The sequence below is a fragment of the Okeania hirsuta genome (assembly GCF_003838195.1).
GTDB lineage: Bacteria > Cyanobacteriota > Cyanobacteriia > Cyanobacteriales > Microcoleaceae > Okeania > Okeania hirsuta.
In genome coordinates this window covers 1-44854 of sequence record NZ_RCBY01000039.1, presented here as the reverse complement: position 1 = coordinate 44854, position 44854 = coordinate 1, and the positions used below count along the sequence as shown (strand labels likewise).

Below are 44854 nucleotides of genomic sequence, written 5' to 3'. Positions count from 1 at the left end.
CACGAGGTGCTGGTAGACCAGCTAGTCTTTATCGATTTAATTCTGAGGCATTCGCGTTAATCAAAGATAAACCTTTAATATTTATTTGATAGAGGTATGAAATTCAGAAAAAATTGATACCCCGAAGCAATCTCTTCAACTGTAGGGTATCTATGAGATTGCTTCAGGAATTTCTTTTACATTCCTTTCTATTTATAATTTTTGCGCTGATATTAATGTACTCAACAATTTCCTGGTTGCTAAGTTGAGCGATCGCTAAATCAAGTGGATGATCTTGTAGCTTTAAGATATTTCCATAGAGGTTAATGGTATAGTTTTCTAATTCATTGAGTTTTTCTCTTTTTATCAAATATTGCCATTGTTCGTTGGATTTGAGTTCTAATTTAGCATCAAGGAGTATTGTTGCATCTGGGTACTCTTTTTGTAGATTATTGAGAACATCATCTATATTATTTTTACTCTCTAATCTTATATTTTTATACTCAATAGTGGTGCAGTCATATACTATCTTTGTTCCCCAAATTTCACTTCTGTATATCCACCCAAAAGCAACCATTACTGCCAAAATTATAGTAAGAAAAACAACATAATTAACGTTATTACCCCAAGATTTAATAAACGTTATCCATTTTTTTTCCTGATTGTGGTTAGAGATTGGAGACTCAACCTGAAATAGTTCTATTTCTTCAAGTTCTAAGGGTCTACTAGAACCATCCATACTTAAAGATAATTTATCAGAAGGAATGGCTGGATTTGGGTCGCGATGCTCCCAAAATTCTGTGTATCCTTCTATCAATTTCTGATGAATTTCTTCTATATTTTTCTGGGAAATAAAAACAGCTTCTTTACTTTTAATTTCTTGAATAACCACTCCTTCAATTAGAAGTATTTCTCTCCCAAATTGGTCTTTAAGAATCTCATCTCCTACTTGAGAATTCAGGTCTTTTTGTGTAGCTTTTAAGATTCGATAAACTATGGTGAAATCTCCTACTTTTGAACCAAAAATTTGTCTAATAAATCCCTTTCCTGGTTCTGTTAAATCTCCTGTCGTCACTCTTGCCAATAAGTTACCAGTCTTAGCTTCACAGATGAAATCAGGAGCTACTACTGTTCTGTAGTCAAGATAGCGGTTACGACTTACTAAAAAAGGCCAAACTTCAATACTCATAGTGATAATTTAATAAATCTAGATTTGGGGTGTTATAAGAAACCGGGTTTATGGGAGAGATATGTGATTTATTTTATATAAACCGAGTTTCTCTGCTTTATTTATACCTACACTACCGGATTTCATATCACGGAAGGCAAAAGTTAAAAATAAGATTTGATAAATAGAAAAATTTGAGAATACAGTAATTTCAGGAGTTATAAGTTTCCCAATATTTATGACATTTTTAAATTGAGTTAGTATAACCATTCTATGTTTAAGTTATTGTTAGGAATAGATTAATTAATACTATTAGTATTAGGTTCGGGTTGCATAGGAGCAATGTAGGTGTAATGTACATATACAACCATCATTATTATCGCTACTATTAAACCAAACCAAAACCATTTCTTAGCTTTTTTTGATGCTGTAGTTGCTCCTAGTTCGTCTGTCAATTCAAGTCGTGTCTTGACTTCAGTTCCATAAACAATTGTGACAATTCCGAATGGCAAATAAAAAACTGCCCATCCTCCAAGTACCAAACAGCATAGAAAAGTTAGTAAAATTGCTCGCATTCGATAGTTACGAATATTATTAGTTGTCATATTTACTTAAGCTATATTTTATACAATTCGCCAAATTTTAATCGTTTTGTCATCACTGCCACTAGCTAAGGTCTGATTATCTGAACTAAAAGCTAGGGTGGTGATAATACCAGTGTGCCCTGTTAAAGTAGTTTTTAAAGTTCCGGTTGATAAATTCCAGACCTTGATTGTCAAATCATTACTTCCACTGGCAAGGGTGCAGTTATCTGCACTAATCGCCAGAGACCAAATTGCTCCGGTGTGTCCTTCCAAATTATACCTGAGATTCCAGGTTTTCGTATCCCACACATAGATAGTTTGGTCTCTGGCAAGGGTGCAGTTATCTGCACTAATCGCCAGAGACCAAATTGCTCCGGTGTGTCCTTCCAAATTATACCTGAGATTCCAGGTTTTCGTATCCCACACATAGATAGTTTGGTCTCCACAACCACTAACCAACATTTTACCATCTGAACTAAAGGCTAAAGCTTTTATAAAACTAGGATGCTTGAGGGCAAGAAATTTAAGAAATTTATCATTTTTAATGGGCAGTTCCCAAATCAGCATTTTCTTGTCCGTACCAGCAGTAGCTAAAGTTTGCCCATTGGGAGAAACAGCAAGAGCATAAACATAGCCTTGATGTTCGCTTAAACTGTGTATGACTCTACCGCCATTAGTTTCTAATTGCCAGATTTTGACAGTTTGATCTCGACTACTACTAATCAGTGTGCCACCATCAGCACTAACAACAAACCCACTGATAGGTTCAGAATGTTCCTTCAACGGTTTATACAAGCGTTGTCCTGTATTGGCATCCCATACCTTAATACTTTTATCTGCGCTCGCAGTAAACAGTAGTTTATTGTCTTGACTAATATTTGCTAGTACCCAACCTGATTTTTCCTGCACAATTTTTTTCTGTAAATTTCCCCGTGCAACATCCCAAAACAGAACGGTTCTGTCGTCACTGGAACTGAAAAGAGTTTTACCATCAGATGTGAAACCAACCGAACACACTACTTTTTCATGTTTTGTCAAATTATGGATAGGTTCAGGAGCAAAAAGAACTTCTCCTCCTAAATTAGCTTCGGGAAATCTCTCCTCAAAATCTTTGAGATGTTTCAAGAAAATAATAACTAAGTGCTTAAGTGCTGTTTCCCAATCTCTCACTTCTTGTAAAGATTTTTCTTGATATGGATGAGCTAGTTCGTTTAAAACAAACTGATGAATTAGGGAATCTAAAGAAGGAAAAGAATTTTTAAGTAAATCCCACACGGGAATTTTTTCTGAGGATGCTTTTGAGGCTTTAATATCAGTTTTTACCCCATCAATTAATACATACGCAATAGGAATTTCTAACTGGAAAGGTTTAGGAACTGCGCCTGGTTTCTTTTTCATCGAACCATCATCCTGGAGGGTTGCAAAGTCCATACCAATAGAACTTACAGGAATTAGACGTACTGGACAACCAGCTTGAATTCTACTATCAACTACATTTTTAAAGTCAGGCGAGAAAAATCGCAGACATTCTTCTATCTCTGAGAGATTATAATTACCCTCAAGCAAATCCCATTTACTAATAATAAAATGAACGGATGTGTCTCTTTTACATTTATTTATCAATTGCATCATGTTAGGTAAATCTTTTAGCAATAATTGTCTAACCGCTTCATTATCCAGGTCTTTTCCTTGCATTAATTTCAATAATTTTAGACCGTCAATCATTGCTAACACTGCATGTGCATTAGGAACTTCTTCTTCAAAATGAATAACATCATATTCATTAGGTAATTTTGTCTCTGTAAGTAATCCTCCTCCATAGTCAATATAAGTAAACTGACAAACCGAAAACTTTTCAATAGCAGAATTATTGACACGACAAGTAAACGTTCTCCTTGTTACATCTCTTGTTCCACTAGGCCAATCTTGATCTTTATCAATAATTTTTAAATAAATGTCATTCAGCTCTTTACGGTGTTTATCACCAGAGACTTCCAGGAAAAATCTTTCGCTGGTTGGAGTAGATAATTGCCTAAAAAGACTAGCTAAAAATACGGTTTTACCCGCTCCAGATGGTCCTAAAGTAATAATATTGTAATTTTTAATATCCATTTCTGGGCTTTTAACTTTGATAATGATTCCCTTATTACTTTGTTCTACCTTCTGATTATTTCAGAGTCAGGAAAATCTTGGCTCAGTTTATTACTAATATATAAAAAGCTTGTCACAGCACTTTTCAAGGCTGTTGTTTTATCTTTAATTTTTTTGATAGATTCATCTCTTATTTTCCGCAATTCAGCTAATTTTTCATTATCTGCTTTAACTTTTTTTTCAATTTTTTTCAATACTAAATTATCAACTGTTTTGAGGAGTTCCTTTGCCAATTCTTGTTTTATACCATTTGGCTGATTTTGATCATTATCTTCATTATCTTCACCGAAGATAATTGATGCTAAAACTTCAACAATAGCATTAACAACTATATCAATCAACCAACGGAAACTTAACACACCCTTTAAAAACTTATTTAATAGTTTATTAAATCCACTATTTTCAGCAATATCTTCATTACTAATAGTAGTTAGCCGTTTCAGGTTTACCTTAATCTCTTTCTCTAAAAGATCTGGTACAACGCAAGATACAGGAACTTCCATGTGAGAAGGACGTGGAATTGAATTTGCAATTATTTTCATACTGCCATCAGGTTGAGGTGTTACGAAACCCGAACCCACTGAACTTACTGGAATCAGACGTACTGAAGAACGTTCTTGATTTCGATTCAAAACTAATTCTTTAAATTCAGGAATTTCCAGAAGGCGATCGCTTATTTCTTTTAAACCAAAATTATCATTTTCCAGCAAATCCCATTTACTAATTACAAACTGAATAGGTGCTTGACAATAGGACATACACTTAATTATTGGTGGTAAATCTTTGTTCAACAAATCATCAATCTTTTGTTCATTTTTATTACTCATTAATGCTTGAATTTTTTGACCATCTAAAAGACCCAAAATTGCATCAGCTTGTACAATTATTTCTTGTAAATCAGAATCTTCTTCATCCATGTCTGTAAACCGTCCGCCAGCATAATCAAAATAAATAAACTGACAAATTGGAAAGTTTTCCAGATCAGGATTCTTGATACAACAAGTAAACTTCCACTTAGATATCTCACTACGTCTGGTTGATGGAGGCCATTTTTGAATAATCAAGTTTGTGTAAATATCATTCAGTAGCTTCCGTTTGTTGAAATCCTCAACCTGAAGATAGAAGCCATATTCTCCTTGGATTGATAATGACTTAAACATACTAGCAAGGAATACAGTTTTGCCTGCTCCAGACGCTCCTAAAGTTAATATTTTGTAACTTTTCATTGCCTAAATTTCCTCTAAAAATATAATCATGCCGACTGTAATACTACTATAGCAATTTCAAAAGTTTTTTTTAGACATCAGGATTTACCCAAAAAATGAAGCACATAAAAAGATGATAACCCTGTAGCGACTTTGCATACAACCTCCCTACCATTTGTCAAAAACATTTATAAAATTGGTATTATTCCGATTTGATAAATGTTTGCTACAAATATCTAGTTTTTTTAAGGAGTCAGGAATTAGGAGTTAGGAGTCAAAATAAATAACTTATTAGCTATTCTTAGTTCATAATTTATTGAATTCGTCAAAGAAACATCTCCTGTAAAGTATTTTTATCACCCTTGTTATTTGTAACATTCTTTTTTGAAATTGGTATAATGAATAAAAAAACTCTAACTTTAACCGGATTATTTTTAACAACCTTCCTCCTAATAACAATAAACTTATTTTCTGCCCAGAATGCCGAAAGTAAATCACAAAACCCTCTATCTCTTGGTTTCCAAATTATTAACAATTCTCAGGGAACAACTCTTTATCAAAAAGATTTAGATTATCTACAAATTGTCGATCTAACTCAAGGCGCAAAAATTAATTTTATCTACGGAAACATCACAGACTTAGGTACTAAAAAAGGAGCTTACGGCGGTAACGATCCACAATTTCAACGTCAGACAATATCACAAGTATGGTCTAACTTATTTTCAGAAAATTCAAATTTATTTTGCATCACTAATGGTCAATTTTTTAGAAACGATCAAAACTCCTCTACAGGGTTAGCATTTCCTGTTAAGTCAGATGGAATTATAGTTAGTGATGGTTATGCCGGAGAAATAGAATTTCCCTATGAAAAGTTAATCCTAGAAGTCTGGAATGATAGAGCATTAATTACTAAATTTCAGCCAAATAATCTCCAATTATCAACAGCATCTAACTTTATTGTTGGTTTACAGGAAAATGCAGATAAAGGAGTAGAAAATCAAACAGGTAGAACCTTTATTGGAGTTAAAGATAAAGATAGCGATCGCCTCAATGAAACAATTTTAATTTTTACATCTAAGCAAGCAACTCAACCCCATGCAGCTCAAGTTTTGAAAAGTTTCGGTGCCACTCAAGTAATGATGTTAGATGGTGGAGGTTCTACACAATTAATTTGTCAGGGGAATAATTATATAACTTCACCAAGAACTATCCCTCAAATGATTGTTATATTAAGGTAGTTTTATGAATATTTGGTAAAGTTATTGAGACTTTTATAGGTGTTTATTTAAAGATTCTGTGTTGGAGGAATTTTTCTAATTTGTAGCGATATGGAGAAAAATTTGGATAAAGTTCAATAGCTTTTTGATAAGAAGCGATCGCCTCTTCTAACTTCCCTTGTTTTTCTAAAATAGTGGCTAAATGATAGTACGACCAAGAAAAATCAGGGTTAATTTCTATTGTTTTACGATAAGCGGTGACAGCTTGGTCATCTTTGTTTTGTTCTCGGAAAATATTACCTAATTTATAATAAGACCAAGAGTGCTTCGGATTAATTTCTATTACTTTTTGATATGTAGTAAGAGCTGAATTAAATTCTCTTTGTTTATAAAATTCTTCAGCTATTTGAAAATAATACTCATAGTCATCAATATTTTTTCTGATGGTTGGTGCTATCTCTTTTTTTATTGTATTGTCTCCTCCTTGAAAATATAAGTCAACAAAACTATTAATTTCTTCTACTAATTTTTTATCTGACTCACTGAAACTTATTTCTGCTCCCCTACCAGATACACCAATGTTGTATTGCCCAATCTTGCTTTTGTCACTTATGAATCCATCAACTATTGTGTCAATAGAATTAGGTTCTAAATTTAATTGCAGAAATTCATTAATATCCCGTGCAACATTAAAAGGTATTTTTTCTACTTCTTGATAAGAAACATATAGCAATGATTCCGATTTTTTATCCAGCCAAGTTTTGGCTTTTCTGATAAAATCTGGAATAAGAACCTTAGCATCGTCAATGCTTTTTATTTTAGCAAATCCTTTGTGCCGCTCTGACTTCTTTTTTAAGCGTTCTTTCTCTCCCACATCTTTGAGAGAAACAATGATATCGTAAGGATTTCTGTAATTTACAATAGCTAGAGCATTACCCGATTCTAGAACAGACTCAACTGGTTTTGATAAAGGAGAATGAGTTTTGATAACTAACACTTTATCACTAGGTACTATGTCTACTAAATCATAGATGGCTTGATCGAGTTTTTCTATAAAGCGTGTATTTTTATAAAAATGCCTTTTAGTTTTTTCTGGTAAAGATTTGTATACCTTACTCTGACTATATTTACAATCAACCAATGCAGATGCTAGCTGAAAAGTGAAAGTGCTAGCTGATTTAGGCATTCCGTAACAAATAATAATCATATCAGTGTGAATCGTCTGACCTGTTATTATGAATTGAACTCTCCCGCTCCGGGCCCGGTGGTGCATGATATCCGAAGGGGGGCGGGTTTAGCCAAATTTCGATAAATGTACCTAAAACCCATTAAAAACCCGCCCCTACAATTTGGGAAATAAATTAAACACCGACGTAGGGGCGGGTTTCAGCAAAAATCTTGATACATAGATATTAATAGGACTTACACACCTCAACGTATTTCCGTCATTGCGACCGATAGGGAAGCAATCTCAAGTCCTAGTTTTTCGTACCTAGTGCGTAAGTCCTGATTAATTGATCTAAACCCGCCCCGCCCCCGCATGATATTACTCCTTAAAATACCAGTCCTCACCACCAGGCAATTTATAAAACTCATCATCAAGCACATCTCGCAAATCTTCTCTCGCATAGTTGTATCAGGACTTACGCAAAGGTACTATATATAGGTCTTTGGTGTGTTACGCTAGCGCTAACACACTCTACTAGCGCGTCAAGCTTGAAATAGTGTTTTAGGAAAATTCTCCAAACCTTAGTCAGAGCAAGAATTATACTCAAAAATTTAATACACCATTTTCAGCTTGACACAACACTACCAATAGCGTTCATGGGTAAGTCCTAATATATCTATATTCTAGTGCTAATTTTTGAGTATCACAGAGCCTGTAAATATTTTTTACAACGGTTTTCATTATGATCAATGCTTTTAGATTTAATCAGCAGAGCAATAATTAGACATTTCCGGACAAGAGGGAAGTAGGGATGTTGTATGCAGCATCCTTATGTACAGAGTAGGGACCAAAAATTTAGGAGCGTTCCATAGAACACCCCTACATAATATTTTGTTGAAAATTATGCTAGCTGAAAGCTGATTGCTGATTACTGATAGCTAGTTAATGCCCAATCCCTACATATTGAAAACCAGCAGCTTCCAACTCTTTACGATCGCAGAAATTACGTCCATCAACAAATAAATTCTGCTCCATGGACTTCAACATCTTAGCATAATCTAATTTCTCAAACTGTTTCCAGTCAGTCACCAAAACTAAAGCATCACAACCATCAGCAAGTCTTTCTGCATCTGTTTCCACTACTACTCCAGTCAAACCATGACGCATACCAGACTGAGAAAGAATCGGATCGTAAGCCTTCACCTTTGCTCCCAACCTGTTCAACTCTTGAATCAAATCTAGAGAAGGTGCATCCCGCATATCATCAGTATCAGGCTTAAACGTCAAACCCAATAACCCAATAGTCTTACCCTTAAGAATTTTCAGCGCCTGCTGTAACTTATCTATTGCGATCATGCGTTGACGCTTATTCACCTCAATTGCCGATTTCAACAACTGTGCCTCACAACCATAGTCATCAGCAGTATGCACTAAAGCAGAAACATCTTTCGGGAAACAAGAGCCACCCCAACCAATACCAGCTTGTAAAAATTTATTACCAATACGAGAGTCTAAACCAATACCCTTAGACACCTGAGTCACATCTGCTCCAACGCGGTCGCAAATATTAGCAATCTCATTCACAAAACTAATCTTAGTTGCCAAGAAAGAATTAGCAGCATACTTAATCATTTCCGCAGAACTCAAATCTGTTGTTACCACTGGTACTGGTGGGAGTGAGGAGTCGTCAGCAAACTTACGTTCAACCAGAGGAGCATAAAGTTCCAACATCATGTCTAGTGCCTTTTGACTATTACTACCCAATACTATGCGGTCTGGATTAAAAGTATCGAAGATAGCGGAACCTTCGCGCAAGAACTCTGGGTTACTAACCACATCAAATTCAGGTTCAATATCTGTACCGGAGCCACCCTCTTCATTTTTCCGCTCCTCAACCCCATCTAACACAATTCTTCGTACCCAGTCCCCAGAACCAATAGGTACAGTTGATTTATTCACAATTACCTTATAACCTGTAGTCAAATGAGCACCTATACCCTTAGCCACTGCCTCAACATAACGAGTATCACTTTCCCCTGTAGGGAGTGGGGGAGTACCAACAGCAATAAATAAGATATCGCCATGATTGACCCCAGCTTTTAAGTCAGATGTAAACTCGAGAGTTCCTGCTTTAGTGCAACCTTGCATCAGTTCAGATAACCCCGGTTCGTAGATTGGAGACTGTCCTGATTTTAATAGTTTAACTTTTTCCTCGTTGTTGTCTACGCAAATTACATGATGTCCTGTATGAGATAAACAAACCCCTGTAACTAAGCCAACATAGCCAGTACCAATGACACAAACACGCATCTTTTATATCCTCAAAGTTTTTAACACGAAAAGTTTTAATGGGGATTAAGTTTTTACAATTTGCTTTCCTTTACCCCCGCACCCTTTCAACTTTTTGGCGGTTCATTTTTGAGCCGCTCTCGAAAATCTTCTATTGTCAATTTTAACCCTTCTTGGAGAGGAACACTAGGCTCCCAACCTAAATATTTTTTAGCACGAGTAATATCTGGTTGTCGCTGTTTCGGGTCATCTTGTGGCAGAGGTTTATATGTTATCTCTGCATCTGGGTTAACCATTTGTTGAATTGTTTGAGCTAATTCAAGTATGGTATATTCTCCTGGGTTTCCTATGTTGACTGGTCCAATAAAATCTTGATCCATTAATCGAATAAACCCTTCTACCAAGTCTGACACATAACAGAAACTTCTGGTTTGAGAGCCATCTCCATAAACTGTTAGTGGTGTTCCTTTTAAGGCTTGTGCAATAAAGTTACTCACTACTCGACCGTCATTTTCTAACATTCTTGGCCCATAAGTATTATGAGCAAAAATTCCGTAGCTTCCACCAATAAAATTTTCATAATTTGGTACTGAGAAATCGTACACATAATCATCTATTTCAAATTCCTCAATACTTTCTATTTTTGCCCAGACAATATCACCAGTCCTTTTTGCTGATATTTTCTGCTGAATGTTAGACAAATTCTCAATATTGTTATCTTCTAACCCCTGTACTATTATTTGGTAATTTTGTTCTATTTCTGAGACATTTGCTACTAGCCCAAACTTAGCTAAAATTAATACTAACTTTTCAGCGATCGCCTGACTGCCACTCTTAAATTCAATATTTAAATTTGGTTGATTTTCTACTACATTATTTCCTTCATTCAATCCCTGTAAAAAACTAATTAATTGTTTTTGAGGAAGTTGTAAAACCCAATTAGAAATCTCTTTTTCTTTATTCCCAAAATTCAACCCTTCTCCAATTAGATCGACCAGAATTTTTGACCTAATACTTATAGACCCTTCTATCTTAATTTCACATTGACACTCAAATATTCTTTCTACTACTTCTATTAATTTTGCTAGTTTCTCAGCTCCTCCTTTAAACACCAATTCATTGTCTATGAAACTTCCTTGAGATACATAAAACCCTAATAACCACAAAAATTCTTCTATATTCCCCACCCAATTTTTAATTGCCTTTGAAGATAAATAGCAAATTTTTTCTTTTTTGGATAGAGGAAGTTCTAAATATTCCCATAGATGCAAAGGAATTTTATTTTTTGCTTCGTAGCTTTTCAGTATTGAATAAAGTTGTTCGGGATTAACACCTTTTGCCAATAAATACTCACGAATTTTATCTCCATATTTTTCTATATAGGAGATTGTCTCTTCACTTTCCAGAAATATTTCTTCTTGAATACAAATTTTATCTGTAATGTAGAATGGTTGTAAAGGTTGCTCCAAAAAGCTGATATAATTAGGAACTCCTATTTCATCTCCCACCTTTAGTTCATTTCCGAAAGCTGCTTGAGGTCGATCGTTATTATTCCTAGTAAATAAACTATGGTCTTCAGTAATTTTTATCTGCTTACCCCAGACAGTTTTTATCTGATAACCCTTCTTCTTAACATGATGTTTCCAAATTGCAGAAATTGGTTTAATTACTGTCTTGGAATTTTCATCAAAACAAGGCACCGATACATTAGATATATCTCCATTAATTCTGTCATAACATTCAGCAAAGCTTTCATAATAGAGTTCTTTACCAATGTAATAAAGTACCTTTTGGTCTCCAGTCAAACTGTTAAAAATTCTGACTACTCTAATATCAACATTATTTTGACGATGGTAATCAAATGCCAAAGTTTCTGCTACTCGCTTCCCCTCGTCGTAACACGATCTAATACCAATACAATTAACATTACCTCTATACTCTTCTGTTTGAGGATGTACATCTGGGTCTCCATATACCTCAGATGTGGAAGCCAAAAAGAATCTTGCTTTTACCCTTTTTGCTAACCCCAACATATTCAATGTCCCCATCACATTTGTTTTAATTGTCTTGACAGGGTTGTACTGATAATGTATAGGACTGGCAGGACAAGCTAGATGATAAATTTGATCCGCTTCCAATCTAATAGGTTCAGTAATATCGTGGCGAACTAACTCAAAATAAGGATGATTCAACCACTTTAAAATATTGCGCTTAGTTCCTGTGTAAAAATTATCAAGACAGATGACTTCATGGCCTTTTTCCATTAATCTATCGATGAGATGAGAACCAAGAAAACCCGCACCACCTGTTACTAATATTCTCATTGTTTCCACTATCAAGGACTGTAATTTGCTGTGGTTTGCAACAAATAATTGAATAACCACATCAAATCTGATCATACACTAACAAAGTATGCGCCTGAAACATATTAGCACAGAAAGTGTATCGAATCTCTAAAAAACAACTTAGTTAAGGTATTAATCTAATCGCAGCACTGCCATAAAAGCTTCTTGTGGCACATCAACTGTACCTAATGACTTCATTCGTTTTTTACCTTTTGCCTGTTTTTGCAGTAATTTTTTCTTACGGCTAATATCCCCACCATAACATTTAGCTAAAACATCTTTCCGTAAAGCAGGAATATGTTCACTAGCAATAACTTTAGAACCAATAGATGCTTGAATTGGTACTTTAAATTGATGGCGAGGAATTAATTCTTTAAGTTTTTCTGTCAAAGCACGACCTACTCCATAAGCTTTATCGCGATGTACAATTACAGCTAAAGCATCTACTGGTTCAGCGTTAATCATAATATCTAGCTTCACCAGAGGATTTTCACGATACCCTATGAGTTGATATTCCATACTTGCATAACCACGAGACCGAGATTTCATTTGGTCAAAAAAGTCTGTTACTACTTCTGCCAAAGGAATTTCATATACTAAAGTTGTTCTACCCTTAGTTAGATACTTCATATCCTTAAATATCCCACGTCGTGATTGACCCAACTCCATTAATGTCCCTACATATTCTTCTGGAGTAATCATTTCTACCTGGACATAAGGTTCTTCCATTTTTTCTCGGTGATTAGGGTCTGGTAGTAAATTTGGATTATCAATCAGAATAACTTCTTCTTTATTAGTGGTTACTCGATAAACTACTGATGGAGAAGTAACAATTAAATCTAGATTATATTCTCGCTCTAACCTTTCCTGGACAATTTCCATATGCAGCAACCCTAAAAAACCACACCGAAACCCAAAACCCATTGCGCTTGATGTTTCTGCTTCATAAGATAGAGCTGCATCATTGAGTTTGAGTCGGTCTAGAGCTTCTCGTAAATCTGGAAACTGGTCGGCATCGGTGGGAAATAAGCCACAAAATACCATAGGTTTAGCTTCTGTATAACCAGGCAAAGGGGCCTCTGCTTGTTTTTTGGCTAGAGTAATTGTATCTCCCACCCTGGCATCTTCCACTGCTTTGATGGCCGCTCCTAAATAACCTACTTCTCCTGCGTGAAGCTCTTTTACTGGTTTTTGGGTAGGGGAGAGAACTCCCAGTTCATCTATTTCATACTCTTTTCCTGATGCTATGAGTCGGATACGATCGCCTTTAGCAATAGTCCCATCCATGACCCGGAAATATACAATTACCCCTCGATATGGGTCATAATAACTATCAAAGATGAGAGCGCGTAATTTTTCATCAATAGTATCTTGTGGTGGTGGTACTAATTTAACAATTGATGCGAGAATTTCCGGAATTCCAATTCCTTCTTTGGCAGATGCTAAAATTGCCCCCGAACAGTCTAGGCCAATTATTTCTTCTATCTCTTGTTTTACTCTATCTGGTTCTGCTCCTGGAAGGTCAATTTTATTTAAGACCGGAATAATTTCTAGGTTATGCTCCAAAGCTAGGTAGACATTAGCTAAAGTCTGAGCTTCTACTCCTTGGGAAGCATCTACTACTAGTAAAGCACCTTCACAAGCCGCCAGAGAGCGCGACACCTCATAAGAAAAGTCTACATGGCCAGGGGTATCTATAAGATTTAATACATATTCTTCTCCATTTTCAGCATGATAATTCATTCGGGCAGCTTGCAGCTTGATTGTGATACCACGCTCCCTTTCTAAGTCCATTGTGTCTAGAAATTGCTCTTTCATTTCACGGTCTTCCACAGTGCCAGTTGCTTGTAGGAGGCGATCGGCTAAAGTTGATTTTCCATGATCTATATGGGCAATGATTGAAAAGTTACGAATGTGAGATACAGGAACTTTTGTCATACTTTCTTTTGTTAATAATTTGAAATGCCTTATTTTTGTTATGGTCTTGGCACAATTAATTCAATCTATCTATAATTCTTAACATATTTTAATTCTGAAGATTTTTGAGCTTTAGTCTGACTTAATTTAGGTTCTGGTCTAAATTGTTTCCTGGTTAAAAAAGAAATTTCTATGATTACTCTTGACTACTATGGGGACTACAGTTAAAGAGATTCTATGGGAACGGCTGTTTTCGCTTCACAGAGCTTCCGCTCAAAGCTAGCGCACAATGCTGGTTAATGGCTGTCGCCGATATATTTGTATTTGTGTAACATTCCGCACCGAAAACGCCCCTACCATAGGTATAACTTTCCTCTATATTCTATTTTTATGCTATAATTAAAGCCTGGAGCAATTGCTAGTGCCTGTTTTCTACACCTACAACCTATCACTAAAGAAACCGTAGCGACGATCAAATTCCAGATTCTTCACTAATTGAGAACTTCTCTTTTGAGGTCGATATGTAAAAATTAATACACATTATGAATTGTGTTTATGACTATAAAAATTTTTCTATTCCTTGAAATACTACTTTGTGTTAAAGTGAAATTTGTTGAAATATATAGACATGAGGGAAAATACAAGAAACTGACAACCTGCCGAAATTAATACTATGTCTGTGGTAGGCCAAACACAGTAAAAAACATCTGAATAAATTAATTTTTCCAAAGACCCAAAATCCATATTTAGATTAAAAAAATAGTGGCGGAGGACATCAGTCAACTAAGGCCAGTCAACTCAATGACTGTGGACATAGCCATATTTGATGATCTGTTGCGATAGATACAGATAGTTGTTAAGTGGACTGGACAAACCAGTAATCTCTATCGGTGAGCTTGAGAAAATTCACTCATTTCATGGAGTGGAGTATGTCAACATAATATAAAGTAGCTTTTCTAGATTTATAAGATTGTCTTGCTATGAATCAGCCTGAAGTTAATCAGTCGAAATTACCAGAAAAAGTAGAATTATCTATAAACATAGATTCTAGATTATTAGACCAAGTTCAACATTTGACAAATGACCCGAGTAAGGTCATTGAAAGTGCCCTTCGCCAGTGGTTAAGAGGAGGACTTCCAGAAGATGAGTTAGCCCTGACACTGCAAAGAAATCCTCCTATCCCACCAAGAGGGGAATGGAACGATTAAGATACTATTTACTTCAGATTATGTGAAAGGTTTATAGAAGTTAATCATAGATTTTATTTAAGATTATCAATTATCCAAACTTTTGATTAATTAAATGAAACTTAAAGATAATTTTTGATAAATCAAAATATATCCTATATCTCACCAACCAACTATGAGTTGTTAAAGACAATTGAAATCAGTGAGTTAGTAAATAGTTATTGACAAAAATTAATTGAGTTTGGAAACTACAAACAACCAAAATTAAAGAATGTCAAAATACACTCCTTTGGGTGTGAGTTATTATTCTTTGCTTGGACTCCATCCAAAAGCATCTAATCAGGAAATTAGAAGAGCATATCGAGAACTAAGTAAGCGCTATCATCCAGATACTACAGATATGCCGAAGGCGATCGCTACTGTAAAATTCCAGCAAATTAATGAAGCTTATGCTACTCTCGTGAACTCAGAAAAAAGATTAGAGTACGACCAAAAAATTAGGCGCTTATATGTAGATGATTTGAGTCAAAGAGTTAATTTTAATTATAGAAATTCCTCTGCCTACTTAGACCCTCAAGACAGACCATTATCTGCTGGTGAATTATTTGCTTTATTGATTATAGGTATAACTTTAATTAGTTGTTTGTTGATAGCTATTACTATTGGCCTCATACGTCCAGAGGTAACTATCCAACCTATTGAACCACCAGGAAATCAATTCATAGAAATCAAATACTCATTATAGCTTTATTGATTTGATCAAAATAGTTATATATAAATATTTAAGATTTGATTAATTTCTATGATATTATTTTAAAAATTATTGGAAAAAGTAAATATATTATATGTTCTAGAATTGACGCAACTGAATTACTGGAAGTCTTTGTAAGTTATTAAAATTATTATTAAGTCTAGATATTTTTTGTTTGTAGATACAAAAAAATGGATACTCCCAAACCAGACACTCCTTTATATAACCACCCTCTGCCCAAAATTGAAGAATGGCTCCAAGAAAATGGTTGCCAACAAAATTCTGAAAAATTACATTGTTGGTGGGTTGAAAAACCTACCTGGAAAGCAGAATTATCACTTGATATCGATCAACTTACGGTGCGGTATGTAGACGCTAGTGATAATGGTGATGATATTCAACGCTCCTTTAAATATTCTTTGAGTCGTCAAGACCTTGAAGAAGCAATTTTTTGTGGGCCTTAGTTAAAGATAACTCCAGCCAACAAAATTGAACTTACGAATCAAAAATATTAGCTTTCTGTATTGCGTAAATAGATTTTCGTATCATATTTTACCAAATCTGCGTTGACGTTTTTGATAAGCAAATAAGGCACGATGAAATTCAGAGCGGTTAAAGTCAGGCCAAAATGTTTCAGTAACATAGATTTCCGAATAAGCCATTTGCCATAATAAAAAATTACTAATTCTCATTTCCCCACTGGTACGAATTAATAAATCTGGATGAGAAATTCCAGCAGTATAAAGATATTGCTCAAATAACCCTTCATTAATTTCTTCTGGTTTGAGTAAACCTTTTTGTACCTGAGAGGCGATCGCTTGACAAGCATGTACAATCTCCTGACGTCCTCCATAATTAGTAGCTACAGTAAACTTAATCCCCTGATTTTGCTGAGTCATTTCCATTGAATGTTTAATCTCAGCTTGTAAAGATAGAGGTAAAGAACTTAGATTACCAACAAATCTAATTTGAACATCTTCTGCCACCATTTCCTGTAGCTCTTGACGTAAAATTCTTTCAAATAAACTCATCAAAAAATTAACTTCCTCTAGTGGCCTGCCCCAATTTTCACTAGAGAATGCGTAAGCAGTTAATGCTTCTATACCCCAATCTTTACTACACTGTAATAAGGCTTTCAGCGCTTCCACCCCACGCCTATGACCCATAATTCGAGGTAAACCCCTGCGTCCTGCCCAGCGGCCATTACCATCCATAATTACAGCTACGTGGCGAGGCAACTTTTCTGGTTCTAGGTCAACAGGTAAATCTTGTAAGCAAGTTCCTTGATTCATCTTTTCTTTCGAGGAGCTGGTGGACTTTGACGAAGCATACATGACATTAATCTCGATCCTTTTGTTCCTATTTGAACTCCAAGATTAAGTATGGTGAATGGTTTTGTATTTTTTTCACTACCTGATAGAAATAGGCGTTGTTCTAATAATTCCTTAAGTTTATTACTGGTTAAGGGTCGATTTAAAGTCCCTTTTTCAGCCAGAGATATAGAACCAGTTTCTTCAGACACCACTACGCAGAGGCACTTTTCTACTTGTTCTGTAATTCCCATAGCTGCTCTATGACGAGTCCCTAATTGCCTGGAAGCTATTCTTTCAGACAATGGTAGAATCACACCAGCTGATATAACTTTATGTTCTCTAATTAGGACTGCGCCATCATGTAATAAAGTTTTTGGCTGAAATATGGTCTGTAATAGTTCCTTAGAAAGTTCAGCGTTTAACTTCACACCAGGCACAGAAAAATCTCTCTCATCTATAGGCCCATCTGTTTCTATGATTAACAAAGCGCCTATACGATTTTGAGACAGTTGTTTGATTGATTCTACTATTTCATCAATAATGCTATCTGATTCAGGTAAAACTCTACGATTATGTCCAAACATTTGCAGAATTTCTCCCTGTCCCAACTGCTCAAGAAACCTACGGAATTCTGATTGTAATATTACTGCCATGGAAACAGCAGAACCTATGACTAAACTGTTGAGGGCAAAACTTAAAAGCTTTAATCCAGCCCAATGACTTAAGGCCGAAGCCAACATTAAGACTATAAACCCTCTTACCATCCATAGTGTACGACGTTCCCCTATGATGACAAGCACCATATATATCAAGGCTAGAACCAGTCCGATATCAATACTATGTACTAATAAGGACTTCATCAAGCCTGGGTCATTACTAAGACCCGATTTCATTGAACTTTAATTATTAATCTAACGTCAACTTTTGATGTTTTTTTATTTAACATTGGTGTCATCACCAGCAAAGAGCATTTATTCTCTTACGTAATGTAAATAATTAATTATCAATATCAATGAACAATAAGTTTGATCATCCACTGTTAATTGGACATTTTTTAGCATTAGTAGCTTTGCAGAATACATATAGATGCTATACTCTTTTATCTACTATAGTATAAGCATCTTGATGCAAATTCTAGTTCACTAACTTATAGTTACATCTGTCTCACCTCCCCTTAGTCTTAACTATTCCTTATAGCATCATTTTTGCTTAGTAACAAATTATGCCAACGCCAGAATTTGCTTTTGAGTTATCAGTAGACATGGAACTTATTGCCAAATTAGGTTAAAAATCAAATTTCTGTATCTATAGTAAGTTATAAGACATACAACAGTTTGATTTTTTCATCTTGCTATTGTTAGCTTTTTTGCATTGGAATCAAATACTATGATTGTTCTATAGCTATTCGTTCTGGTAAAACATCGTGACTGAGTAAATCTTGGTAAGTTTCCCTTTGTAATATTACATTTACTTCGTCATTGCTAACTAAAACTCCTGCTGGACGTGGTAGACGATTGTAGTTAGAAGCCATGCTATAGTTATACGCACCAGTAGCCATTACTACCAAGCAATCTCCTGGTTGAGTTACGGGTAACATGGCATTTTTAACTAGAATGTCACCAGATTCACAATGTTTACCAGCAACGGTAACTGTTTCTGTTACAGGTTCAGAGAATTTATTAGCTACAACCACTCGATAAAGAGATTGATAGGTGATTGGACGAGGATTATCTGACATTCCCCCATCTACTGATATATAAGTCCTAATTTCTGGAACTTGTTTTTGAGCACCAATTGTATAAGCTGTTACACAAGCCTGGCTAATAATTGAACGTCCAGGTTCGCATAATAGTTTTGGTAAAGGTAATTGTCTAGCTTGGCAAGCATCTACCATTGCCTTACTGATATTGTGAACCCAAGTTTCAATACTAGGAGGGTCATCTGCTTCAGTATAACGGATTCCTAAACCACCACCCATATTAATTTCTGTGACTGATAGATTATGTGCCATGGCAGTTGTCATTGCATCTACCATTACACTTGCTAAATCTTGATGGGGCTGAACTTCAAAAATTTGGGAACCTATATGAGCATGAATTCCTATAAATGATAGTTTTTGTTGTTGACTTATGAAGCTAAAAACATCATTTAATTGGTTAGGGTCAAATCCAAATTTACTATCTAGATGACCTGTACGAATGTATTCGTGGGTATGACATTCAATACCAGGTGTAAACCTCACCATTATTTTTGTGGGATTTTCTAGTGCTTCTGTTTGTTCGTTTTTTAAATCGGCTAATGTTTTTAATTCTAGCCAATTGTCGATAACAATTACACAATCTGTTTCGACCGCTAAACTTAATTCTGCAAGAGATTTATTATTGCCATGTAAGTATATTTTCTCTGGATTAATACCTGCTTGGATAGCTGTGTATAATTCACCTCCAGATACAACGTCTATACCTAAACCTTCAGAACCACAAATAGCACATACTGCTAGACAGCTCCAAGCTTTAGAAGCATAAAGAACCAAAGATTCTCCAGGGTAGTACTGTTTAAGTGCATCTCGATATTGACGACAAGCTGTTCTGAGAGTATATTCGTCCAATATATATAGAGGTGAGCCAAATTTCTCGACCAGTGCTGGGACATCCCAGCCACCGATTTCTAAGTGGTCTAGATTGTTAACTTTGGCAGTGAGTGGTAAAAGTTCCTGATTTGGTGAACTTTCCATTTTTGGCAAATACTGAAGTCCAGAATTTGCGGATATTACAGGTTGAGTTGATACCATAAGTGTTGTACAGAGTTATACTCTAGTAGTCTAATTTAATAATATAGAAGTTATTTCACTTTTTGACACTCCCCGCGATGAATTGACGGAGATTCTTCGTTCTATGACCAGACTTGCTGAGACAAGATTTCTCCTACCCCAGTAGAGGAGAAGTCTCCCAAAGTGTTTGACTGGATGAGCCTGGTTTCTGTGTGCCCCACAGTACCAAGGGCGATATTCAGAATGTTGATAGCTGTATTGTGGTCTCGGTCCAGAACACATCCACATTGACAAAGATGAGTTCTAGTTGATAGTGATTTCTTGACCGTGGTTCCACAGTTTAAACAATTTTGGCTAGTATAAGCTGGGTTGACTGCAACAGTGGCTTTACCGAATCTATGGCCAAAATACTCTAACCATTCTTGATGCAATCGCTCATGGGGGAAACCCTCAAGACCGCGCTGCATCGCTTTTCTGAATTTATACCAACCTGCATCATTAATAGACTTAGCCAGACAGTGATTCTTAACTAGATTCTTAATCCTCAAATCTGCCTCCGGCACGTCGCTCTGCCTCTACATAGGCGACCACATCCTTAGACTGGACTACGCAATGTCCTAGTCTCTTAGCATGTTCTTCACGTTGCCTACTTATTTTGAGGTGTACTGATCCGAGTTTATTAATGGCGCACTTGGGGTTAGCACTGCCTTTTTTCTTGCAAGAAACCCGACTTTGATAAAATTTAAGTCGTTTCTGACTCTTCCTGTAGAACTGTGGATTATACTCTGTATTGCCATCTGAATCTGTGTAGAACTCTTTGAGTCCCACATCTAAGCCAACGTTATGCAATGTCTGTTCTACATCAACCTTGATATCTACGCTGATACAGAACTGACAATAATCACCATCAGCTCGTCTAAGCAATCTCACTCTTTATAATCTGTTCAATTGGATAGAAGGCCAAGTCCCACGTCCCCATCAATTTGAGTTTTCCTATACCTTTTTTGTCAGTAAATTCAATATTTTTAGGGTCATGCAATTTCCAGCCGCTGATTTTATATTCAACTGAACGGCTATGTTTTTTTAATTTTGGGAAACCCTTTTTGCCTGGTACTTTCTTGTTACAGTTTAAGAAAAACTTGGCAATTGCTGACCAACACCGTTCTACAGATGCCTGACAAGCATGAGAGTTTAAATCTTTGACAAAGGGATACATTGCGCGTATTTCGGTATTGTACTGAGTACAGTTCTTTTCTCCCTAAACCTCGATTGTCCATCCAATAAAGCAGACATAAGTTTCTCAGGAATTGACCCGTCCGAATTGCCTCATCAATCCCTTGATATTGATTCAGTTTTCCCTTGGCTTTCAATTCTTACACTATCATAATCTTAACGCTAGCTTGTCTGGCGTATATGATCTGTGATCTGACGTTCAATTCAATTTGGGCAACTTGATTGAGGTTAACTGTCCTTCTAGGGTGCGAATTGAGACCTGCTTTTTTTGGTCAATTTTTGATTAATTTTTTATCTAGAATTTAGACTTTTGCAATTATGGCAATTATTACGATTCAACCAATGAGTCCAAAGCATATTTCTAGCGTGGTTGAATTGGATCGACTCTGCTTTGGTGGACTCTGGAATTTTCAAGGTTATCAGCAAGAACTAGAAAGTCCTAACAGTGATTTGCTAATTTTAGTAATTAGCCAAATGAATGAAGAGATGAAAAGGGAGGTAACCTTTAAATCTTCTAACTCTAAATCAGAGCTTACCAATTATCAGTCCATAATTGGCATAGGTTGTTTATGGGCTATTTTAGAGGAAGCACATATCACTATTCTCGGAATTCATCCCCAATACCAACGTCTGGGTTTAGGTCAGTTATTATTATATTCCTTAATGAGGTCTGCTTGGGACAGAGGTTTAGAGAGAGCCACCTTAGAAGTTGCAGCTTCAAATACATCTGCATTGTCCCTTTATCACAAGTTTGGGTTTCAAGATGTGGGCCGTCGTCGAGGATATTATCAGCAAACTGGCGAAGATGCTCTAATTCTATGGCGTGGTCATCTCCATGACCCAGAATTTGAGCAAACTTTGTCCCAATGGCATAGACAAGCGATCGCTCGTCTGAATGACTATGAAGTAAGGTGGGAAAAGTTAGAATCGGTTATTGGTAATTAGCGATCGCTCAACTCAAATAGCTTTATTATTTTGAGTTAATTTTGTTTATAGACCCTTTTGCCTACACTTTAAATTTATTGTATGGAGTTTATAGATATAATCTGTAAAAAATCTAAAAACACATAAAAAGTCTAAAAATCTCACCCAATATTGCATTTTGTTAAGATATTTTCTCATAGAATCTAAATATAAAAACTACATTAATAGCAAAGATTTAGTTGACTGAAATAGATAATTGTTACCGATAAAACTTTAGAATTTCTTAAAATAAACAAGCAGATTTAATCATCTCTATATAAAAACCTGAGCTATACTTTAGAAACTCAAATTATATTTTGGCTATAAATATGTAAGTGTAAATACCATTAATGGAGGAGGAAGTACATAACGTTAAATTCTTTAGAATCTTACATCTCAAAAGCAAGCTTTATAGATAATGATTTGATTCCAGTGTACAACAAAGGTGAGAAAAATCAAGTTACTTTTTCAGGAAAAAGAGTAGAAAGAGGAATGCAATTGCACCGCCACCAAAGGATTAATCAATGAGTTGCGTGAACGGTTCTCTGAATATAATGAGAAAAGCAGCTCACTTTTGTCTTTAACTATGGGAAGCGAGGGTGTTGTAGTATCTCCTTCGGGGGAGCTTTCCTGCTGAATGCTACGCAAACGCTAACACCCAGTCAGGGTGACACCTGGGTTCCGAAGGATATGTCTTATGTGACTATATTTTTATGAACTATCTCAAGTCTGAATAAGCATTTTGCGGGGTAAATACAGAAAGCGTAAACTTCTCTAAAGTTCATCAAACTTACTCATAATTATAGCTATCAAACTAAAATAAGTAAGTTTTTTTTCAGTTGTCTATCCATTGAGTCGCTATCAGCTACAATTAAGGTATGAAGCTAGTTGAACGTCATGTTATCAGCAAATCACATTATTTGTGGTCAGAAATTGACCACAAGGCTTTTTTGTCGAAAAATCTGTTCAATTTAGCTAACTATTATTATCGTCAATACTTCTTTTGCGATCAAAAGAAATTAAATTTTAATGAACTGTATCACAAGGTATCTAAAACTGATGATTATCAAGCTTTACCTACCAAGGTAAGTAAGCAAATTATTAAGAGATTAGATCAAAGTTGGAAACATTATTTTTCAGCTTTAAGAGAGTGGAAAAAACAGCAAAATAAATTTTTAGGAAAACCAAAAATTCCCAAATATAAACATAAGTCAAAAGGCCGAAATATTCTGCCTTATCCAGATGAATCAATTTACAAAAAAGCCTTAAAAAAAGGGATTTGTCATCTGTCGATGAGTGAAATAAAAATTCCTACTTCACAGACAGAAATAATAGAGGCAAGAATCATCCCCAAAAGTAGCTGTTATCTTATAGAAATAGTCTATGAAAAACAGGAGGAAATAACAAATAATCAACAAATAGCAGGAGTAGATTTAGGAGTAAATAACTTAATAGCTGTAACGACAAATCAAACAGGAATATCACCTCTTTTGATTAAAGGCAGACCATTAAAAGCAATCAACACTTTTTATAATAAACAGCGCTCTTGTTTACAATCTCAATTAAAAAATAACCACAATAAAAGTAATTATCATCGGTTAAAAAAATTAACTCACAAACGAAATTGTCGAGTAGAAAACTATCTTCATACAGCAAGTAAAATAGTAATAGATTGGTGTGTAAACTATGAAATAGGGACCTTAATTATTGGGTATAATCAGACTTGGAAACAAGAAATAAAATTAGGGAAAAAGAACAATCAACAATTTGTGAATATCCCTCACTATAGGTTAATAGAGATGTTAAGGTATAAAGCCCAACTAAGAGGAATAAAAGTAATAATTACCGAAGAATCCTATACATCTCAATCGAGCTGTTTAGATGGGGATGATTTACCCAAAGATGGAGAACAAAAACCGGAATTTAGTGGAAAAAGAGTAACAAGAGGGTTGTATAAAACTAGGGAAAATAAATTATTAAATGCTGATGTAAATGGGTCGTTTAACATTATTAAAAAAGTAATTCCTGATGTCTTTGACCAAGGAATAAAGGGTTTGCCGTTTAACCCTGTGGTGGTTGATCCACTACGAATGACTAATATTTCAGGCTTTCTCATTCAGTTTGAGTAAGTTTAGTTGAGCGGTAACAGTTTTAATATAAATGTCACGCTAGAATAACCGTAAGGGGAACTTTATAAATAATAGGAATTAATTAATTATGTTTGAACGCTTCACCGAAAAAGCAATCAAAGTGATAATGTTGGCCCAAGAAGAGGCTCGGCGCTTGGGACATAACTTTGTGGGGACGGAACAAATCCTCCTGGGTCTAATTGGAGAAGGCACAGGTGTTGCGGCCAAAGTTCTCAAATCTATGGGTGTTAATCTCAAGGACGCTAGGATTGAGGTAGAAAAAATAATTGGCCGTGGATCTGGATTTGTGGCTGTAGAAATTCCTTTTACTCCCAGAGCTAAAAGGGTTTTAGAATTATCCTTGGAGGAAGCACGGCAATTAGGACATAACTATATTGGTACTGAGCATCTACTTCTGGGTTTAATTCGAGAAGGGGAAGGAGTTGCAGCAAGAGTTCTAGAAAACTTGGGCGTAGACCTCTCGAAGGTACGGACTCAGGTAATTCGGATGTTGGGTGAAACTGCAGAAGTCACTGCTGGTGGTGGCGGTGGACGGACTAAAACTCCTACTCTGGATGAGTTTGGTTCTAATCTGACTCAAATGGCATCTGAAGGTAAGTTGGACCCAGTAGTGGGAAGGCAAAACGAAATTGAACGGGTTATTCAAATTCTAGGTCGTAGAACGAAAAATAATCCAGTTTTGATTGGAGAACCAGGGGTCGGAAAAACAGCGATCGCTGAAGGTCTGGCACAACGTATTGCTAATAATGATATACCAGATATTCTTGAAGAAAAGCGGGTAGTTACTCTGGACATTGGTCTATTGGTGGCTGGCACAAAATATCGAGGAGAGTTTGAGGAACGTCTGAAGAAAATTATGGATGAAATTCGCTCTGCGGGTAATGTCATCCTAGTTATAGATGAGGTTCATACTCTAATTGGAGCTGGTGCAGCAGAAGGGGCAATTGATGCGGCTAATATTTTGAAGCCTGCTTTGGCTCGTGGGGAGCTACAGTGTATAGGGGCAACAACCCTCGATGAGTATCGCAAACATATTGAACGAGATGCGGCACTCGAACGTCGTTTCCAACCAGTAATGGTGGGTGAACCTTCCGTTGAAGAGACAATTGAAATTTTATACGGTTTAAGGGAACGTTACGAACAACATCATAAGTTAAAAATTTTGGATACAGCTCTAGAAGCTGCTGCTAAATTGTCAGACCGCTATATTAGCGATCGCTATTTACCGGATAAAGCTATTGATTTGATTGATGAGGCAGGTTCCCGGGTTCGTTTGATTAATTCTCAACTTCCTCCGGCAGCTAAGGAGTTAGATAAAGAGTTGCGTCAAATTCTTAAAGAAAAGGATGAGGCAGTACGCTCTCAAGATTTTGATAAGGCAGGAGAGTTGCGCGATCGGGAAATGGAGATTAAATCTGAAATTCGTTCCCTTGCTCAAAGTAAAAAGACAGATTCCACGAGTGAAAATGATTCTCCAGTGGTTAATGAAGAAGATATTGCTCATATTGTTGCAAGTTGGACAGGTGTTCCAGTTAGTAAGCTCACAGAATCTGAATCTGAGAAGTTGCTACACATGGAAGATACTCTGCACCAACGTTTGATTGGTCAGGAAGAAGCTGTCAGAGCAGTATCTCGTGCTATTCGTCGGGCAAGAGTAGGATTGAAAAACCCCAACCGACCAATTGCTAGCTTTATTTTCTCTGGACCGACTGGGGTTGGTAAGACAGAATTAACTAAGGCTCTGGCTACATATTTCTTCGGGTCAGAAGAAGCAATGATTCGGTTGGATATGTCTGAATACATGGAACGTCACACTGTTTCTAAGTTGATTGGTTCTCCTCCTGGTTATGTGGGTTATAACGAAGGTGGTCAGCTAACTGAAGCAGTTCGTCGTCGCCCTTATACTGTGGTGCTATTTGATGAAATCGAAAAAGCTCACCCTGATGTCTTCAATATGTTGTTGCAAATTTTGGAAGACGGACGGTTGACTGATGCTAAGGGTCGTACAGTAGATTTCAAGAATACCTTAATTATTATGACCTCCAATATCGGTTCTAAGGTAATCGAAAAAGGAGGCGGTGGTCTTGGTTTCGAGTTCTCCGATAATGAAGCTGATGCTCAATACAACCGAATTCGCAACTTGGTTAATGAAGAACTAAAACAATATTTCCGCCCAGAATTCCTCAACCGTTTAGATGAGATTATCGTCTTCCGTCAGTTGAATAAGGATGAGGTGAAGGAAATTGCTGTGATTATGTTGAAAGAAGTCTTTAGTCGTTTGACAGAAAAAGGCATCAAGCTAGAAATTACTGAACGCTTCCAAGAGCGGTTAGTTGAGGAAGGTTATAATCCCAGTTATGGAGCGCGTCCTCTACGTCGGGCAATTATGCGTTTGCTTGAGGATGTTTTGGCTGAGGAAATTCTTTCTGGTGCTGTTCGTGAGGGCGATACTGCTGTGGTTGATGTTGGAGAGGATGGTCAGGTTAAGGTTACTCAAGGTGAAAAACGAGAGTTGTTGCCTCAAGGAGCTGAGTAGGATTTAGTTTCTTCTGGGAACGGAAGTTAATTTTTCATGGTAAGACGGCAGAGAGTTTAAGCTTTCTGCCGTTTTGAGGGAGTAGGGAGTCAGAATTTTTAAATTAATGATGATAAAAATTGTCAGAACCAATTTAGGATTGCTATGTAAATTATAGTAGAGTAGAACTTTAAGAGATGCGGTCGGTGAGAGCTACGCTCCCTCCGCCTTCGGCGTTAAACAACCGTGAATGCCTGTGGATAAGTAGGACTTGCTGATTAAATATCAAAGCACTGACAGATATTGGTTTCAGCCTTTTTTTGCCTTTAAAAAGTGCGCCTGTTTCAGTCTAAAAAGCTCAAAAAGCTAGTATTTTAGGCGCATAGTTGGGCAAAAAAATTAAGGGACAAAACTTAGCTCCTGCCTCCTCGCTCATTCCCTTTTCTCCTGTCTCCTGTCTTCTGTCTCCTGACTCCTACCCCCACCAAAAGACTTTTTCAGCAAACCCTAAGTAACCGCCGACGACCTCAGTAGAAGCAAGGGACATTGCATGCAACGTCCGTACACATCAATTTTTCACGTTATGTGACGCTTTGTATCAGTTTTATGGATCAGCTAAATCAAATTTTTCGAGATGCCCAACTAGCCAATGATAGAATATAGACTGGAACAAGAATTTGCTGAACAAATGGATGCTAGAGATCCTCTCGCTTCCTTACGAAAAGAATTTTATATTCCCAAGGCTGCTTCTGGGGAAGAAAATATCTATTTCTGTGGTCATTCTCTAGGATTACAACCTGTAACTGTTCGAGAAAGCATCGAAAAGGTATTATATGATTGGGAAAAGCTGGGAATTGAAGGATACTTCTGCGGTACTCCTCGCTGGCTGGATTATAGTAAATCATTAAAGCCAAAAATGGCTGAAATTGTCGGCGCACTGGAGTCAGAAATAGCAATCATGAATACTCTGACCATGAACTTGCATCTGATGCTAGTCTCATTTTATCGACCTAGCCCAGAAAAATACAAAATTCTGATTGAAGCTAACGCCTTTCCTTCTCCTCGATATGCGCTCAAATCCCAGATTGAATTTCACGGTTACGATCCAGAAATTACCTTGCTGGAAATTAAACCTCGTCAGGGCGAAACCTACATCAGAACCGAAGATATTGAAAACTTATTAGAGCAAGAAGGTAATTCAATTGCTTTAGTATTTCTAGGAGGAATAAACTATCTAACAGGACAGTTTTTCGAGATGAAAAAAATTACTGAGCAAGCACACCAATACGGTTGCTTGGTAGGATTCGATCTCGCTCATGCTGTTGGCAATGTTCCCCTTGCTTTGCATGATTGGCAGGTAGATTTTGCAGTGTGGTGCAATTATAAATATATGAATAGTGGACCAGGAGCGGTCGGAGCTTGTTTCGTCCATGAAAAATATGCCCATCAGTTCAATTTACCTCGGTTTGCTGGTTGGTGGGGCAATAAAATTGAAACGCGGTTGCTGATGAAACAAGATATTGAACCGTCATCCGGTGCAGAAGGTTGGCAAATTAGTAATTCAGATGTTTTATCATTAGCGTCCCTGTCAGTTTCTCTAGATATCTTTGCCAGGGTGGGAATGGCACAATTAGTAACTAAAAGTCGCCTGCTGACTGGCTATCTTGAATTCTTATTGAATAGTCTAGAAAACAAACCTTTATTGCTTACCCCTGCCAATCCTGAAGCTAGAGGATGTCAGTTATCGATTCAGATTAAAAATGCCGAGGGAAATTTGCTGGAAAAGTTAACAGAACGAGGAATATTATGCGACTGGCGCGAACCAAACACCCTTCGGATTGCACCTGTTCCCCTCTACAACCGCTATACAGAAGTTTTTCAATTTGTGCAAGCTTTATCAGAATTATAATAAAACTCGATCGGAATTATCAGAAAAAGGGTAGTCCTGCATAGTAATGGTATAGAGGAAAAAGGAAGATCTGGCACGGGAGCAAGGCTAGATAAAACAAAGTTATATGTGATATAAATTCTTCTGATAAAAAAAAAGGGTGATCACTGCAAGAAAAGGTAGGATATAATAAACTCTAGCCTATCCAATGCATTGTACATCGGCAGACCAAACATTCCGGTTTTCCGGAGTCGTCATCTCGCGGTGGAACATTGTCGGCGTTGGCGGGGCTTGTAACTGTTGGCTAAAATCTGGTATTATCTATTAAAATCTAGGATTATCTGTTTATGCTACTTGGATTCAAAACAGAGTTACATCCAAATAACCACCAAAAAACATTGCTAGCTAAACACGCGGGTGTAGCGCGTCATGCTTATAATTGGGGTTTGTGGTTAACTAAAAATATCTTAAACCATAACCAGCATAATCCTGATAGTAAGCTTAAATTTCCTACTGCAATCGACCTCCATAAACTTTTGGTAGCAATGGTTAAACCAAATAACTATTGGTACTACGAGGTTTCTAAAACAGCACCTCAGTATGCTTTGAGGTATTTATCCAATAGTTGGAAACGCTGTTTTACCAAAGTGTCTGGTCAACCTAAATTCAAGAAAAAAGGTAAAGATGATAGCTTTACTTTAGATGGTTCAATTACAGTTGGTTTTAATCAGATTAAATTACCAAGAATTGGATGGGTGAAAACTTATGAAATTTTACCAGATAATGTAACTCCTAAATCTGTAACTATTAGCAGGAAAGCTGATAGATGGTTTATTAGTTTCAAGACAGATACAGAAACTCAAATTACTGAAAAATCAGTAGATGTAGTTGGTGTAGATTTAGGAATAAAATCTTTAGCAACATTATCCACTGGCGAAGTATTTCCTGGAGCCAAATCTTATAGAAAGTTAGAAGCTCAACTTTCTCGGTTGCAATACTTGAATCGACATAAAGTCAAGTTTTCCAATAATTGGAAAAAAGCGCAACTTAAGATAGCTAAACTACATAGCAAAATAGCTGATATCAGAAAAGATACATTGCATAAACTTACTACTTACTTAGCCAAGAATCACAGCCAAATAGTAATAGAAGACTTAAATGTATCAGGAATGATGGCAAATCATAAGCTAGCTAAGGCTATTGCTGATATGGGTTTTTACGAGTTTCGTAGGCAGCTAGAGTACAAATGTCAACTATACGGCTCATCCTTAACCATTGTTGACAGATGGTTTCCCAGTTCTAAAACCTGTTGTAACTGTGGAACTGTAAAAGAGTCTCTGTTGTTATCAGAGCGCGCTTTCACTTGCGAACACTGCAATTTTAGCTGCGATAGAGACTTGAACGCAGCGTTAAATTTAGCTCAGGCGGTCAGTTTGCTCCGCAACGCTAGCGCGAACGACCGTGACAGCTTGTGGACTGGATAACGCCGACGTTGCCAGGTTGAAGCAAGAATAGAACAGATTATTTATTATAGAAAATCATAGATTTATATAGATAATCATAGGTTTCTAAGAACGGTCAGTGATGTACCGCAAAAATTCGCTGGCGGTAGTGCAGCTCTATGTTCCCTGGTACAGTCCCTCGACGCTGGTTTAGGAATACAACACGCAGGTAACACTCAATCGTTTTTGCAGGAGATGCACTCCTATATGTCCCCCAGGCACCGCCAGTTTATTGTCGCCATTTGGTCAGGACCATCTATCAAACAGTTTATAATCGACCACCAACAGAGTCATCCTGCTTTATGTGATTTATACAATCATTGCGTTGAGGAGCTAATGAACTTTAGAAAACAGCACTTGGCAATTGCTGCTCAATATATCCTCCAACAAGCTCCCAAAGAGCAGAGGGGAACTGGCGGCACCAATTTTGTCCCTTTTCTCAAAAAAGTAGAAGCACAAACCAAAGCCAATCTAATCTCGAATGTGGTTTGATAGTAAATGGGGGCGTTGCTGAATTAAGGGATAAATATAAGTGGGATGGGCATCCTGCCCGCCCGAAAATATAAGGACTGGGCAAGATGCTCATTTCACAAAACTATTAAAATCATCCCGCATTTATGCAACGCTGTAAATGGTTATCCAGTTCATCCTTTATATATTCCGAAACAGTTTATGAAAGATACAAATACTGAACCAGATAAAGTTGGTACAACAGAAGCAGCATTTCTTCTAAATATTTCTACGGCTAGACTCAGGTTACTTCTCAGGCAAGGTCGTCTCAAAGGAGCCAAAAAAGTCAAACGGTTTTGGGTAATTCCTTTAAATCGTCGAGGAATGCCAGAAATTACTCCTGGTCGTCGAGGTCCTCAAGGAACTTGGAATAAAGGATTCCGTACAGGCAATACTTTTATCCATGTGCTGCGAAGAGAAATTGACTATAACCGAGACCACGGTACTTCTCTTCCAGCAATTTCTGTCAAACAAGGAGGCAAAAACCATCGCTGCCACGAAGTAGAAATTCTGGGAAACTGCAAAATAGTCTATCGTCCTCATAAACCTAACAAAAGTCAAGCTGGTGGTGCGCGGCTGTGGATTGAGACAGAGCCTGATATTGAAATTATTCGCAAATTTTTCCGGGATGTAGAACTGCAAGAAGACAAACCTCAAGGCTTTGGTTAAGGTAGGGTCTGATTTTTAGATTCAACCAATTTTTATTTATACTATTAAATAGTACTGTCGCGTTGTGGATGCGTAAGTTCTGATTTATTGTAATCTATTTGGGATTGCTATATTTTGTGACAATAAGCATCTTAAAAAGTAATGTCAATATTATTTATCTACCAAAAACTCAAACTTTGATTTTTCCCTGCCACTACTACAACAGCAATATAATTAGATTCAGGAATAAACTGATATAAATACCAACGGGAAGCTGCTTGAAAATCTCCATTAATACTAGGGCGTGTCATCAATTAAAGATAAAGAGGTTGACATTAAAGGTATAGTATGCTTATAGAACCCCTGAGCGTATCTCTAAAAATTTAGGTGATCGCCAATCTCTGAAGCATTAGTCGAATAAAACACATAATTTACTTGGAAGTAGCATTTTCCAGGGTTCTTTTCCTGCGGAATGCTGCGCAAACAAAATTTTTAGTCAAGCTTTTACACCTCTCCATCCAGGGATTGGTTCTTTCCATCACCCACCAGGCTTGAACGGGAACAAACCCTTTTTTTCCCAGATTCTCTTTCTCTAACTTTGATGGTTTTGGCGATAGTTTAAACCGAATCTTAGTCATAATTGCCGGATAAATTTTCTTTAACTCCTCTATGATCTTTTCGGGGTGGTATCCATGATCAAGTAAGATAGTAATCTGAGGAATATTGACTGGTTTGGATTTCAAATAGTCGATGTTGTTTGAGATCATTTCTATTCATCCTACATCATCAGTTTCTGATGATGCATGTACAGTGGGTAAAAAAAGGAAAACCAAGACTATCAACTGCTAAGTGCCTCTTAATTCCAGCTGAATGTAGCTGCTGCCAAAAAACTGTGGAATCAGGAGGCAAATATGCAGGGCAAATCACACCAATTACAACCATTCTTAAGTTGGTAGAGGATACCATCAAGTATTTGCCTTTTCGTCCATTTTGTGGGACAAGTTTTCTTCTTTTTTGGCAATAATGGTTCAACTTGAACCCATTCTTTGTCTGTTAAACTGCTTGAATACGGCATTTGCCTAACTCTTGTTTAGGATAATTGGCGATCGCTACTTAGTATAAACTTGGACGGAAAAGATACGCTCAGGGGTTCTATAAAGAATAACTACAGGAATAACAGGCATAGGACTGCTCTCAATGACTAGACGTTATGGTTTGCGTGACGACCAATGGGAACCCATTCCACATTTACTACCAGGCCGTGAAGGAACTGTAGGAAGAACAGCATGCATACAACCGCCTCTTTGTAGAAGCGGTTTGATACAGATATCGGGCGGGAATTCCTTGGACAGACTTACCAGAAAGATTTGGGGACTTCCGCATTGTCCATACCCGTTTTAGCCGTTGGAGCGGTTCTGGAGTCTGGGAAAGACTATTTCAAACTCTAGCTGAGGATGCAGATAACGAATATGCCATGATCGATGCCACTATTGTTCGTGCTGATCAACATAGTGCCGGAGTGAAGGACAGTAGTGCAGAACAGGAAGACATTGGCCGTAGCAAAGGAGGGTTGAGTACCAAGATACATGGAGTAGTAGATGCTCTGGGTAATCCTACTAATTTTTTTTACTACTGGTCAAGCATCGGACTTGGATGGGGCAGATGTAGTATTACCGATGGTAAAAGCGGAAGCAGTATTAGGGGAAAAAGCTGATGATGCTCAGGAGCGGGTGCCAATCGCCTTTGACCCACAGAGGAATAGAAGTAGTGATTTCCCCGAAAAAAAAAACTGCGCGTGAACTGCGTAATTATGATCAGATATTGTACAAAGCAGGTCTATGAATCGAAAATTTCTTTGCCAAACTCAAAGAGTATCCAGCGTTGGCTCCGCCTAGCGGCAGCTATATCGCTACTAGATACGATCAACGTTCGTTTAACTTCCTGGGAGGGATTTATTTGGTAGCCTCAGTCATTTTATACCAAGCGTGAAAAAATAATGTTACGAATAGTAAGAGGAATAAAAAGACTTTTCAGAATATTCCCTTTGACAAAAAAGATGACTTCCGACCTAAAAAATGGTATTGAAGCCCTTCCTATACGACTCCTGACTCCTGACTTCCCCTCCTGGGAGGGGGAGGGGCGAGGGGTGGGTTGACTCCTAAGAAATATCCTAACTATTTGTAGCAAACATTTATCAATTTGGTATTATGAGCATAGCGATTGCCATCGACCTAGAGCATACAATACCCCTACTTGTCAATTTTTTAATTGATGACACGCCCTAATAAAAGGCAATTTTTTTATAAATATTTATAAATAGATGATAGTAAGGAGTAGGGTAGAATTTCATACAATTTTCCTTTCTCCTTACTCCCGAAGGAGGGATTATATAACTATATTTAACTCTCTATCCCTACCTCCTTACTCTTCCATATCTTCTGGGTCTATATCTTCTGTTTCTTCTGCATCTATTTCTTCCATATCTTCTATTTCTTCTGTTTCAGTGGCAGGAACTAAAGCTACTTCTGCGATGGTATCTGCGTCATCTAGTTTTTGTACCCTTACTCCTGTAGCACTACGAGATTGAATCGAAATAGCGTCAACTGCTTGACGAATAATAATTCCGCGAGTAGTAATCATTATTAATTCTTCAGTTTCGTTGACTATTCGTAAAGAAGCTAATTTATCTTGTTTCCGTTTCTTCTTCTTAAACTTAGTAGCAATGCGACCTTTACCACCTCGGTTTTGTAAGGTAAATTGAGAAACTGGCACCCGCTTTCCATAACCACCAGTAGTAATAACTAATGCCCACGGACCACTATTATTAACTGATGTAGTTTCTTCAGTTTCTTCCTCTTCTATTTCTCCATTTTCTAGTTCTAATTCTGCTTCTTCTAGCTCTAATTCTTCCTCATCAACATCAGCAATTTTATCTAAAATTGAACTGGGTAAAATATCCATACTAATTAACTCATCATCTTCGATCAGTTTCATAGATTTTACCCCTCTAGTATTACGACCCAAAGAACGTAATTGCTTATTATCCGTTCTAAAGTGAATTGCCATCCCAGAACTAGAAGCAATAATCACACTATCATCAACTTTCGCTCTTCTTACCCATCTTAATTGGTCGCCTTCAGCGAGAGAAATAGCGATTAATCCATTAGAACGGATATTAGAAAATGCTGATAAAGGTGTTTTTTTAATATATCCACCTTTGGTCAACATCACTAAAAATTTGTCATCCGTAAATTCAGAAACTGCCACTATAGAAGTTACTTTTTCATCTCGTGGAATAGGTAACATTTGTACCACTGGTACACCCCTTGCTATACGAGAACCAATAGGAATTTGATAAGCATTTAGACAGTAAACAACACCTCTTTGAGTAAAGAATAAAATACTGTCATGGTCACAACAACTGAGAAAATGTTCAACTCCATCATCATCTTTCATTTTCGTACCAGACTTACCACGAGTTGCTCGACTTTGAGCCTCAAAAGTATTAACTGGCATCCGTTTAATATAGCCTTGTTCTGTTAGTAAAATAATTGCTTTTTCATTGGCAATTAAATCTGTATCATCTAGCTCACCTTCTGCTAATTCAATGATAGTTCTTCTCGGAGTAGCATAACGTTCTTTTATTTCTAAAGCTTCAGTTTCAATAATTTCTAGAATCCGTTCCCGTTTCGCTAATATATCTTGTAAATCAGCAATTCTTAACAGTAATTCTTCATGCTCTTGTTCAATTTTTTGCGCTTCTAATGCTGTTAATCTTCTTAACTGCATTTGTAAAATTGCGTCTGATTGTACTTCAGATAAACCATGATTTTCAATTAACTCTTGTTTAGCAGTAGGAGTATCTGCAGCCTGACGAATTAATTGAATAATTGCATCTAAATTGTCTAAAGCAATTAACAAACCTTGTAATAAATGGTCTCTTTCTTCAGCTTTTCGGAGTTCATATTGAGTCCTTCTCGTAATAGTTTCTATCCGAAAATCTAGGAAAACTTCGAGATATTTTTTCAGCGTTAGTAACTGGGGTTCTGAATTTACTAATGCTAAAATATTAGCTCCAAAATTTGCTTGTAGCGTGGTTTGTTTATAAAGATTATTGAGTACAACTCTAGGATAAGCATCTCGTTTGAGTTCGATAACTACCCGCATTCCGTCGCGATCGCTTTCATCCCTAATATCAGAAATGCCATCAATTTTTTTGTCATTAACCAGTTCAGCAATTTTTTCAATTAAAGCTGCTTTATTAGTTTGGTAAGGTAACTCTGTAACAATAATAGCTTCTTTATCAGGACGACCGCGCTGTTCGAGAGTTTCTATAGTAGCGACTCCCCGCATAGTTATAGAACCGCGACCGAGTGTGTAAGCATCACGGATACCAGATTTTCCCAGAATTTGAGCCCCTGTAGGAAAGTCAGGACCGGGAATGTAGTGCATTAACTCAGTATCAGTTATTTCTGGGTTGTGTATCAGTGCTAACAAACCATCAATAAGTTCCCCCAAGTTGTGGGGAGGAATATTAGTTGCCATTCCCACTGCAATACCAGACGAACCATTGAGGAATAGTTGAGGAATGCGGGAGGGCAATGCCAACGGTTCTTGTTGAGAACCATCAAAGTTATCTACAAAATCTACTGTTTCTGCATCAATATCCCGCAACATGGCATCAGAAGTGAGCGCTTGTAGACGACACTCTGTGTAACGCATAGCCGCAGGTGGGTCATTGTCTACGGAACCAAAATTACCGTGACCGTGAATGAGGGGCGATCGCATTGAGAAATCCTGAGCCATTCGCACCAAAGCATCGTACACCGCTGTATCGCCGTGGGGATGATACTTACCCAGCACTTCTCCCACAACACGAGCGCATTTACGGAAAGGGCGGTCTGCTGTTAACCCTAATTCGTTCATGGCATAGAGTATGCGGCGATGTACGGGTTTGAGACCATCTCTAGTATCTGGTAATGCCCTACCTACGATTACACTCATGGCATATTCTAGGTATGATTGGGACATTTCATTACGGAGATCGGTCGGTACAATTCGTGACTCAGAAGTAGTCATACTAATGAAAAACTCCGTTAAATATATAATGAATTAGCAAAAAACCGAAAAAATTGGATTTCGTCCGATTAAGTTCGGTGTATTTGCCAAATTATGCTGTTTACGTCTACAATTATAGCATATTTTGTGTCTATTTTTTGAGAAAATTAATGAGTAATAGATAAGTATTTTCCGTCCGATTTCAAGTTAAAATACTGGTATGATTACACTGAAGAAGGAAGAAGGAAGAAAAAAGAAGGAAAAAGTGGAGGGGGATAGTCAATGACTTATAACTCCAACCATCTGTAAACACCGTGTAGACAGGGGGGTATTAAACCCAAAATCAAAAGATAAAAAGTTTCATTTAATCAAAAAAAATCTAATATCTAAAATTAACTGATGATTTCTGTTATTTATTCCGATGAATTTCTCGAACACAAAACTGGTATGCTACACCCGGAGCGACCAGAACGTTTAACTGCAATTGTCAAAACTCTCAAAACTTTTCCTCACAATGGCCAATTGCAATGGCGATCGCCCACCCCGGTGCAACAACGTCATTCATCATTGATGACACTACTAGAAAAAGTTCACTCTCGCAGCCATATTCAAGCAGTAGCAGAAATAGCTAATCAAGGTGGCGGTTATTTGGATGGAGATACGCCAGTTTCTGCGAAAAGTTATGATGTGGCATTATTAGCGATAAGTGCTTGGTTAGATGGAGTCGATCTAGTATTAGCAAATGCCAATCCGGCGTTTGTGTTGGCGAGACCCCCTGGACATCATGCTGAAAGTAGACGAGGCATGGGATTTTGCTTATTTTCCAATGCGGCGATCGCAGCTCATTATGCTCTAGAGAAACCAGGTATTAACAAAGTCGCCATTCTAGACTGGGATGTGCATCACGGTAACGGTACTCAAGAAATTGTCGAAACCAACGAAAATATAGCCTACTGCTCCCTCCATCAATCTCCCTGTTATCCAGGCACTGGCTCTGCTGATGAACATGGTTTCCACAATAATGTATTAAATTTACCCATGTCACCAGGTACCACAATGGCAATTTATCAACCCACATTCGAGCAAAAAGTTGTACCCTTTTTAGCTAGCTTTCAACCAGATTTATTGATTGTTAGTGCTGGCTATGATGCTAACCGTGACGACCCATTAGCAGGTATTGCTCTACAACCAGAAGACTATGGAGAATTTACAAAATATTGTTTGCAAATAACCCGCAAAATCTTATTTGGTTTAGAAGGTGGTTATGACCTACCTAGCTTATCTCAATCAGTAGTAGCAACAATTGAACGTTGTTTGTAGATTAATTCAGTTAGCCTCCTACCGGAAGAACTGTGTTAGCAGTTATCAGTACCTCCGGCAATAGGGAAGCTTTGAAGATGTAGGTAAGTTAAAGCGATCGAAGATTTCAAAATCAAACATTATCAGGACTTAAATTAAACGGACATGAAATGATATGAATAATTATATTTTAACTGAGACTGGATTGATTCGCTACCACTCAATTAATTTGCAATTTTGTAATTCTCTAGGTTGTGTGGGTACTAACCACAAATCTAATCAAAACGCAAATTTTGTGTTTAAATGGTTAGTCCAGCCCACTTTTTTCAAGTAAACGTTATTTTGGTGACAATACGTCGGGATGCTAGGCCAGTTCCAACCTCTATTGTTCGGCATTAAACAGCCAAAGAGATTTGAAAAGCTAGTGTGCCGAACGTAAAAAGTTTAAATAACCGGGCGAGGCCAACTTTACATCTAAAATAAATTGATAGCTGAAGAAAATCAAGGCTTGCAATTAAAAATTGACCCTGGTTCTAAACAAACAGGCTTTGCAATGGTTACCCAAAGTGAAGAAGTTATCTTTGCAATGGTTTTAATCCATCGTGGTCAGTAAATCAAGAATGCTTTGGAGCGACGGCGAACTCTTCGTCGAGGTCGTCGTCGAAAAACTCGCTACCGTAAGTGCAGATTTTTCAACCGCAAACGAAACAAAGGATGGCTGCCACCAAGTTTCAGGCATCGGGTTTTGAGATCATGTCCGTTGGGGCGCGTTTGTGTAAAAGTTAGCGTGGATATCTACAGGAAATTTAAGTTTTTTTCTTGCTCAATGGCCTTCCTGTTTGTTGCCTGTTGCCTTCCGGAGCTTTTGCCTGTTGCCTACCTTTTCTATACAATACCGATGCTACCGGACATGATATGACTGTAGAAACTTGGGTTAATAGACTTTGTAAACTAAGTCCGATAAGTAGTTTGACTATGGAATTGGTCAAGTTTGACACCCAGAAAATACAGAACCCAGAAATTTCAGGAGTTGAATATCAAAAAGGGGAACTATTTGGTGATCATGTCCGGGAGTATCTATTAGAGAAATGGGGTCGATTATCTGCTGATTGTGGGGGAATAGATACGCCCTTAGAAGTTGAACATATAGTTCCACGCTCAAAAGGTGGTAGTAATCGGGTGTCTAATTTAGCCATAGCTTGTCATCAATGCAACCAAAATAAGGGTGCTATGGATATTCGGGAATTTCTCGAAAATAAACCGTCTATACTAGCTCATGTTCTAAAGGTTGCCAAAACGCCATTAAAAGATGCTGCTGCAGTCAACACAACCCACACTCAAATCTTTGAAACTTTAAAAGCAAAAGGTTTGCGTGTGATTACCGGTAGTGGTGCTGGTACTAAATATAACCGTTGTCGGTTGAATTTGCCAAAAGAACATTGGATAGATGCTGCTGGCGTTGGTGAAATTGAAAAGTTAACAATATTTACTTCTCAACCCCTGGTCGTCACAGCAATGGGACATGGTTGCCGACAAATGGTACAGATGGATAAATATGGTTTTCCTAGGATTGGTGACAAAGCAAAAAAACCTGTACCAGGTTGGAAAACAGGGGATATGATCAATGTCGTCAAAGGCCAAAATGCTGGGTTAAAAGCAGTCAGGATGAAAACTGTGACAAGCAAAGGCAACTTTGATATCCGAGAGGGGGATCAAATTTTGTCTGTATCTCGAAACCATATCCAACCGGTCCATAGACAAGATGGATACAATTACTCATTTTAAGTATATTTTTTCTAAGAGCATAAAAGTACCCTGGGGCGTAGGAAAATATAAATATTTTAGAAAGGCCAATCATCAGTATAAATGGACAACTTGATTCAGGAAATGCCATGAAATAGACACAATACTCCCTTACTGTACTTTAAAAGTGAAGAGTATGTCAAAATCAGCAATATAATTATGGGCATAAAACAGATATTTCAAACCCAATGTTTGAAATCCAGCGGCAGCTTAGGGCCAGCTAACTAGCAGAAACCTGTGTAGTGATTTCTCTCCTAGCTGCTAAGGCTAAATCTACCGCCTATATGTAATACTTAAGTAACACAAAAGTGTAGCACCTAACAAGAGAGTTAAATTATGAAAAAAGACCTCACTAATTATCGTAATTTCGGCATCTTCGCCCACGTTGATGCAGGCAAGACCACCACAACCGAAAGAATCCTGAAACTAACCGGAAAAATCCATAAAATCGGTGAGGTCCACGAAGGTGCAGCAACAACAGACTTTATGGAACAGGAGCAAGAGCGGGGTATTACAATTCAATCCGCTGCCACAAGCTGCTTCTGGAAAGACCACCAGTTAAATATTATTGATACCCCTGGCCACGTTGACTTTACCATCGAGGTATATCGTTCTCTCAAGGTACTTGATGGTGGTATTGGTGTATTCTGTGGCTCTGGTGGTGTGGAACCCCAGTCTGAAACCAACTGGCGCTATGCCAACGATTCTAAAGTTTCTCGGATTATCTATGTAAACAAACTTGACCGGACCGGAGCTGATTTCTACAGGGTTGTGAAGCAGGTTGAAGATGTACTCGCGGCCAAGCCATTAGTAATGGTATTACCTATTGGTATTGAGAATGATTTTGTGGGAGTAGTCGATCTACTAACCCGCAAAGCATGGGTATGGGATGATTCTGGAGACCCAACCAAATATGAAATTAAAGACGTTCCAGAGAACATGGTTGATGATGTAGAGAAATATCGGGAAATGTTGGTTGAAACTGCTGTGGAGCAAGATGACGAAGTGATGGAAAAATATCTGGAAGGAGAAGAGCCAGATATTGACACTCTCAAGAACTGCATCCGTAAGGGAACCAATGAGTTGGCTTTCTTCCCTACCTACTGTGGCTCATCTTTCAAGAATAAGGGCGTGCAGTTGGTACTAGATGCGGTAGTTGATTATCTACCTAACCCGACTGAAGTTAAACCACAGCCAGAGATCGATCTAGAGGGTAATGAGACTGGTAATTTAGCTTATGTTGACCCTGAGAAGCCTCTGCGTGCTTTGGCATTCAAAATCATGGACGACAAATATGGTGCTCTAACTTTTACCCGCATCTATTCTGGTATGTTGTCCAAAGGTGACACAGTGCTGAATACTTTTACAGGTAAAACTGAGCGAGTTGGACGTTTGGTGGAAATGCACGCTGACTCTCGCGAAGAAATTGAATCAGCTCAAGCTGGTGATATTGTTGCTATCGTTGGTATGAAGAATGTCCAAACTGGTCATACTCTCTGTGACCCTAAAAATCCTGCAACTCTAGAACCGATGGTGTTCCCCGATCCAGTGATTTCTATTGCTGTGGCAGCAAAAGACAAAGGTTCTGTGGAAAAACTGGGCATGGCATTGAGCAAGATGGTTCAGGAAGACCCGTCTTTCCGAGTTGAGACAGACCCGGAAAGTAATGAAACTATTATCAAGGGTATGGGTGAGTTGCATTTGGATATCAAGGTTGATATTCTGAAGCGGACTTATGGGGTTGATGTGGAAGTTGGTAAGCCACAAGTAGCTTATCGCGAGTCTATTACTAAGCGTCTTGAAGATAGTTATACTCACAAGAAGCAGTCTGGTGGTTCTGGTCAATTTGCTAAGATTGACTATATTTTTGAGCCAGCTGAACCAGGTGAAGGTTTCCAATTTGAGTCAAAGGTGACTGGTGGAAATGTGCCCAGAGAATTTTGGCCAGCCGTGCAAAAGGGTTTTGAAAGTAGTTTTGAAAAGGGTATGTTAGCGGGTTTCCCTTGTGTGGATATGAAGTTTACGTTGATGGATGGTGCTTTTCACCCGGTTGACTCCTCGGCGATCGCCTTTGAGATTGCTGCTAAGGCGGCCTATCGACAGTCTTTTTCTAAAGCATCTCCTCAGTTACTCGAACCGATAATGAAGGTTGATGCGTTTACCCCTGACGATCATGTTGGTGATGTGATTGGAGACCTCAACCGCCGTCGAGGAATGATTAAGTCTCAAGATTCATCACCCATGGGTACTCGTATTAAAGCAGATGTGCCATTGAGTGAGATGTTTGGTTATATTGGTGACTTGCGGACTATGACTTCTGGTAGAGGTCAGTTTTCAATGGAGTTTTCCCATTATGCACCTTGCCCTGCTAATGTGGCGGAAGTGGTAATTAAGGAAGCTAAAGAGCGTGAAGAAGCGAAGAAATAGTTAGGTCTGGTATATAGAACCCATTTGAGATCTATTTAAAAATAAAGGGGCAGATGAGGAGATGGGGGATGGGGTGTATTGAAGTATTTTCAATTATTGCTTCTATCCCACTCCCGACTCCATGGCTCAAAATTGTCATCCAGCTCAAGATACCAAATGGGTTCTATACAGGGTTGAAAACTTAAAATTAACTTCCCTGGCGGGAAGTCCCGCGCTCTCCTGTTGGCGGAGCAAGTGCGGCAGCTATTAGGGGAGCGTCGGGATGAAAGCCAAGGCCAAGAGTCAGATACCTCCATGCACTAAATTTTCTTATACCCTTAACAACCTAGGAGGTATTTTGTTACTATCAAGATCAACGCAGGGGGTTGACATCACCTCTGGCAAAACAGCGGTCAGTTTTTTTCCTGACTGAAGAATCCTGGGTTGTCGCGTAAGCACAACGTCGGGAGTATGTCAAGTAGAAAAGCCTTGTATAGACATCTCTAGAAAACCTTGTAGGGGGGGTTCGGTGGAAACCTCCTACAAAATTTTTTATTTTTTCCCTAATGGGATATTTGATATATTGACATTCTCCCCCGGCTAAAGCACGGGGGATTCCAAACCTCACGATTTGGGTTTGCTCTTTCTCTTCGTTCGAGCTGACTTACTAGATTGAGTTTCCTCAACAAAGCAGAGGCCATTCTCTCCAGAGGCGTTAATTTCCGTCTGCCCGACCGTAAATGTAACTATTACTACGGAGTCTCTGGAAGTTAAAAATGGTGCTCAAATATCTGCCAATACCTTTGGTAATGGGAATGCAGGGACTGTGGAGATTAATGCTACTGAGACTGTGGTCTTGGATGGAGGAGACTCAGAATTTGTCACTGGAGCATTTAGCGCAGTGCAACCAGGAGCAGAAGGGGATGCAGGAGATGTAACTATTACCACCAGGTCTCTGGAAGTTATTAATGGTGCTCAAGTATCTGCCGATACCTTCGGCAAGGGGAATGCAGGCAGTGTGGAAATTAATGCTACTGAGACTATAGTCTTGGATAGAGGAGACTCAGAATATCTCACTGGAGTCTTTAGCGATGTGAACCGAGAAGCAGAAGGGGATGCGGGGGGTGTAACTATTACCACCGGGTCTCTATTCGTTAAAAATGGTGCTGAAATATCTGCCAGCACCCAAGGCCAAGGAGACGCAGGCAATATATTCATCACAACAGAAACTCAACTAACAATAAACGAAAACGCTCAAATCTCTGCCTTCACCGAAAGCAGTGGCATAGGAGGCAATATCATCCTATTCGCCCCAGAAACCCTCAACATTACTGACAACGGACAAATAACAGTCCGCAGCAGCGGATCAGGCAAGGCAGGCCAAATTGACATCCTTAGTCCCAACATCACCCTCTCTGACGGTATAGATATCACCGCTTTTACCACAGGTCTAGGCAACGCTGGTGACATCAACCTAGAAGGCGACCAAATCAACATCCAACCCAACACCCAAATACTAGCCTTCACCGAAAACACCGGAGAAGGAGGCAACATCACAGTCAAAGCCACAGAAACCCTCAACCTACAAGCAGACACCCAACTATCAGTCGAAACCAACAGAGGCGGAAAAGCCGGAAACATAGAAATCACCACCCCCCAACTCACCATCGGCGAAAACGCCCAAAGAAGTGCCACAGTCAACCTCGGAGCAACAACAACAGATCCAGGAGGCAACATCACCATCAACACCAACCAACTCAACATCGCAGGAGAACTGGGAATATTTGCCGAAACCGAAGCCACAGCAGATGCAGGCGTTCTCACCCTCAGCCCCTACAAAACCAACCCCAACCTAGACATCAACTTCACCAACCAAGGCTTCATCTCAGCCTCCACAAGCTCCACAGGCAACGGAGGCAACATCAACCTCACCGCCCCAGAAAGCATCAACATCAAAGGAGACGGCAACATCTCAGTCCAAACCACAGACAAAGGAAACGCAGGAGCTATCAACATTGGCACTCAAAACCTGACACTCTCCGATGGAGTAGCCATATAGCAACCGCCAAGGCGGTTAGGACACTGCTTGCAGAACTAATTCAATCGCCGGAAAGCAAACAATCAAATCCTTTGAGCTGGTGACGAATGCGACTTTTAAGCCAAGACCAACATTTCTCTATGGGATTGAGGTCTGGTGAATAAGGAGGTAAATACAACAGTTGACAGCCAGCCCCTTGAATTAGTTGTTGAATCTTTTCACAAAGGTGGAAAGCAGCGTTATCCATGATCACTACTTGCCCTGGTTGAAGTGTAGGTAACAAAAAATTTTCGAGCCACATCTCAAAGACAATACGATTACACGAACCATCCACTGTAAAAGGTGCCATTAAATTTCCATTGCACAAAGCAGCAATCATGTTGATGCGCTCTTGACGCTTTCCCGATTTAAGTGAGTAGAATCGTTCTCCTTTTTGATTCCATCCATAATCATACTGCTGTTGGTTATTCATACCTGACTCATCTATATAAACCATTGATTTAGGTTGGACTTTGGACAAAAAGAAAAAGTGGTTAGCGTAAGTATTACACTAACTAATTGGTGATTGTATTAGAAATCAAATCTGGAATTATCTTCGTTTCTCACATTATTTATCATCCTGAAGATCATAGGATGGGTCTGGTTCAATTTCTCCACCAAAACAAATATCTAAATAACTTTCTTGAAGGGAATGAACAACTCTCTCCAACTCATCAATAAGATTCCTTCGAGTCATTTTTTCAGCAGACAAAACCTTTATCCATTATCCTAATCCAATTAAAGGAAATAAACCCATT

General features: G+C 38.0%; 31 protein-coding genes and 7 pseudogenes. 18 read left to right on the top strand and 20 right to left on the bottom strand.

The genetic code is table 11. The annotated features are described in order from the left end of the window. A pseudogene (locus D5R40_RS09460) lies at positions 1-89 on the top strand (NUDIX hydrolase); the annotation flags it as partial. Positions 90-163: 74 nt separating this feature from the next. Here D5R40_RS09460 and D5R40_RS09455 read toward each other — a convergent pair. The 4 genes from D5R40_RS09455 to D5R40_RS09440 form a co-directional block, all read right to left on the bottom strand. Beyond that, positions 164-1168 (bottom strand): hypothetical protein, encoded by a 1005-nt coding sequence (locus D5R40_RS09455; RefSeq protein ID WP_124145564.1) that lies wholly within the window; start codon positions 1166-1168, stop codon positions 164-166. A gap of 278 nt (positions 1169-1446) precedes the next feature. Beyond that, the gene (locus D5R40_RS09450; RefSeq protein ID WP_124145563.1) at positions 1447-1752 is read right to left on the bottom strand and encodes a CD225/dispanin family protein; all 306 of its coding nucleotides are present in this window, start codon (positions 1750-1752) and stop codon (positions 1447-1449) included. A gap of 18 nt (positions 1753-1770) precedes the next feature. Next, positions 1771-3843 carry a WD40 repeat domain-containing protein gene (locus D5R40_RS09445; RefSeq protein WP_124154548.1) on the bottom strand — a complete coding sequence of 691 codons (2073 nt, stop codon included), beginning with the start codon at positions 3841-3843 and terminating at the stop codon, positions 1771-1773. Positions 3844-3887: 44 nt separating this feature from the next. After that, the gene (locus D5R40_RS09440) at positions 3888-5108 is read right to left on the bottom strand and encodes a hypothetical protein (protein ID WP_124145561.1); all 1221 of its coding nucleotides are present in this window, start codon (positions 5106-5108) and stop codon (positions 3888-3890) included. A 377-nt stretch (positions 5109-5485) separates the two neighbouring features. Between D5R40_RS09440 and D5R40_RS09435 the strand changes: the two genes are divergently transcribed. Continuing rightward, on the top strand, positions 5486-6325 hold the full coding sequence (locus D5R40_RS09435; protein ID WP_124145560.1) for a phosphodiester glycosidase family protein: 840 nt from the start codon (positions 5486-5488) through the stop codon (positions 6323-6325). Positions 6326-6368: 43 nt separating this feature from the next. Here the strand turns inward: D5R40_RS09435 and D5R40_RS09430 are convergent, their stop codons facing one another. From D5R40_RS09430 to lepA, 6 genes and pseudogenes are all read right to left on the bottom strand, one after another. After that, complete coding sequence (locus D5R40_RS09430) at positions 6369-7511, bottom strand: tetratricopeptide repeat protein (protein WP_161564582.1); 1143 nt, start codon at positions 7509-7511, stop codon at positions 6369-6371. Positions 7512-8414: 903 nt separating this feature from the next. Beyond that, the gene (locus D5R40_RS09425) at positions 8415-9782 is read right to left on the bottom strand and encodes a UDP-glucose dehydrogenase family protein (RefSeq protein ID WP_124145558.1); all 1368 of its coding nucleotides are present in this window, start codon (positions 9780-9782) and stop codon (positions 8415-8417) included. Positions 9783-9868: 86 nt separating this feature from the next. Continuing rightward, positions 9869-10300 (bottom strand): annotated as a pseudogene (locus tag D5R40_RS42500) (GDP-mannose 4,6-dehydratase); the annotation flags it as partial. A 9-nt stretch (positions 10301-10309) separates the two neighbouring features. Next, positions 10310-11566, bottom strand: a pseudogene (locus D5R40_RS39355) (intein-containing protein); the annotation flags it as partial. Further along, positions 11567-12085, bottom strand: a pseudogene (locus tag D5R40_RS39350) (GDP-mannose 4,6-dehydratase); the annotation flags it as partial. It abuts the pseudogene before it with no gap. Positions 12086-12238: 153 nt separating this feature from the next. Continuing rightward, complete coding sequence (lepA, locus tag D5R40_RS09415) at positions 12239-14044, bottom strand: translation elongation factor 4 (protein WP_124145556.1); 1806 nt, start codon at positions 14042-14044, stop codon at positions 12239-12241. 959 nt (positions 14045-15003) lie between these two features. Here lepA and D5R40_RS09410 point away from each other — a divergent pair. The 3 genes from D5R40_RS09410 to D5R40_RS09400 all read left to right on the top strand — a co-directional run bounded on the left by D5R40_RS09410 (position 15004) and on the right by D5R40_RS09400 (position 16425). Next, a complete protein-coding gene (locus tag D5R40_RS09410; RefSeq protein WP_124145555.1) occupies positions 15004-15231 on the top strand; it encodes a hypothetical protein in 228 nt (75 codons plus the stop codon). A gap of 250 nt (positions 15232-15481) precedes the next feature. After that, entirely contained in the window at positions 15482-15955 is a 474-nt protein-coding gene (locus tag D5R40_RS09405; protein ID WP_124145554.1) for a J domain-containing protein, read from the top strand. 197 nt (positions 15956-16152) lie between these two features. Beyond that, entirely contained in the window at positions 16153-16425 is a 273-nt protein-coding gene (locus tag D5R40_RS09400; RefSeq protein ID WP_124145553.1) for a DUF3143 domain-containing protein, read from the top strand. An 81-nt stretch (positions 16426-16506) separates the two neighbouring features. Here D5R40_RS09400 and uppS read toward each other — a convergent pair whose 3' ends face one another. From uppS to D5R40_RS09380, 4 genes and pseudogenes are all read right to left on the bottom strand, one after another. Next, positions 16507-17253, bottom strand: coding sequence for an undecaprenyl pyrophosphate synthase (gene uppS, locus D5R40_RS09395; RefSeq protein WP_124145552.1), 747 nt, complete (start codon positions 17251-17253; stop codon positions 16507-16509). Further along, positions 17250-18167 (bottom strand): diadenylate cyclase CdaA, encoded by a 918-nt coding sequence (gene cdaA / locus D5R40_RS09390; RefSeq protein ID WP_124145551.1) that lies wholly within the window; start codon positions 18165-18167, stop codon positions 17250-17252. The genes uppS and cdaA overlap by 4 nt, the downstream gene beginning before the upstream one ends. A 491-nt stretch (positions 18168-18658) precedes the next feature. Next, positions 18659-20065 carry a diaminopimelate decarboxylase gene (lysA, locus tag D5R40_RS09385; RefSeq protein WP_124145550.1) on the bottom strand — a complete coding sequence of 469 codons (1407 nt, stop codon included), beginning with the start codon at positions 20063-20065 and terminating at the stop codon, positions 18659-18661. Positions 20066-20166: 101 nt separating this feature from the next. Further along, positions 20167-21414: pseudogene (locus D5R40_RS09380) on the bottom strand (RNA-guided endonuclease InsQ/TnpB family protein). Positions 21415-21595: 181 nt separating this feature from the next. Here D5R40_RS09380 and rimI point away from each other — a divergent pair. The 7 genes from rimI to D5R40_RS09345 all read left to right on the top strand — a co-directional run bounded on the left by rimI (position 21596) and on the right by D5R40_RS09345 (position 31474). Next, on the top strand, positions 21596-22222 hold the full coding sequence (gene rimI / locus D5R40_RS09375; protein WP_124145549.1) for a ribosomal protein S18-alanine N-acetyltransferase: 627 nt from the start codon (positions 21596-21598) through the stop codon (positions 22220-22222). Between the two features lie 896 nt (positions 22223-23118). Continuing rightward, on the top strand, positions 23119-24369 hold the full coding sequence (locus D5R40_RS09370) for an RNA-guided endonuclease InsQ/TnpB family protein (protein ID WP_124145548.1): 1251 nt from the start codon (positions 23119-23121) through the stop codon (positions 24367-24369). A gap of 88 nt (positions 24370-24457) precedes the next feature. Continuing rightward, positions 24458-26926, top strand: a complete 2469-nt coding sequence (locus D5R40_RS09365; protein ID WP_124145547.1) for an ATP-dependent Clp protease ATP-binding subunit — start codon at positions 24458-24460, stop codon at positions 26924-26926. 628 nt (positions 26927-27554) lie between these two features. Beyond that, on the top strand, positions 27555-28814 hold the full coding sequence (gene kynU, locus D5R40_RS09360; RefSeq protein ID WP_205127406.1) for a kynureninase: 1260 nt from the start codon (positions 27555-27557) through the stop codon (positions 28812-28814). 326 nt (positions 28815-29140) lie between these two features. Further along, positions 29141-30277 (top strand): RNA-guided endonuclease InsQ/TnpB family protein, encoded by a 1137-nt coding sequence (locus D5R40_RS09355; RefSeq protein WP_124145546.1) that lies wholly within the window; start codon positions 29141-29143, stop codon positions 30275-30277. Positions 30278-30337: 60 nt separating this feature from the next. Further along, positions 30338-30787: a PrnB family protein gene (locus D5R40_RS09350; protein WP_124145545.1), complete on the top strand. Its 450-nt coding sequence runs from the start codon at positions 30338-30340 to the stop codon at positions 30785-30787. Positions 30788-30967: 180 nt separating this feature from the next. Further along, positions 30968-31474 carry a DNA-binding protein gene (locus D5R40_RS09345; RefSeq protein WP_124154547.1) on the top strand — a complete coding sequence of 169 codons (507 nt, stop codon included), beginning with the start codon at positions 30968-30970 and terminating at the stop codon, positions 31472-31474. Between the two features lie 158 nt (positions 31475-31632). On the opposite strand, the gene D5R40_RS40890 is transcribed toward D5R40_RS09345, so the two are convergent. The 3 genes from D5R40_RS40890 to D5R40_RS37015 form a co-directional block, all read right to left on the bottom strand. After that, positions 31633-31764 carry a hypothetical protein gene (locus D5R40_RS40890; protein WP_275670392.1) on the bottom strand — a complete coding sequence of 44 codons (132 nt, stop codon included), beginning with the start codon at positions 31762-31764 and terminating at the stop codon, positions 31633-31635. A gap of 120 nt (positions 31765-31884) precedes the next feature. Further along, on the bottom strand, positions 31885-32220 hold the full coding sequence (locus D5R40_RS09335; protein ID WP_205127405.1) for a transposase: 336 nt from the start codon (positions 32218-32220) through the stop codon (positions 31885-31887). Positions 32221-32351: 131 nt separating this feature from the next. Continuing rightward, positions 32352-32528, bottom strand: a complete 177-nt coding sequence (locus tag D5R40_RS37015; protein WP_192901140.1) for a transposase — start codon at positions 32526-32528, stop codon at positions 32352-32354. A 122-nt stretch (positions 32529-32650) separates the two neighbouring features. Here D5R40_RS37015 and D5R40_RS09330 point away from each other — a divergent pair. Then, positions 32651-33442 (top strand): annotated as a pseudogene (locus D5R40_RS09330) (IS5 family transposase). Between the two features lie 432 nt (positions 33443-33874). Here D5R40_RS09330 and gyrA read toward each other — a convergent pair. Further along, entirely contained in the window at positions 33875-36532 is a 2658-nt protein-coding gene (gyrA, locus tag D5R40_RS09325) for a DNA topoisomerase (ATP-hydrolyzing) subunit A (protein ID WP_124145543.1), read from the bottom strand. Positions 36533-36910: 378 nt separating this feature from the next. Between gyrA and D5R40_RS09320 the strand changes: the two genes are divergently transcribed. The 5 genes and pseudogenes from D5R40_RS09320 (at position 36911) to D5R40_RS09300 (ending at position 44078) form a co-directional block, all read left to right on the top strand. After that, the gene (locus D5R40_RS09320) at positions 36911-37831 is read left to right on the top strand and encodes a histone deacetylase family protein (RefSeq protein WP_124145542.1); all 921 of its coding nucleotides are present in this window, start codon (positions 36911-36913) and stop codon (positions 37829-37831) included. Positions 37832-38306: 475 nt separating this feature from the next. Further along, positions 38307-38555 (top strand): annotated as a pseudogene (locus tag D5R40_RS39345) (RRXRR domain-containing protein); the annotation flags it as partial. 74 nt (positions 38556-38629) lie between these two features. Then, positions 38630-39595: an RNA-guided endonuclease IscB gene (gene iscB, locus D5R40_RS09310; protein ID WP_240041570.1), complete on the top strand. Its 966-nt coding sequence runs from the start codon at positions 38630-38632 to the stop codon at positions 39593-39595. 354 nt (positions 39596-39949) lie between these two features. Continuing rightward, a complete protein-coding gene (fusA, locus tag D5R40_RS09305) occupies positions 39950-42040 on the top strand; it encodes an elongation factor G (protein ID WP_124145540.1) in 2091 nt (696 codons plus the stop codon). A gap of 805 nt (positions 42041-42845) precedes the next feature. Beyond that, on the top strand, positions 42846-44078 hold the full coding sequence (locus D5R40_RS09300) for a hypothetical protein (protein WP_124145539.1): 1233 nt from the start codon (positions 42846-42848) through the stop codon (positions 44076-44078). Between the two features lie 40 nt (positions 44079-44118). On the opposite strand, the gene D5R40_RS09295 is transcribed toward D5R40_RS09300, so the two are convergent. Then, positions 44119-44577: an IS630 family transposase gene (locus tag D5R40_RS09295; protein WP_282433617.1), complete on the bottom strand. Its 459-nt coding sequence runs from the start codon at positions 44575-44577 to the stop codon at positions 44119-44121. A gap of 87 nt (positions 44578-44664) precedes the next feature. Next, complete coding sequence (locus D5R40_RS34915; protein WP_161564961.1) at positions 44665-44808, bottom strand: hypothetical protein; 144 nt, start codon at positions 44806-44808, stop codon at positions 44665-44667. Between the last annotated feature and the right edge of the window lie 46 nt (positions 44809-44854).

Bases quoted from the DNA above. Each gene is read 5' to 3' on its own strand.
- D5R40_RS09345 (WP_124154547.1), top strand. From the start codon at position 30,968: ATGAAAGATACAAATACTGAACCAGATAAAGTTGGTACAACAGAAGCA.
- D5R40_RS09320 (WP_124145542.1), top strand. From the start codon at position 36,911: ATGATTTCTGTTATTTATTCCGATGAATTTCTCGAACACAAAACTGGT.
- D5R40_RS37015 (WP_192901140.1), bottom strand. From the start codon at position 32,528: ATGCCGTATTCAAGCAGTTTAACAGACAAAGAATGGGTTCAAGTTGAA.
- D5R40_RS09400 (WP_124145553.1), top strand. From the start codon at position 16,153: ATGGATACTCCCAAACCAGACACTCCTTTATATAACCACCCTCTGCCC.
- D5R40_RS09450 (WP_124145563.1), bottom strand. From the start codon at position 1,752: ATGACAACTAATAATATTCGTAACTATCGAATGCGAGCAATTTTACTA.
- D5R40_RS09405 (WP_124145554.1), top strand. From the start codon at position 15,482: ATGTCAAAATACACTCCTTTGGGTGTGAGTTATTATTCTTTGCTTGGA.
- D5R40_RS09425 (WP_124145558.1), bottom strand. From the start codon at position 9,782: ATGCGTGTTTGTGTCATTGGTACTGGCTATGTTGGCTTAGTTACAGGG.
- rimI (WP_124145549.1), top strand. From the start codon at position 21,596: ATGGCAATTATTACGATTCAACCAATGAGTCCAAAGCATATTTCTAGC.
- D5R40_RS09355 (WP_124145546.1), top strand. From the start codon at position 29,141: ATGCTACTTGGATTCAAAACAGAGTTACATCCAAATAACCACCAAAAA.
- uppS (WP_124145552.1), bottom strand. From the start codon at position 17,253: ATGAATCAAGGAACTTGCTTACAAGATTTACCTGTTGACCTAGAACCA.
- D5R40_RS09435 (WP_124145560.1), top strand. From the start codon at position 5,486: ATGAATAAAAAAACTCTAACTTTAACCGGATTATTTTTAACAACCTTC.
- D5R40_RS09370 (WP_124145548.1), top strand. From the start codon at position 23,119: ATGAAGCTAGTTGAACGTCATGTTATCAGCAAATCACATTATTTGTGG.
- fusA (WP_124145540.1), top strand. From the start codon at position 39,950: ATGAAAAAAGACCTCACTAATTATCGTAATTTCGGCATCTTCGCCCAC.
- lepA (WP_124145556.1), bottom strand. From the start codon at position 14,044: ATGACAAAAGTTCCTGTATCTCACATTCGTAACTTTTCAATCATTGCC.
- lysA (WP_124145550.1), bottom strand. From the start codon at position 20,065: ATGGTATCAACTCAACCTGTAATATCCGCAAATTCTGGACTTCAGTAT.
- gyrA (WP_124145543.1), bottom strand. From the start codon at position 36,532: ATGACTACTTCTGAGTCACGAATTGTACCGACCGATCTCCGTAATGAA.
- D5R40_RS40890 (WP_275670392.1), bottom strand. From the start codon at position 31,764: ATGACACGCCCTAGTATTAATGGAGATTTTCAAGCAGCTTCCCGTTGG.
- D5R40_RS09440 (WP_124145561.1), bottom strand. From the start codon at position 5,108: ATGAAAAGTTACAAAATATTAACTTTAGGAGCGTCTGGAGCAGGCAAA.
- D5R40_RS09410 (WP_124145555.1), top strand. From the start codon at position 15,004: ATGAATCAGCCTGAAGTTAATCAGTCGAAATTACCAGAAAAAGTAGAA.
- cdaA (WP_124145551.1), bottom strand. From the start codon at position 18,167: ATGAAATCGGGTCTTAGTAATGACCCAGGCTTGATGAAGTCCTTATTA.
- D5R40_RS09430 (WP_161564582.1), bottom strand. From the start codon at position 7,511: ATGATTATTATTTGTTACGGAATGCCTAAATCAGCTAGCACTTTCACT.
- D5R40_RS09335 (WP_205127405.1), bottom strand. From the start codon at position 32,220: ATGATCTCAAACAACATCGACTATTTGAAATCCAAACCAGTCAATATT.
- D5R40_RS09455 (WP_124145564.1), bottom strand. From the start codon at position 1,168: ATGAGTATTGAAGTTTGGCCTTTTTTAGTAAGTCGTAACCGCTATCTT.
- D5R40_RS09445 (WP_124154548.1), bottom strand. From the start codon at position 3,843: ATGGATATTAAAAATTACAATATTATTACTTTAGGACCATCTGGAGCG.
- D5R40_RS09365 (WP_124145547.1), top strand. From the start codon at position 24,458: ATGTTTGAACGCTTCACCGAAAAAGCAATCAAAGTGATAATGTTGGCC.
- kynU (WP_205127406.1), top strand. From the start codon at position 27,555: ATGATAGAATATAGACTGGAACAAGAATTTGCTGAACAAATGGATGCT.